The organism is Enterococcus italicus, assembly GCF_023743875.1.
GTDB lineage: Bacteria > Bacillota > Bacilli > Lactobacillales > Enterococcaceae > Enterococcus_G > Enterococcus_G italicus.
The window spans coordinates 269020-326690 of record NZ_JAMRVB010000001.1 but is presented as its reverse complement, the minus strand read 5'-3'; the positions used below and the strand labels follow the sequence as shown (position 1 = coordinate 326690).

The following is a 57671-nucleotide window of genomic DNA, read 5'->3' as shown; positions in this document are numbered from 1 at the left end:
ACGAAGGTCGATTTACCTACTTTTACTTCGTTTCCTTCAATAAAGCATACAACACCCTGGCCAGTCACTTCTTCCAAATCTTTCACTGGCAATAATGCCACACCTTTTTCTTTGGCTTCCCGAACAATGGAGCGTGCAATGACATGTCCCGATTCTTGCTCCGCACTGGCTACGAGTTGTAAAAATGTTTTTTCCGTATAACCACTCGTATAAGATAATTGATCAATGTAGAGCGCTCCTTCTGTTATTGTCCCCGTCTTATCAAATGAAAAGCTTTTAGCGGTTGCAAGTTTTTCGATGGTTGTCCCATTTTTCACTACGATACCATTGCGGCTAGACCGACTCATTCCTGCGACTAGCGCAATCGGAGCAGCTAAGATTAAAGGACACGGTGATGCGACTACTAGGACTTCTGCAAAGCGTACCGGATCTTTAGAGAAAAACCATGCCAAACCACCAATCAAATACGCAATAATCGTGAAAGGCACCGCATACCGATCTGCTAAACGAACAAAATTGGCCGGTTTTTGAGCCGATTCTTTTACTAATTTGACCAATAATTGGTATTGACTGTCAGCGGCTACTTTAGTTACTTTAAACCGAAATGCTTGATCACCATTTAGCGACCCTGACATCACTTCATCGCCAATTCCTTTTTCAACCGGTAATGACTCACCTGTTAAAGAAGATTCATCCAACGTCGTCCGACCTTCTTTAATCACACCATCCACCGGGACAAGCTCACCTGGTTTAACTAAGACAAGCTCACCGAGTTGCACCGTCTCAGCTTTGCAATCAATGATTTCCGCTCCCTTAATCACATGAGCAAGTTGAGGGGAATGGCTTAACAATTCTTGTAATTCTTTACTAGCTTGTCGGCTAGCATAATCTTCTAGACTATCTCCCCCTGTAAGCATAATTAGCACAACTAAACTAGCCCAATATTGACCGACCGCCAATGTCGCTACAATGGCAGTAATGGCTAAAATATCCACACCGTATTTTCCCGAACGCAGTGTAGCAATCATGTCAATCAACATTTGAATGGCAATTAACCCACCCGTAATCGCTACAATCATATAAGCTATTGCCGGATTTTTGAAAAGAAACTCAGCTAGTAATGCTGCGAAACCGATTGTTAAAGTTAGAATAAATCGTTGGTAATTTTTCATTGTTCTCCTCCTTTATTTCACAAAAAGAGTATAGCACCACAACTTTTCAAATGATAATATAATCCTCTAATTGATAACGATAATCAGATGCAACTATCATAATTCTATTTTATATTATATTTATTTCAATTTAATACGTTAATCCACTAAGTAATTAGAGTTAAATATCGATTCGCCTATCATTTTTTTTAGGCATTCCGAAAAAAATCCTTTTCTTTTTTTCATTTGAGGTGTAAACTAACGTTGAAAAGAAATGAAAGGTGGTTATCTTCTTGAGTAAAAATGAAAATCATGCTCATAAGCACAAGTTGATGGAACACGCCAATGGTCCATCACTTGAGGAAATAAATGGGACAGTCGTTGTTCCTAAAGGTATGGGATTTTGGAAAACATTGTTCGCATACTCGGGGCCGGGTGCACTTGTGGCAGTCGGCTACATGGATCCGGGAAACTGGTCCACTTCTATTACTGGCGGTCAAAATTTTCAATACCTATTAATGTCGGTGATCTTAATGTCTAGCTTGATTGCTATGCTGTTACAATACATGGCAGCTAAACTAGGAATCGTCACTCAGATGGACTTAGCACAAGCGATTCGAGCGCGTACGAGCAAATCATTAGGTATTATTTTGTGGATTTTAACTGAATTAGCGATTATGGCCACAGATATTGCCGAGGTTATCGGGGCAGCTATTGCCTTATACCTACTATTTGATATTCCCTTATTGTATGCTGTTTTTATTACTGTCTTTGATGTCTTGTTGCTTTTATTGTTGACAAAAGTCGGATTTCGTAAGATCGAAGCAATCGTAGTTTGTTTGATTTTTGTCATTCTTTTTGTCTTTGTCTATCAAGTTGCTCTATCAAATCCAGATTGGGCTGCGGTGATGAAAGGCTTTATTCCAACAAGTGAAACGTTCTCTTCATCAAAAAGTATCGGCGGTCAAACTCCTCTAACAGGGGCCTTAGGAATTATTGGAGCGACTGTGATGCCTCATAATTTGTATTTACATTCGGCTGTTTCTCAAACACGTGCTATTGATCATAGCGACGAAGATGTTGTTGCCGAAGCAGTTCGCTTTACCACATGGGACTCTAATATTCAATTAACAATGGCTTTCTTTGTTAACTCGTTACTTCTTATTATGGGTGTTGCAGTATTTAAAACTGGCGCTGTCCAAGATCCATCCTTCTTTGGATTGTATGAAGCCTTATCTGATCCTTCAACTTTAAGTAATGGTATCCTAGTTCAGGTAGCGAAATCTGGTTTATTGTCTACTCTCTTTGCAGTTGCGCTACTTGCATCTGGTCAAAATTCTACGATTACTGGTACCTTGACAGGACAAGTAATCATGGAAGGTTTCATTCATATGAAAATGCCGATTTGGTTACGGCGCCTTGTTACTCGTTTAATCTCGGTGATTCCGGTCTTAGTCTGTGTGGCGTTAACCAGTGGTAAATCGGCTATTGAAGAACATACTGCGTTAAATACGTTAATGAATAATTCTCAAGTCTTTCTAGCTTTTGCCTTACCATTCTCAATGGTCCCACTGCTCATGATGACGGATAGTAGTCTTGAAATGGGTGATCGTTTCAAAAACTCATGGATCATTCGCTTATTAGGTTGGATTTCAGTCATCGGATTAACATATTTAAATCTAATCGGATTGCCCGGACAAATTGAAGGATTCTTTGGTGACAACGCAAGTAAAACAGATCTTGTCATTGCAGATAGCATTGCCTACTTTACGATAGCTATTGTGCTTCTTTTGTTGGCATGGACAGTTTATGACCTATATAAGGGAAACAAAAAATTAAATGCGCGCATTCAATTAAATAATATGCGTGAAACGGAGTAGGAGGAGCAATATGTATGCGTTCAAACGAATTTTAGTTGGTGTGGAAGAGTCAGAAGATGCGTTAAAAGCCTTCAATTATGCTGTCCATCGCGCGAAACTAGAAGACTCTTCGCTTATCATCGCACTCGTTTTAGAAAACGAAGACATTAATACGTATGAAATTCTGGATAAGACCTTTTTAAAGAACGCTCGAGAAAAATTAATTCGCCAAGGTGAAACTTACCGCTCTTATGCAAAAGAGCAAGGACTAACAGATGTGGAAGTTCTCATTGGTCAAGGAAACCCGGGTGAAGTCATTGTCAAAGAATTTATTCCAATTTCAAAGGCTGATTTATTAATCATTGGTTCAAAATCACGTAACCCTATCCGGAAATACCTAGGCACACAGGCTAGTTACATGGCGAAAAATGCGACAATTTCTGTTTTAGTATATCGTTAAAAAGAGGCGGAGATAGAATTATTCATCTACGAGCAAAAAGACCAGAAAATCCAAAAGTATTAAAAAAACTTTTGGATTTTCTGGTCTTGTCGTCGTAGGAGCTATTCGCTCTTGTCACTACCTCTTTAAACGGTGTTCAATAGCAGCTCTCTCGACAATAACTCATAAATTACCGGAAATTTGAAAATCAATTTTCGTAATTTCTGCTCTTATTGCTCGGAGCTATTCGCTCTTGTCACTACCTCTATTTATTGAAGATAGATATACAAACGAATTCTCAGTCGATTGCCAAAGCGAAAGGCCCCGATACAACCGACAATCGCTAACAACCATCGTAGATATGGATGTTCAAACTTAACGAGACTACCAATTAACAAATACATCGCCAACAGAAATAGCACCAAATCCCCTAAAAAATAGCACAATTTTATCCCTCTTGATTCATGCGAAATTTTCTCAATCTTTTGCTGCTCCCAACGATCCCTTTCCACATAACTTTTCATTTCAACACTTCCTTAGAAATTTACACTTTTTTGTTGCTCTTTTTCTGAAAATGGTATACTATGCATTGTGGATATAAAAAGTCTATAAAAGATATTGTACATCCATTATATAGTGGGAGGTGATTGAATGCAACTAACAAAAGCATTTGAACAAGGTGTTTGTGTAATGGCCATGTTAACAACTCAGATGCCAAGTATTCCGGTAGCGTCAGCAACGATTCACCAACGATTAGGTACTTCACCAACCTATACGCAAAAAATCGTTCGTAAATTGGTAGTTTCTGGTTTAGCTACCTCTGTATCTGGCCAAGGCGGTGGTTTTTGCTTGGCAAGAGCGTCAAAAGATATCTCTTGTCTAGATGTTGTGGAAGCCATTGAGGGAAAAGTCGTTACCTTTCCTGATTCACAATTGCTCCATCATACCTTTGCAAACTCCAGTCGCTTGGTGAATCTAGCTACGGCAAATTCCGTTGTTTACCAAGCATTTGCAAAAGCTGATGATCAATGGCGCAATGCTTTAGCGAATGTATCGATTGCCGATATTATCCACGATTCCTTACATGGGGAAAAATTAACCTTTGTAAATTGGAATGATTTATAAGAATTTTAGGGGGCGCATGTTTTTGATAAAGAAAGAATTTAAGAAAATTTGGCAAAACAAACTTTTATTTGTAACAGTAATTGTGGTCTCGTTGATTCCAATTCTCTATGCGAGTGTCTTTTTAAAGTCGATTTGGGATCCCTATGGCAACATGAGTGAACTTCCTGTTGCTGTCGTCAACTTGGACCAGTCCGTTGATTTTCAAGGGAAGACGTTAAGTGTCGGTAGTGAACTAGTCGACAACTTGAAGAAAAATGATGATTTGGGATGGCATTTTGTTTCGAAGGATGCTGCAAAACAAGGGTTAAAAGACCGTAAATATTATATGGTTGTCACAATACCAAAGGATTTCTCTAAAAATGCTTCCACCGTTTTAGATAGCGATCCGGAAAAAATGAATTTAAAATATGAAACAAACGCTGGTGTCAACTATCTTGGTGAAGTAGTTAGTGACAATGCAATGAAACAACTCAAAGCACAAGTTAGTGAAAAAGTAACCAAGTCTTATGCTATGGCTATAATTTCTACTATTAATGAATTAGGAAAAGGAATGAATACAGCAGCTAAAGGCTCAGAAAAATTAAATGATGGTGCCAATCAGGTGAATACTGGTGTTGGTACATTAGCTGAGAGTGTACCAACCTTGGCAGATGGTGTCAGCCAACTCGATAACGGCGCCGGCTCGTTAAAATCCGGTGTTAGTCAATACACAGCTGGTGTAGCCCAAGTTGCAGATGGTAGCAATCAATTGAATAACGGTGTTGGTCAACTAACTAGCCAACTACCAACTTTAACAAATGGCTTGAGTGCATTAGGTACTGGTGCAAATAGTCTTTCTTCTGGATTAACGACTTATACAAATGGTGTGGCTCAAGTTGCTAGTGGTAGTACGAAGCTAAACACTGGCGTCGGTCAACTAACCAGCCAACTTCCTACTCTTACCAGCGGACTTAGTGCGTTAGGTACTGGTGCGAATAGTCTTTCTTCTGGATTAACGACTTATACAAATGGTGTGGCTCAAGTTGCTAGTGGCAATGAACAACTAGCTGAACAAGTACCAGCATTAGTTGATGGCATTTCACAACTAACTGACGGTGCGAATAAACTAGCAAAAAGTCTTAGTATAGTCAGTTTGTCAGAAACAGATAAAAATAATCTTCTAACTTATGTTACTGGTGTCCAAACGTATCTAAACACAGTCAATGGTGCACTTGCAAATGCCGACCTATCTCAACTATCAAATATTAGTCAGCTAGAGTCTTCTTTTGAAGGTGTCGCAACCAATTTAACAAATGTTGGCACGAACTTAGCCGCTATTCAAAACGGTCTTGAAGTAGCAACAACTGTGGATGTGAAATCTAATACGACAGCCGTTGTTACTGCCCTTACACAAAGTGGGGTTACATTAACAGCTGACCAACAAGCGGCTGTAGCTAATTCTTTAGCTTCAAATGCAGCCAATAGCCAAGTGCTCGCACTTGTGAAAGAACAATTGACAGCAGCTAGTACAAATCTAACTAGTGTCAAACAAACATTAACAGCCATTCAATCTTCATTTGGTAGCATTGATACCTCTTCATTGAATCAATTAAGTACCCTAAAAGCTAGTACAAGTCAATTAGCAGCTGGTACAGATAGTGCTACTGCTGGTTTAACACAAGTCATTAACGGACTTTACTCAGTTGCAACTGATGGCGTACCTGCTGTCAATCAACTTTCGACTGGTTTAACCCAACTAAATGGAAAAACAGCTAGTTTGACTAAAGCAGTCAATGAATTAGCAGCCGGTGGGAAACAATTAGTATCCAATAGCTCACAATTAACAAGTGGGGCGAGCCAACTTGCGATTGGCCTCCAAACTGTCAACGACAAAACACCTACTTTGACGAGCGGCGTTTCTCAATTAGCTGATGGTATTTCCTCTTTAGCTAATGGTGCCAATACGTTGAATGATAACTCTAGTCAATTAACAAGTGGGGCCAATCAATTAGCGAATGGGTTAAACACAGTCAATGAAAAGACGCCTGCACTAGCTTCAGGTGTAAACCAATTGGCGAACGGTGTCTCAACCTTGGCGAATGGTGCAAACACGTTAAACAGTAAATCAGGCGAATTAAATGATGGTACTGCTAAACTTGCCGATGGTTTAGATACATTGAATGGTAAAATTCCATCGCTTTCTTCTGGCGTATTAAAACTAAAAGATGGTACGGGTCAATTAGCAGATGGTACCAATGAATTAGCAACCAAATTAAAAGATGGTTCAGCGAAAATCAATGATCTTTCACTTGGCGACAAAAATGCAGAAATGATTGCAAATCCAGCTAAAGAAACACAAACGAAATATAGTAGCGTGCCAAACTATGGTCATGCCTTAGCACCATACTTTATGAGTGTTTCACTGTTCGTCGGATCACTAGTCTTTAACTTCGTCTATCCAATCCGCAAAATTGCCAATCGAAAAGGTGCCTCCGCTGCTCAATGGTTCCGTAGTAAAGTAACAATTGGTGGTTTAGTCGCTACAACAATGGCACTTGTGATTGGAACAGTTATGCAAATGATTGGCTTGACTGTATCTAACCAATGGCAATTCTATGGGATTTTACTTGCAACAGCTTGGGTCAATATGTTCTTGATTATGTTCTTAGCCATGAGCTTTGATAACCCAGGTCGCTTCATCGCTGTCTTATTACTAGTTGTTCAATTAGGATCAGCGGGTGGTGTCTTCCCAATGGAGATTACAAGTCGCTTCTACAATATCGTTCATCCATATATTCCAATGACTTATTCGATTTATGGTTTACGACAATCCATTTCGACTGGTTTAGGTAATGAACTTTATAATCAATCCTTACTCATCTTAGTTGTGTTAATTATCGCTTTACTGGCTCTTTTACGCTTATCAATGCAAATTCTATTCAAACGTGGACTAGCTGGCTATTCACAATTACACAATACCCAAAAACTATTAGATGACGATTATATGAACAAACGTGAAAAATATACATTGTGGTAAAAAGGTTATGACAAACGCGTTTAGCTCTTAGCAATACGTACAGAAATTCCGAAAATTGTTTCTCAAATTTTTGAGAATTTTTGACTTATTGTCTAGAGAGCTGCGTTTGGAATACCGTCTAAAAAGGTTATGACAAACGCGTTTAGCTCTTAGCAATAAGTGCAGAAATTCAGAAAATTGTTTCTCAAATTTTTGAGAATTTTGACTTATTGTCTAGAGAGCTGCGTTTGGAATACCGTCTACCAATACGAAAAGGAGTGTGACAGTTTTTTGTCACACTCCTTTTTTAAAATTGGATATTCAGTAAATCCATTACTTCATGGTACCCTTGCTCAATACGTTGTTGCTTTTCTGTAGACACTTGATCGGCATACTTGCCACCAGTCAGATAATCTTCTGCTAAAAATACTTGGTAATCATATGCTTGATAACCTGAAAACGTACGATTAATCGGTTCACGTGAAACCCATGTCGGATGCGCCTCGACTTTCGTTAAAACAGTTTTGTCGCCAGTTTTCTGCACATCGACGGCCATAATCACGCCTCGTTCAGTCCAATAGTTTTCGAGTGTTTCATATCTTTGATTGGAGAGTAAATTACCCATGGAATAAATAATGAACTTCTTTTCTCCATCTTTCGTGATGGTTTCTGTTGGTTCAACAACGTGCGGATGACCGCCAAAAACAATATCAGCACCCCAGTCGACCATTTGACGATACGTCGTTTGTTGCTCCTCTGTCGGCTCTAGATTGTATTCCACCCCTGATTGCGGCATAACAACAGTCAGATCAGCGATTTTTTCCGCTTGCTTAATCTCTGCTTCAACTTTTTCCATCGTTAAATCCTTTAAGTAATAGTCATAGTCTTCTTTACTTAGCGTCGCTTCAATGCCGTTAAAACCATAGCTATAGCCTAAAATGGCCACTTTAATGCCGTTGACGTTTTTTACTAGGATTTCATCTTTATCTGTCGTCTTCACACCAAATGGGTCCATACCAGCCTTTTTAAAGGCATCGTATGTGTAAACTAATCCTTCAATTCCTGTATCTAAAATATGATTATGGGCTAAATCAATGGCATCATATCCCGCATTTTTAATGCTTTCAACTACTTCTTCTGGTGCATTAAAGATAGGATATCCTGCTAGTTCACGATTGGGATTGATTGTGCCTTCAAAATCTCCCAGAGCCAAGTCAGCTGATGAGACTAAGGGCGTAATTTGCTCATAATCATTTGAAAAATCATATTTCTCACCATCAAACGCACTACCATACACCCCATCATGATACAACATATCCCCACTTGCCATGATGGTGATTGACTGAGTTTGCTCGCTCTGATTGTCTTTGCCTGTTGTTTTTTTGGTTGTAGGTGTACGCTTCGTTGTCGCCGTCGCTTGTGACTGGTTTGTTTTCTTCGTTGGTTGATTGGTCACCAACAAATAGCTACCAAAAACACTGGCAACTACCCCTCCTGTGAGAATAATAAGAAGCATTTTCTGTCTTTTTTTCTTTTGTTGCCGTTGTGTAAATTCCTTTCGGTTCATCCCTTTCCCCCCAAATTCTTTTTGAAACTGAGTGACGCCTCAAACCTAGTTACGTTCCTTCTATCTATTTATTATACCAGTTCTTAGTGGTTTACTACCAAAAAATCCAGTAAAAATGAATTGTTGCCAATCAAAAGCCCCCACTCTACAAACATGTAAAGTGGGGGCTTGATATATAGGAAGCCTTGCTTATTTCTGTTCTTTTGCGTATGCTGCGGCTTGTTGTCCTGCTTGACGACCGAAAATGACGATTTCAGCTACTGAATTCCCGCCGATTCGATTTTGTCCATGTAATCCGCCTGTCACTTCTCCAGCAGCATAGAGACCTGTAATTGGTTTGTTTTCCTTATTTATGACTTGAGTCTTCGTATTAATCTTCACACCACCCATTGTATAGTGGATTCCTGGTGCAATCTTAATGGCATAGTAATTTGCTTGATCTAATGGGTTATCCATTCCAGTTGTTCGTTGGAAGGCTGTGTCATTTTTTGAAGCAACTGCTTGATTCCAAGAGGTTACGGCATTTTCTAAATTACTAGCAGAAACGTTTATTTTGTCAGCTAGCTCTTTAATCGTTGCCCCTTCAGTTACATAGCCTTGTTTCGCATAAAACTCAATGGCTGTTGCACGTGATCGAACACCTTGATCAAAAATAAGGTACGCATATTTGCCTGATTGTTCATTGATGGCATTTGAAACCTTGTCACGGGTATCCAATTCATTGACAAAGCGGTTGCCTTCGCCATTCACAAGAATTGCTCCTTCTCCTCGGACTGCTTCACCAATCAAAATACCTTTATCTTGTTGTACGGTTGGATGAATTTGGATTTGATCCATATCCACCGTTTGGCCTCCAAGCTTTTCAATCATCTTGATACCATCGCCAGTGCTACCAACTTGATTCGTTGTCACATAATTTTTTAGGTCTGGTCGATATTTTTCAATTAATTCTTTGCTTGCTCCAAACCCACCTGTTGTAACCACGACAGCTTTGCCTTTAATGGTGCGTGCTTTTTCACCTTGAACCTGTGCAGTCACTCCATTAACCACACCATCTTTTTCGTGAATTTTTGTCACATCGGTGTTTACGAAAATAGGAATGTCACGTTTCGCAACGTTTTCCATCAATCCTTTGACTAAATAGCCCCCAATTGCGGAACCATCTGAAGGACGATGCGTACGTTTGACACTCATCCCACCCGTGATTGTTAAGTTGTCTAATTTAATGCCAATCCCATCTAACCAATCAATCGCATCCGCTGAATGGTCAACAAAATAACGTAGCATTTCTTTATCGTTTGTTCCATGACCCCCTTTTAGCGTTTCTTCATAAAAGGCATCATTACTATCAGTAATTCCTTGTTCTTTTTGGAATTTTGTATTGGAAGCATTCATTCCACTTGATGATTTTGAAGTATTTCCCCCTGCAATGGGCATTTTTTCTAGAATAACTGGATTTAAACCAGCATCTTTTGCCTCAATCGCCGCTGTCATTCCTGCGCCGCCTGCGCCAATGATAACAACATCATAAGAGCTTTTTAATTTTCTAGGATCCGTGTAAGGGGTACTTTCTTCTGATGCGCCCGCTGATTCCCCTGATTCTTTTTTGGACGCGCTCGAAGTAACGTCTTCTTCGCCTTTTTTGGTTTCCTCTGTTTTTTGTTGCTCTCCTCTTGGTGCATCGGCTTTAAAAACTGCACAACCAGAAACACCTAGGCCTAATAACGCCAATGTTACCAAGCTTAAAATTTTTTTCTTTTTCATTTATCTCTACCCTTTCCTTCTCTTCCCTATAATTTTCCCACTTCTACTGTATCAAAGAGATTGTGAAATTTCAATCAATTTTCTAGCATTATGATAGGAAAATGAAAAGAAAAATCAATAAAACGCTTCATTTTAATTGTGATTTAATCAACTTTTCAATCAATTGCTTGCTTTTATTCTTCTCAAGCTGGCCTTCGAATCAAAAGATTTTATGCAAAAGAACGAAATTGTCTAACCATCAAAAGAAAACGGCTGAATTTAGTTGACTTTTTTATCTTTGAGCACTAATATACAATTTTGATTGGTCTTTTTTGCAATCGATTTTGAAAGGTTTTTCTTTCATTTGGGAGGAATGTTTTTGTGAATATGTTGAAAAGGTTATTGGTGGGGAAACCGCTAAAATCCGCAGAAAACGATGGTCAAAAGCTCAATCGTTTCGCTGCCTTGGCCCTGTTGTCTTCTGATGCCTTGTCTTCGATTGCTTATGGGACAGAACAGATTGTCGTGGTTTTAGTCGCATTGTCTTCTGCAGCGATCTGGTACTCGTTACCGATTGCGGCTTTTGTGATTATTTTGCTCGTCTCTTTGACGTTGTCCTATCGCCAAATTATCCATGCGTATCCTCATGGCGGAGGCGCGTATGTCGTTAGTAGTGAAAACTTGGGAAAAAACGCTGGGCTAATTGCTGGGGGGTCTTTACTTGTCGACTATATGCTGACAGTAGCCGTGTCCGTATCGGCAGGGGCAGAAGCCATTATTTCTGCTATACCCGCTTTGTCTGCTCACCAAGTAGCAATCTCGGTCTTTATCGTGTTACTTATTATGATGATGAATTTACGTGGTCTACGAGAGTCTGCTAGTTTTTTGATGGTTCCAGTCTATACGTTTATCTCAGTTATTACATTGTTAATTATTTATGGACTATTTCAAATTTTGACTGGTCATGCGCCTTTCCATGCTACAGCGGCGATTGGTACAGCTGTTCCTGGAGTGACCGTGGCTTTAATCTTACGGGCTTTCTCTTCTGGTTCATCTTCTCTGACTGGGGTAGAGGCCATCAGTAATGCCGTACCATTTTTCAAACGCCCACGGGCAAAAAATGCGTCTAGTACCTTAGCAATGATGGCTACGATTCTAGGATTCTTCTTCGTAGGTATTACCTTTATTAACTACTGGTATGGTATCGTACCTGAAGCCGAAGTCACCGTCCTATCACAAATTGGGAAAGCCGTATTTGGTTCTGGTTTTATGTTTTATTTGTTGCAATTTTCAACTGCCCTCATTTTAGCTGTCGCTGCGAATACCGGATTTTCTGCTTTTCCGGTCTTGGCCTACAATCTATCAAAAGATAAATTTATGCCCCATATGTATCAAGATCGCGGGGATCGCTTAGGGTATTCTAATGGGATTATTACCCTTGCTTTAGGCTCAATCGTATTGCTCTTTATTTTCCAAGGATCAACTGAACGCTTGATTCCACTTTATTCCATTGGCGTGTTTACGCCTTTTGCCTTATCGCAAACGGGAATGGTCATTAAATGGAAACGCGAAGGAGAAAAATGGTTCCGTAAGTCTATCGCAAATATTAGCGGTGCGTTCATTTCTTATGCCATTATTGCAATTCTCTTTGTATATCGTTTAGCTGATATTTGGCCTTATTTTATCATTATGCCGATTTTGCTTTTTATTTTCTATAAGATAAATGACCACTATAAAAATGTAGCTGAGCAGTTACGCTTGGCTCCTGAAGTAGAATTACACGATTACGCTGGAAATACTGTCATTGTTTTAGTCGGAAATGTCACGCAAGTAAATATCGGTGCCTTAAACTATGCTCGTTCGATTGGTGATTATGTCGTGGCGATGCATGTATCTTTAGATGAAGACTTGAAAAAAGAGCAAGAAATCGAACGGGAATTCAAGCAACACTTTCCTGATGTGCGCTTCTCGGTCGTTCACTCTTCATACCGCTCCATCGAGACACCGATTGTCCGTTATGTTGAACGCGTTAGTAACCGTGCAAGCCAGCAAAACTACACAACAACTGTTCTAATTCCTCAGTTTGTTCCAAATAAACGTTGGCAAAATATTCTTCATAATCAAACGAGCTTGCGGTTGCGCTTGCGGTTAGCGACACGTAAAAATATTATTTTAGCAATATATAGTTATAATCTAGAAAAATAAAAAAGAGTCTGTTAAAAAGTACCTCCTACATTTTCGAGGTACTTTTCTAACAGACTTTTTTGGCAAAAATTTGTTTCTGGTCATTTTATCCTAAACGACGATAGACATCGATCACTTCTTTTGCCAAATCATTAAACGTAATGCTGGTCATCAAATGATCTTGACTATGAATGGTTAACAGCGTAATCGGAAGCGCTTCACCGTTTGCTTCGGCAGTAAGCAACTTGGTTTGGGCATGATGAGCTTCAAGTAACGCTGCCTCTGCTGCTTTTAATTTTTCATCTGCTTCCTCGAATCCACCGTTTTTTGCTGCTTGGATTGCCTCCATGGCATCGCTCTTCGCATTACCTGCGTTCACAATTAATCCCATGATTGCTTCTAGTTGCTCTTGACTCATTTCTCCCATTGATTTCACCTTCTACTTCGCTTCGATTAATTGAATGGCTGTTTGTAAGACATTTTCACCGTTCATCATGCCATAATCTTTCATGTCAATGACTGTTACGGGAATATTTTTACCTGCGACTTTTCCTTCAAATTGAGCTTTCAAAAAACGGACTTGTGGTCCAAGCATTAAAACGTCGACTGGTTTGTCAGCATCTGATAATTTTGCATCTGCTTCTGATGCAGATACGGCAAGAATATCTGCTTCGACTCCATCAGCTTGAGCTGCTTTTTCCATTTTTTGAACCAATAAACTTGTACTCATACCAGCTGAGCATACTAACATAATTCGTTTCATATTTTTTCGCTCCTTTATCGTTTTGTGCTTACACTTTATCATAATAATTATCAAAGTATTTATCAACATCATTGGCAATGAGTGCTTCTAAGTCAATAGTTGGCATATTGTTTTTTTCTAGCGAGTCTAGCTTGTAGGTAATCGTTTGATAGACATCCATGTTGCTAGCTGGATCTTGTGACCAGACGACTCTCATCTTTGGCCACTAACTGATCTTTCACCAATTCATTTAAATAGCGACTCGCATTGGTACGATCCATCGCTGCAATCGCCGCCAGCTCTGAAGCCGTGAGCTTTTTTTGCTGCTCTTTTAACATATCGTAGACTTGCTCTTTCTTACTCTTCAACCCGCTCCCACCTTTCAGTGATTCATCTGAAGTATAAGCGATTCTATTCGCTTGAGCAAATACAAAAGACCACTCATTGTTGGGGGCAATGAGTGGTTAGGGGATAAAATGAAAAAGATTTGGGTTGTTTATTGGTATGACTGAATCATACGTCATAAATGTGAATTTTTTTCGTCAAAGCTATGAAAAAAATACTAAATCCCATTAACGTGAAAACCATTCGTTGACTGGACGCATTTCTTTTTTGCCAATGGTAAAAACAAATAATAATAATACTAAGCAAAAAACTACTGGCATCAAGACAGTATGACTCAAATTAGGAATCCAGCCATTGACTAACGTCTCGATATATTGATCTTCGACGAACATCTTACCAGATGTGTAAGCAATCAAAAGACCACCAATCCAGACAACCAGTGGAAAACGATCCATAATTTTTAAAATAAATTGACTACCAAAAATAATTAGCGGAATACTAATCGCTAGCCCAAAAACTGCGAGTAATTTGCTATCTTCCGAAACACCGGCGATTGCCAATACATTATCTAAACTCATGACTAGATCAGCTAAAATAATCGTGCGTATAGCAGCAGCTAATGACGCGCCTGCGGTAATGTCTTGCGTCTCATCTCCACTTTCTGCTAACAAGTCATAAGCAATATACAACAATAATAAACTACCGACAATTTTGACAAATGGCACGGCCAATAACTGAATTGCAACTAGCATCAATGCGACGCGCAATAAAATTGCTCCAGCCGTTCCGATTAAAATTGCTTTTTCTCGTTGTTTTTGTTCCAATTTCCGAGTGGCAAGTGCAATGACGACTGCATTGTCTCCACTCAAGATTAAATCCAACAAGACAATCGATAAAACTTTCATAATTAATTCAAACACACAAAATCCTCCATACCTATCTTCTCAAACTACTCTATTATAAAAAAAAACCAAAAAAAAACCAATCTTTTTTACTTTTTTCTCAAAAAAGCAAAAAGATTGGTACGACTTATTCAGCAGAGTAGTAACGACTGACCGTATTTCCTAGGACTGGACTTTCTTTTGGTTTCCCTTCATGAGCTTGTTTGCGGTGTTGATGCAAGGATTGGAATGAGTCACTTTTCGTCCATGCTAGCTGATCACTTTCGCTTTCCCAACGACTCAATGCTACGACTTCACTGACGTCTGCTTCGTCTGGTACATCGCGATAAAAAACTTCAAATCCTAAAAAGCCTGGTACATCTGTCATTTTGGATTGTGTATGTGAAGACAAAAATTGTTGGGTAATTCTTTCCAAAAAAGGTGTTTTCACTTTGATCGTATTCGTAACAATATACATCACTCATTCCTCCAATTGGTCGATTTCTTGCAACTTCCCATCCACTAATGAAAAAATGGTTTGGCAAGTTGCTTGTAAAAATTCTTCATCATGGCTAATAACTAAGACTAAGACCGGTTCAGCTAAGAGTGTTTTAAACAAGCCACTTACTACTTGCATGTGGCGATAATCTAAGCCACTCGTCGGCTCATCAAACAACAAAATTTCTTTTCCTGACAAGAGTGCACTTGCAATCGCCACCCGTTGCTTTTCGCCACCTGATAGCGAATGTGGATGGCGCTGCAACAGAGGTGTTAGCTGAAACTTATCGCAGATTTCTTCGAAGCGCTCAGGTTTTTGCGCTTTTTCCAAGAGTTCTTTTTCGACCGTTTCAAAAAACAATTGTAAATTCACATCTTGCATGACGAAAAATGTCTTGTCTAATAGTTGCTTGGGCTTATACTTGCGCCCATTAATTGCGATTGCGCCTTGTTTGGCTTTTTTTAATCCGGATATAATCTGAAAGAGCGTGGACTTTCCTGCGCCATTGTCCCCAATTAAGCCATTGATGTTAGTATTATCTACTTTCATTTGTGAAATTTCAAGTGCCAATGTGGATTGCTTACGATAGCGGTAGCGCAAATGGTCGATAGTCATCGTAATGGTCGGCTCGCGCTTTATGCCACTGGTCGAAAGCTGGATGGCAATCGGAGTAAATGAGCGAAGGCCGAGTTGCTTGCGTCTTTGCTCAGTTATTTCACGAATTTGGTCTGTTGAATCATCTTCAATGATCGTCCCTTGATTTAGGACTAGCAACCGGTCAGCACAATCCATTAAATAACTCAGACGATGCTCAGCAACGATTATCGTCTTCCCTTGTTGCTTGAGCTGAATAAGCGTGCGCTTTAGCTGCTGAATGGCTTGATGATCTAGATTGCTTGATGGTTCATCTAATAAGAGCAAGTCATGTGGCAACATATTCGCTGCGGCTATCGATACTAATTGCCGTTGCCCTCCCGACAAATGAAACATACTCGCGTCTTCTAAGGCAGTCAGCTGATAGGTGGTTAGTTGCTGGGCGACTTGGCGGCGAATACGTGCGGGGTCGTAGCCATAGTTTTCCATCACAAAGGCCAGCTCCGATGCGACATCGGTGGTAAAAAAATGCGTCTTAGGATTTTGAAAAACCATCCCGAGTGTCGCGACATGCTCTGTAAAGTCTTGAATTGGAAACGAAGAAATCCCAATTGACCCAGTGCCTGTGACTTGTCCTTCATAAAGCTCAGGGTGCAAGCCATTTAGTACATTTAGTAGCGTCGATTTGCCACTGCCACTCGGACCACTAAGGACTACCAGCTCACCTTTTGCAATTTTTAAATCAATATCATGCAGCAGCACGTTTCCAGCCGTTGTTTGGTAGCCCACTTTTTTTAATGAAATGATCGTCATCCTATCCACATCCTTACGACCAAACAGCCAAGTAGACTACCCATCAGTGCGTAATCTGGTCCTTTTAATTGTAGCTCATGTACGCTTGTATGCTTCTTAGGATTGGCTAAGCCGCGCACCAAGGCCGTTGCGGATAAATTCAATGATGTCTCTTCCGCTGATAATAACAACGGGATGATGACATATTCCATCGACTGTAGCGGATGGCGAATCAATTGCCACGGTGTCGTTGCAATCCCTCTAAATTTCATTGCTTGGCGGATGTGGCTGATTTCTTGGATGGCCATTGGAAAAAAACGAAACAAAACGGCTAGCGGTACGATAAGCTGCATAGGTAGATGTAGCTTTTGTAACGCCGCCAACCATTCACTGACTTTTGTCCCTGACAAAGCAAAGCTCGCTGCCATAATCGTTGGCAACAGCCGCCGATTTCCCACCATTAAAAAATCAATGAGCACAGCAATTGGATGTCCTGGAGCAGCCAAGACTAATTGATTGGCCCATAGTAAGCCAAGAAATACACCAAGAAAGACCACTGCCTTTTTCATATAGCCGCTAGCGATCAAAAAAAACGCAAACAACCCAATCAAAGCCACCTCGAACGGTAATGACAATTCCACCATGAGCGCGACACTTGCGATGACAATGACACAAAGTTTGCTTCTAGGATCAAAATGGACTGGATACATTTTCATATCGTTTACCTGCTAGTTCGTTGGAAATGCTTATTGTACAGGTAGCTCCCTAAATAAAACCCAAAAATCGCACCAAAGAAAATCGTAATCAAGCTAGCAATAAAGACGGATGTGGAGACATGTTCAAATACCGCTTGAATATACGCTTGCCCTTTGCCACGTGCTTTTAACGATGCGACATAGGCATTTTTCATAAACCAAAGTGGCAATAACGGACCCATCAAGCCATAGCTAAAAACAATATAACTAGCTAGTGTGCGCACTTTGACTGATAGATTGGTCTTATATTGAATCACATCTGCCAAAAAGGAACAAAGAACCCCTGGAACAATCGCTAATGGAAAATGACCCGTCATTAGGAAAAATAGTGCGACCACACTCCCCATAATCGTAATGGCTCCTATACGCGGAATGCGCTGTAAGACCAATAGATAAATCACGCCCGAAAACATTGCACTCACTGCTGGGATAAATAAATTATGAAAACCGGGAATCGTAAATTTTAGTACCAATAAACAAATGCTAATCGTCAAAAAATAAATTGCGGTATACACACCTACTGAAATCAAATCTTGTACTTTTAATTTTTTCATTTTATTTCTCCCTTACCACGCGAAATACTTGCAACAAAGTCCCAAAACGCGGACTCGTTACGCTGAATTGATACCGTCCAGGATAATCCGTGACTCCTGAAACAATTACTTGTCGATTGGCCACAGTCGCATTGCTTGCATCGACTGTTACCTTTTCTCTTTTAGGCGTGACGAGTGCGACTTGTGCACGCTGCTGCTCAATCTCACTCCACAGCTCGTCATCTGCGATTTGGTAACAAAGGTCTTCTCCAATCAAAAGAGTATTCTTTTGCAATTGATTGCTCCCTTTGAGTGGTTGTTTTAGCTTTGTTTTTAAGACAATGTCTTGAAAGCCTTCTGCCCGAATCTCAATCGTCACTTCTTCACCCGCAAACCACTCAGCAAATGGGGCAAAGCGCTCGGCTTCATCCGCAGCAAGGACACCAAACTCCAAGTGTCCTTCTGGTTTATGATACAGATAATCTGGCCAAAGCAATGGAATCGTCCGCCCATCTTTTTGCAGCGTCACGCTATAGACAAATTTGCCAAAGCATTCATGAAAGACTTGATAGCTATCACGATCTAATTCAGGTAAAAAGCCAATCGTCCCTGCGTAGACATAGGGAGCAAATTGATACAACTCACTCGTCAATACCAATTGGTCCTTTAGTGAAGGTAGGTCAGCTTGTTGGGCTGTGAAGTAGCTACGCTTGCCATATGTGCCATTGGCTAATAACGGCTTGGTCGCCTCACCACGATAGGCCAACACTGCATCAGTCGGTAGCCATTCTTGATCCACCCAAGAAGCGACTTCTTGTACCAAATCACTTGCATCTGCTGAAAAAAGCGACTGTACAAGTGTCTCTAATGCTATCGATACCGGTACATGTTTTAGCTGATATGTGCCATCTGTTTGCAATACCACTCGCTCATTGGTCGCTGGAAAGCGTTTGACTGCTTCTACAAAACGTGAAGCAACTGTTAACGCCAGATTTTCCACTCCTTCCGATGCATAATACATCGCAAAGGTCATCGTTTTTTTCCCAATCAGCTGGTCAGGTAGCGTATGGATTGATGCATAGAGCCCCTCGCCGTATGGATAAGGTGTTTTTTCTGTCCATTCGGAAGAAAAAAGCACGGTCATTTCATTAATTGCTAACAATTTTTGCATACACATACCTCCTTGAATTCTCAGTATATCATAGCTAATTGAGAATGATAATCATTAGTTTTCACTAAAAGCATGACATTTTTCATCACGCGCTATTTTTCTTTCCCTTTCTTTCAACTATCGCCTAAAATAGAAGAAAAAGCAAAGGAGCGAGTTCAATGATTCCTTTAACAAAAGAATGTCTCAACCAAGTCATCGTCAAGCGAGCGGTCCAGTCCCACAAAGGATCTTACGGACGGGTCGTCTGCATCGGGGGCAGAAAACAATATGGTGGTGCAATTTTGATGTGTGCGCAGGCTTGCGTGAATAGTGGTGCTGGATTGGTCACGGTCATGACCGATGCGAGCACCATTCCAGTCCTACAAAGTCGCTTGCCAGAAGCAATGGCCCTCACGTTTCATGATCCAATAGCCGAACTAGTAGCGACTGCCGATGTCATCGTGATTGGCCCTGGATTAGGGACGGATAAGATTGCCAAAGAGTGTCTGGCGTTTGTTTTATCCCATCAAACTGCTACGCAATGGCTTGTGATCGATGGTTCGGCAATTACGTTATTGGCACAACATCCTCTTGATTTTTTATTTCCCGAGCACATCGTCTTGACGCCCCACCAAAAGGAGTGGGAGCGATTCAGTGGGCTTCCTATCGCTGCACAGACCATTGACGCAAATCAACAGGCCCAACAAAGACTCGGCTGCACACTCGTTTTAAAAAGTGAACAAACCCATATTTATACCCATAAAGCAATCTATCAAAACACATACGGCAATCCTGCAATGGCAACGGGTGGGATGGGTGATACATTGGCCGGTATCATCGGTGGCTTTTTAGGCCAATTTGGCAAGACTGATCAACTTGCCGAGTCGGCGATAGGTGCAGCAGTCACGATTCATAGCCTGATTGCAGATGAATTAGCTGACAAGCACTATGTCGTCTTACCGACGATGATATCCGAGCAGCTATCAAAGACCATGCGTCGTTTTTGTCCACTGACACGCTAACTCTTTCCCATCTATTTATTTTCTGTTACCCTAGGGAAAGAAAGGAGCGACGTGTATGTCACTTTCCATTTTAGCAATGACTTTTTTTATCAACTTCGCATACGTGACAATTAGCACCATCCGCTTTATGCTGACGATGAAAGGCTATCGTCTGTTGGCACCTATTTTAAGTATGATTGAAATTACGATTTATATCTTGGGGCTTTCGTTAGTCTTAAACCGCTTGGATAATCCAATCAATCTCTTTGTGTATGCTTTAGGGTATGCTGTGGGGATCAGTGTCGGCATTTTCATTGAAGATCGCTTAGCACTAGGTTACATTATGACAACAGCCATTCTCCCAAGTAATTCTGATAGCGATAAGAATTTACCAACTATCCTTAGAGACAAAGGCTACGGGGTTACCCAAAGCTACGGTGAAGGATTATCTGGTGAGCGGATGATTCTTGAGATTCTCTCTCCTCGTAAGCACGAACGTGAATTGTACCAGCTCATTAAAGAAGTCGAAGAACGCGCCTTTATTATTACCTATGAACCCAAATTCATCTCTGGTGGTTTTTGGACCAAAAAGGTACGCAAGCGCCAAAAAAAATTACACCACTAAGCCGTAGTGAAAAACGCGAGACCTAGCGCTACTCCATCACGGTGAAACAAAATGACCTTTAAGCAAAAAGACTAAACCATCCAATGGATGGTTTAGTCTTTTACTTGGCGCTCATTCTGTTTCAGCCTTTTTTATTTTGCTTTGACTTGTCCTTCGATTTCTGCGACTAGGGCATCATCGTTTAAGCCAGTGACTTCTTTAATGACTTCTGTTAGTGAATTGGCAGCTAATTTTTCTGCTAGTTGGACACTTTGTTGATCATCGCACCGATAAACATCGGAATATCAGTCCCCATAATGACACCCATCGCTGAGATAGCACCAACTACTGCCCCACATTGGCCATACACCATTTGTCCACCTGTGTGAGCAATTAATAATGGCAAAAGATACGTCAACGTTGGTGAAACCATTGTCGCCAAACGTTCATTAGGTAACCATCCATCACCGATAAAGAGTGCTGTCATAACCCCCCAAGCAATAAACGCGCCGATATTCGGCATGACCATGCTACTAAGATAGCTACCTAACTTCTGAGCACCGGCCTTAACTCCTTTTTTTCTTTTCGACTTGTGCGCTGTTCGCCATGTCTATTCCCTCCTTATTACAATCCTCTACCTTCTCTACATTTCTATCATACAAGCAAAGGAAAAGGCTTTCAATAAAATAGCAGTCTAACTTTGGCACGCTTTTTTGTGACAAAACTATTAGAATGGCAGTTTAACAAAAAAACACCAATCGTAAATGAACGCAATCATTTACGACTAGTGTCGGTCAAATTTTACTACTTATTCTACTGTAACAGCTTTGGCTAGGTTCCGTGGTTTATCAACGTCATAGCCACGATGCAAGGAAGCATAGTACGCAATCAATTGCGTCGGTACCACGGCTAATAGTGCTCTGCAATAAGGATGAACATCTGCTAAGATTAATTGATCGCCCACTTTAGCTAGTGATTCACTACTAATCACAAACGTCTCAGCACCACGACTTTCAACTTCTTTTAAGTTTCCTCGCGTATGCGGTCCAGTCACTTCATCGTTGATTAAACCAAAGACTGGTGTACCTTTTTCAATCAGAGCGATTGTCCCATGTTTTAGTTCTCCTGCCGCAAAGCCTTCAGCTTGAATATAAGAAATTTCTTTTAACTTTAAAGCTGCTTCCATTGCAACATAGTAGTCTTCTCCTCTACCAATATAAAAAGCATTTCTAGTTGATGCCAAGATAGATTTCACTGATGATTCGATGGTTTCTTTTTCTGTGATGACAGCTTCCATCGCAGTAGCAGTCAGGCCTAATTCATGCACCACATCAAATTCTTTGGCTGCTTTGACACCGTTTTGGTTGCCATACGCTTTGGCCAGTAGATTCAAGACAGTGATTTGTGCTGTATAAGCTTTGGTCGAAGCAACGGCAATTTCTGGTCCAGCATGAAGCAAGACTGTATATTTTGCCTCACGAGAAAGCGTAGAGCCTGCCACATTAGTAATGGTAAGTGATGGGTAGCCTAATTCATTTACTTTGACTAACACTTGTCGGCTATCAGCTGTTTCACCACTTTGAGTTAAGAAAATAAAGAATGGTTTGCTTGATAATAATGGCATATGATAGCCTAATTCACTAGACAAATGAACTTCGACTGGAATGTTCATCATTGCTTCAAGTGCATTTTTGCTCGCCCACCCAGCATTGTAACTCGTTCCACATGCCACAATATAAATGCGATCACTCGCTTGTAATTCAGCTAACAACTCTGCATCAAACGAAAATGATCCGTCCAGATTCGCATACTCTTGTGTCAGACGACGTAGCACAGCAGGCTGTTCATCAATTTCTTTCATCATGTAAAAAGGATACGCACCCTTTTCCGCATCAGATGCATCTAATTCTGTAACAAATGGTTGACGCTCCACAGCATTACCAGCTTTGTCTTCGATTGAAATACCATCCGCATGTACGACAACAATTTCGCCATCATTGATTTCCACAAAGCGATTGGTTTCTTTTAGCATTGCCATAGCATCGCTACAAATCACATTAAAGCCATCACCCAAGCCAATTAAAAGCGGGCTCTTGTTTTTAGCAACATAAATAGCATCTGGATTTTCCGTATCGATCAATCCAAAAGCATAAGAGCCTTTTACTACAGAAAGAGTCTTTTTCAAGGCTTCCAAAGCAGATAGATTTTCAGCTTGCGCAAAGTGTTCCACTAAATGCACAACGATTTCTGTATCTGTTTCACCTTTAAATTGATCTGCTTGTACATAGGTATGTTTTAATTCATCAAAGTTTTCAATCACACCATTATGCACTAATACAAAACGTCCAGACTGAGACGTATGCGGATGCGCATTTGCTTCACTAGGGACACCATGCGTCGCCCAACGTGTATGCCCAATCCCGATTGATCCTTTTACATCATCTGATAATTTATCTTTTAATTGTTGAATTCTTCCTTGTGATTTTACTAAAAATGTTTCCTGTCCATTTTCTAAAAAAATACCTGCTGAATCATAACCGCGGTATTCTAATTTATCTAAGCCATTTAATAAAATATCTTTTGCACGACTATTTCCAATTACGCCAACTATTCCACACATAGATAAAAATCCCTCTTTCGAATTAAAATATTGGTATACTCTTTATTTATATCACAATAATCTTTAATTACAATGTTTTTTTACGTTTTTATCACTATTTTTATAAATTGGTCTATATCATATTGCTAATAAAAAAAGCATCTATCACACTAAGATAGATGCTTTTTTGTGAAATTATCTTATTCAGACATAATCTGGCGCGTAAATCCTTCACCAATTACACTTTGCACTTCATTCACAATGACAAAGGCTTCTGGGTCAATTCGACTAATAATTTTTGTCACCGGAAGTAATTGTTGCCGACTAATAACGATATACAATACAGGCTTTTCTGCTTTTGAGTAGTAGCCCTGAGCATCAAATACGGTTATCCCCCGTTCAATCTCTTGATCTATCGCAGCTGCTAATTCCTCGTGGTGTTTTGAAATAATCGTCACCGCTTTTTTCGGATTGAATCCTTCCAACAAATAATCAAGTACCTTTGTTGAAACATACAAAGAAACGACTGTTAATATCAGACTCTCGATACCAATTACCGCTACTGAAAAGGCAACTACGAAAATGTCGCAAAACAATAACGCATAACTAACATTCCAACCCAAAAATTTATTTAATAACTTTGCGATGATTGCGCTACCTGCCGTGGTCCCATTTCCTAGCATAATTAAGCCCATCCCGGCGCCCATTAATACTCCCGCACCTAGAGCAGCTACTATCCGTTGATTCGTCACAAAATGCCATTCGTGCGTGATATTTAAAAATAAAGACATACATAACATAGCTAAAATTGTATATAAAACAGTGGCTTTATCTAAAAAGCGCCATCCAATAATTAATAAAATACCATTTAAGATAAGATTCGTTAGGGCTGGTGACCACGCGTATAAATAATAAAGAATCATCGTAATCCCGGTGACACCACCCTCACCTAAATCATTGCTAATAGCAAAATAATTCACTGAAATCGCAAAAATAAAAGATCCAATAATAATTTTAATTGTGTTCGTTATTAATTTCGACATCGACTTTTTCCTTTCATCCTTTGTTTTCTATGCATAAAAAAAGCAAGAACAAGCTAACGTTGTGCTGCGACAACTTTTATATCATAACATCGTTTCAACGTGATGTCAACAACTAATTTTTATTTTTTAAAATTTCAGTTGTTATCCTCTGTTAGCGACTTGATTATCATATCAAATGCAATGTTATTTGTCAACAAGTTTTTTGAATTTAAAAACTGTTTTATCAGTATTTAAACGCCTTGTAACAAGTCAACTTCGTTATATTACCATCGATATTGGCAGTCGTCAACACTTTTTCATTCTTTTTTTAAAAATAAGGCATTCCTTCAATTTCAAACTTTTGGATAACCTTTTGCATTTGTCCAAATGACTGCCACAGATAGCCTTCCGGCAGTTGATTTGGCACGTCTACTTGCTCATCAAGTTCGAAAACAAATAGTGGGACATTTGTTCCTGCAATCACACCATTGGTTAACTCTAATAGTTTTAAGCGTGAAATTTCTATGTTTGCTTCTGCTTTTAATACTTCTAAAATACTGGCTAGTCCAGTTTTTTCTACACTGCCCGGTGTTGATACTAAATGCATTTTGCCCTGTTCTTGCTTAATTAAAAATAATTTTGTGCCATCGAGTTGTGTCAACATAACTATTCCAGCTATCCATTTTTTCTTGATCATTTGCCCACCCCGCTACAATTCTATGATATTGCTACGCTTCTTCCAAAAAAACTAAAGCCTCTTCAATCCATACCGGCAATGCTTCTTCTATTGATTGAAAACCAATCTTTTTATTTTTGTTTGTGAAGTATCTTTTTCGTCGATTAGATATTGGAGTATATGTGTGTGTCAACGTTCGTCGTGATAGACTAATTTTTTGTGAAAATGCATCAATATCAATAACTTGAACTGCTACTTTTTGCCCTACTTTAAGTAGCTCATGAATATTTTTAGTATAACCTGGTTGAATTTCGGAAACATGGATCAGTCCTTGTGTATTTGCATCTAATGAAACAAAGGCACCGTATGGCTGTATACCGGTAATTGTGCCTTCAATTACTTGTCCTATCTTATATGTCATATTTCCCCCTTCTTTCATTGGTTTATATTATACTGTATCTAAGCAAAAAAATCTAAGCAAAAAAAAGCGAGGGCATTCCTCATGAGGGTGGTTGGATAAATGATGAACTTCAATGAAGCAATACAACGGCGTGGAACCAACAGTATCAAATGGGACAGTATCGAAAAAACATATCAGAAAAAAGACTTATTGCCATTATGGATTGCTGATATGGACTTCAAAGCACCTCTCGCTGTCCAAAAAGCATTGGCAGCATTTGTCTCTCAAGGAATCTATGGGTATTCTTTCGCTCCGGATAGTCTGTATGAATCAATTATTAATTGGCAAAAGAATCGACATAACTATGAATTAACAAAAGAAGAGATTCTATTTAATAGTGGCGTTGTTCCAAGTATCGCTGCAGCCATCCATGCCTATTCTTCCGTCGGTGATGCAATATTGGTGAACGATCCTGTCTACCCACCTTTTTCTGCCACTGTAAAAGATGCAAAGCGGACACTTGTCCGCAGTCCTTTACTAAAAATGAATGGTCAATTCGAATTTGATTTTGATGATTTAGAAAAGAAGATGCAAACACACACAATAAAGCTCTTCATACTATGTAATCCGCATAATCCCGGGGGAAGAGTCTGGACAAAAGCAGAATTACAAAAAATCGGCCTCTTGTGTAAACAATATGGTGTGCTGGTTGTTAGCGATGAAATCCATCAAGACTTAATTTTGCCATCGTATACTTTCCATTCCTTCCAAACAGTGGATTCTTCGTTTGCCGACTTTTCAATTGTCCTTGCAGCGCCGACTAAAACATTCAATCTGGCAAGTGTTAAAAATTCGATGATGTTCATAAAAAACAAAGAGCTACGAAAAACGATGCTCGCTCTTCAACACGAATGGCGCTTCGATGAAATCAATACATTCGGCTACATAGCGACAGAAGCAGCCTATCGAGAGGGTGCACAGTGGTTGGATGACTTATTGTCATTTTTAGCGCATCAAGTACAAATCGTGCGCGACCATTTTAAAGAACACCTCCCACAAGTAGAGGTGATGATTCCGCAAGGCACCTATTTAATGTGGCTGGACTTCTCAGCTTTTGAGCTATCGGATTCACAATTGCAAGACATATTAATCGAAAAGGCAGGTGTCGTCTTGAACTACGGCTATACTTTCGGCCCCCATGGTCGTCAGCACATCCGACTAAACATTGCCTGTCAAGAAGAGATTTTAAAAGAAGGCCTCACTCGTTTGACCAACGCATTTAACAATTAGTTTAAATAAAGCGACGGATATCATTTTGTCTTATTACAAAGCAAGAAAGCTACAACAATAAAAAGAACCCGAAATCCAAAAGTTTGAGAAATAACTCCGGATTTCGGGCTCTATTTACTTGTGACTGAATAACTTTTCCTCAGCCTCTTTGGCTTACTCGTTTATTTCGATTGCTTCAATTACTACGTCGTGGACGGGACGATCTTGTGGTCCTCTTTGTACTTGGGCAATCGTATCTACAATATCCATACCATTAACAACATGACCGAAAACAGTATGACGGAAATCAAGCCAAGGTGTTCCGCCTTCGCGATACGCTTCTACTACTTCTTTAGGATAGCCCGCTTCTTCCATTTGCGTCATCATATTGGCTGGTACATTTTTGTTGTTAACGATAAAGAACTGGCTTCCATTTGTATTTGGTCCAGCATTGGCCATTGATAATGCACCACGAACATTAAATAATTCTGGAGAAAATTCATCTTCGAATTTTTCGCCGTAGATGCTTTCGCCGCCCATACCAGTACCGGTTGGGTCGCCCCCTTGGATCATAAAGTCCGGAATAACACGGTGGAAAATCACATTATCATAGTAGCCTTTTTTTGCTAGTTCGATAAAGTTTTTTACGGTTTTTGGTGCGAACTCTGGGAATAATTGCACGGTAATGTCTCCCATGTTTGTCTTGATTGTTGCTGTTGGTGTTGTTTGTTCATTTGCAGTTAGTTGTGGAAATTGTGCCAATTGCTTCTCCTCCTTGATTCATCTGTTACTACTATATCAGAAAACATCAAAAATGCCACGCACCAATTTCTCTGCTATAATCGTCTTATTGTCAAACGAGAGGAGTATGTCAAATGGAAGTCTTTGACTTGACTATCATTGGTGCTGGTCCAGTGGGAATGTTTGCTGCATTCTATGCCGGTATGCGCAATGCCAAAACAAAAATAATTGATACCTTACCGCAACTAGGTGGTCAATTAGCTACGTTATATCCTGAAAAATATATTTACGATATCCCTGGTTTTCCAAAAATAAAAGCAGGTGAACTCGTTCAAAACTTAGAAAATCAATTGCGAACATTCCATCAAACGTATTGTTTACAAGAGCAAGTAATCGCCCTCAACAAAGAAGAGGACATCATTGAAATTACGACCAATAAAACAACACATTACTCGAAAGCAGTTATTTTAGCTCTAGGTAATGGCTCGTTTCAGCCTAGAAAACTAGCTGTTGAAAATGCTGAATCCTATGAAAATGCTGGTATTGATTATTATGTGCCAGACTTAATGAAATATGCTGGCAAAAAAGTTGCAATCGCAGGTGGTGGCGATTCAGCGATTGATTGGGCTTTGATGATTGAACCAATTGCTGAAGAAGTTTATTTGATCCACCGTCGACCGGAATTTCGCGCCCATGAACATAGTGTTACTAAACTACACAATTCATCGATTTCTGTATTGACCCCTTATGTCATTCAACGCTTGCAAGGCGAGGGACAATTAGATACGATTGTCTTGCAAGAAGCTGCGGGAGAAGAACAAGTCGAGTTAGCAGTGGATTCATTGATTGTAAACTATGGCTTTCGTTCTTCACTCGATTTGAAAAAATGGGGCGTCAATAGTACGCGCCAAGGGATCATGGTCCAGTCTGACATGCAAACATCTCTTCCGGGCGTTTATGCATGTGGCGATATCGCACTTTATGAGGGCAAAGTAAAACTCATTGCGACTGGCTTTGGTGAAGCTCCTACTGCAGTAAACAATGCCTTGCATTTCATCGATCCCAAAAATCGAACCCAGCCGATGCATAGTACGAGTCTCTTTCAGTAAGAGCAAATGCTTCAAACCAACTTATTTTTTGACGGAAAGGATTGACTTAGTTGACTGTTGAACAAAGCACTTTGGAAAAAAAAGCCCGCGCACTCCTTGAAGAACGTGGTGTACCAGTAATTGAAATAGCGAAATTGGTTTATTTTTTACAAGAAAAATACATTCCAGAGCTTACTCTAGAAGAATGTATGGAAAGCGTCGAGGCTGTCTTAAAAAAACGAGAAGTCCAAAATACCATCCTAACTGGTATTCAACTAGACGTTTTAGCAGAACAAAATAAATTGCTTACGCCATTACAAGACATTGTTGCCAAAGATGAAGGTCTTTATGGCATCGATGAAATTATGGCCTTATCAATTGTGAATGTCTACGGCTCGATTGGCTTCACTAACTATGGCTACATCGATAAAGTAAAACCGGGTATTCTAGCGATGCTTAATTCACACGAAGGTCCGCAAGTTCATACATTTTTAGATGATATCGTCGGTGCCATGGCGGCTGCAGCAGCTAGTCGCATCGCCCATCAACATCCAAATGCCGCAATTTAAAAAAAGCCATCTAATCCAGAAGTTTGAAAACGAACTTTTGGATTGGATGGTCTTTTGCTTTTAGCTAATTTTGTCTCAGTCTCTCACTTTACTTAACCCGATGCTTAAACATTCGTTTTGCATAGAAAAGAGTGCCAAGAAAGAACATTTCCAATAAAACGAAGAACAGCACAAAACAATACAAGAAAAACTGCTCTGGCAAGACATTAATAATCGGATCGGTCACTGGATCGAATTGCCAATCAGCATTACTAAAAAACAATTCATGAAATGTCACAAAAAAACGATCAAAGCCCATCGCCATCATAAGCGCGAAAACGATTGGAATGATACTTGCAGTCTGGAACGGACGAATGAGTCGCCACTCTTGCTGACGTTTATGGTTTTGATACAAAAATACCGCAGCTGGAATCACCGTTATAAGCCCCACTGCATAATTTAGTAAAAATAATTTTTTTACATCTACAAAATGGCTGAGTCCCGATGCCGACATTGGGAAGTCAGCTAATTGCAAGGTCTTCACCCAAGGGAAATTCAAATATGCCAAAAGTTGATGATACGAAGTCATCAACTCTGCTTTTGATAAAGTAGTCCAATCTAAAATTGCCAACTGATCGATTGAAAAACGATACAGCCACATGCTATTGATGGTCAATGTAATAGCCAGCGTCAGAAGAAAAAGCATCAAACAAGCTAGTCCGCTCCAAAACCACCAAGTAGATCTATTCATCGGCGACTACCCAATCATCTAATGAGTCAATAACATAAGTCGGTGCAATTGGTAAGGTAGGGACGGCTTCTTTCGGGGTAAACCCTGATAGGACCAATAGCGAATCAATGCCATTTTTTATCCCCGCAGTAATATCTGTCTCATAGTTGTCACCAACCATTATCGCTTCTTCTTTGGAACAGCCGAGATGCGCTAATGCTTTTTCCATAATAATGGCTTCTGGCTTGCCAATGCAGACAGGGTCCACTTGCGTTGCTGTTGCTAAGAATGATAGTAATGCACCGGCGCCTGGTAATAGCCCTCGTTCAGTCGGAATATTTTTATCTGGATTGGTACCAATGAAATGGGCACCTCTTTTTATCGCCAGTGTCGCTAATGCAAATTGTTCATACGTCACATTGGAATCTAAGCCCACGACGACATAAGCTGGATTCACTTCATCCCATATATAGCCTGCTTCTAGAATTGGTTCAATCAGTCCGGCTTCGCCAATGACATAGACCGTTTTGGCTAATTGCTTGTCATTCATGTAATCAATCGTCGCCAACGTCGCCGTGTAGACCGTCTCTGGTGCAACATGAATATCAAACTCCGTGGCTAAACGATTGGCTACAACAGCTGGACGCTTGGTCGTATTATTGGTCACAAATAAAAAAGGAATTTGCGCATGTTGCAAGCGTTCAATGAAGCGTTTGCCAGCTGGAATCGGCTCTTTTCCTAAATAAATGGTGCCATCTAAATCAATCAAATACCCCTTATAATTCATCTATTCGCCTTCATTTCTTTTCCGAATCGTAAATTCTTTTTTCGTTGTACGGGTTGTTGTTTTTTTCGTCGGTGCCTCTTTCTTTTGCTCGTTTGATTGCCGAATTTTCATTTTTTTCTTATCAGGTCGCGTGTTAACTGGCGCTTTTTTCTCTGCTATATGCGCTTGGTCTTTGACCTTTTTGGTAGTCGATGTGCGTCGCTTGTTCTTTTTCGTCTGTGTTTTTTCTTTTTTGCCACCAATGCGTTCAATCACAAAGTAGGCACAGCCAAAATTGCAAAACTCATATAAATAATCTTCTAAGGTATCGATCCGTTGGTCAGGCAATACTTTTTTATTATCTGTCCCAAAAAATCCTTTTAACCGTAGCTGTTCATAGCCCCAATCGCCCACAATGTAATCATAGCGGGCAAGCACTTCGCTATAGCGGTCGACCAGCCTTTGTGCATCAAAGCCCTCGCGATAATCTCTTACCAACCGATACTGTCTACCATCAATTAAAAATTCAGACTCTGATAATTGCTCGAAAGCCAATCCTTTATTTTTATTACCGGTACTGGTTTCTTCCACGATTTCTTCTAATACGGCTGTCAGTTCAGCAGTTAAATTTTCTTCATTGGCCATTTTTTCACCACCTTGTTCTATTATACCGATTTTCTTTCATTCCGGCAGTATCTTCTTTCGTTCTTTTTACGTTAATGGGAATTTCTTTTGCAAATCATTACCGACGACTGTACGAATAAACTCAGGAAATAAAAACGTCACGTCACCTGCGATTTCAATCGTTGGGAAGAAAGGGATAAACATAAAGTGATCCACTGTTGTAAATGAATAGTTTTGCTGTTCATCGACTGGCTTCCCTTGCCAATACACTTGGTGATTAGTCGCATCATAGCTAATACCCAGATAACGAATTTGGCCAAAATTTTTTCCTCTAAAGCCCATGCCCACCATTTGATAATGTAACAAAAACCAGCGATTTTTTTCCATTTCAAGTATCATGCGAATCAGGTCTTTGCCTCGCAACCGTACGCGAATCAAATGCATCGGATGTGGCAAGATACTATGCAGCTGATCTTGACTGATTCGCCCAGCTGGTAATGATTCTAAAAATAAGCCTGAGTTCAAGATAGCACTATCAGTCGCTCCTCGCTTACGCACGGCATCCAAGGCCTCCTCAATCAAGGAGTGTTCATATAGTTGTGGGTCATTGGTCAATGGATAAGGCAAATAGCCGATCGTCAATTTCGTTAATTGCTCATGTCCTTTTAGCGCCCATTTTGTAATTTGTTGCTCATCTTCTGGATAAGCCAACATCTCTTCGATAGAAAAAGTCCGAGCAGTGCTGGTAATGTGGGTATCGTTACAATCAAGCTCGACTTCACCGACATAGCGGCCAAACTTCCCTGCTGCTGCTAGTTGCACGCCATTTCGTTTTTCGCCATTCGGAAACAGATGGTGCGTATGCGAACCGATAATCACGTCAAATTGAGGAAACTCATCCGCAATTGTATAGTCAGCTTGAATCCCTAAGTGACTAAGCAAGATCAGGACATCCACTTGTGAACGTAATTCATTTACAAGCTCTGGCAATAATTCCAACGGATTGCGAACGTCCCAGCCATTGGGTGCATAAGTTAACGGAAATGGTGCGGTCATTCCGATCATCGCTATCGTCAGTCCATTATCCAAAGTCATTATCTTGTATGGTTGCGCCCACTTCGGTCGCAATAAAGTTGTTTTATCAAATAAATTCGCAAGCACAACATCAAAATTGGCTTGATCAAACAAATGATTCAAACACTCTTTCTCATTGCCAATGCCTTCATTGTTGCCGATCGTGATGGCGTCATAGTGCAAGGCGTTCAGCTCTTCAATGTTGGCTTGGCCGTTAGTAGCTTCGGTCAAAGGATGCCAACGATCCATGAAATCTCCTAGATCAACTGTCAATACACATTCTTCACCATCTGCTACTTGCCTTTGCTTGACGAATCGCTTGACGCGTGGCCAATTTTCAAAATGAGAGTGCAAGTCATTGGTGTGAATAATCCGTAATTTTTTGCCCACTTGGTCAGATCACCTTCTACTAGTATTAGTCAAAGTTTGGCATAGCTCAGCTTTTTTGTCAAAAAAAAGTCAAAGTAAATGAACACTCATCTACTTTGACTTCCGTTATGTATCAGACACATGAAGACGCCTGCTTAGTGCTGCTTCCTTCCAGACCTGACACCATTCACAAGGTCCTCATTGTCCTAGCCTTTCGGCACTCATTAGTATACCTTATTTTATTCAGGTAAGCTAGTCTTTTTTGAGGCGAACTTTTTCTTTTGTCGCAATTCTTTAAAGAAGGTCCGCAACAAGTCGCTACATTCCGCCTGTAAAATCCCTGCTTCTACGTAACTCCAATGATTAAAGCGTTCATCTGTCGCTAAATTTAGCAAGCTGCCCGTTGCACCACCTTTGGGATCATAAGCGCCAAAGTATATTTCTTCTACTCGCGAAAGCATCGCAGCACCTCCACACATTGGGCATGGCTCAAGTGTAACAAATAACTGACTGTCCTCTAAGCGCCAGCTTCCTACCTTCGCGCAGGCTTCTCTAATCGCGATCATCTCAGCATGCATCGTCGCATCTTGCGTTGTTTCCCGTAAATTATGACCGCGGCCGATGATTTCCCCTTCAAGTACGACCACTGCCCCGATTGGTACCTCAGCGATTGCTTGGGCTTTTTTTGCCTCACCAATGGCCGCGCACATAAAATATGCTTTCTCTTCCTTTGTTAATGTACTCGTTTTCTCCACATTTTTCCCCTTTGATTCGTTTCCTTCACAAAAAAAGACTGTCACATTGCTTGCAACAGTCTTTTACTTTTTAAAATACACTCGTTACTAAATCTTGTAATTTTTCTTTGACAGTCTCTGTCGTTTCTTTGACGTTGTTTCCATAAACTGACACTTGTTTTTTGCCTTTTTTAACTTTTTTGACTACATTCATAACGTTGTTAATATCTTTGTCGCTCAAATTATCAACAACCCCTAAGAGTGTTTCATTTCCATCAAACTTATCAGAAACGAATTTTTTAATTTTCCAACGATTACTTGCATAGCGTACTTTCGTTAATACTTTGTCCGAAACGACGGCTGCTGTTACAATTCCTGTTACTGCTATCACACCTACACCAATTGATAATTTTGTTGAAGTTTTCATAGTTATCCACTCCTTCTTCTAACTTTATGATACCACGGGGCAGTCATTTTGTTTACTGAAATGATTGTTTACACGGGTGCCTAATTACGACGATTGTTGGCAATCACGATTAGTCGTAATAGCTGCAACAAGGTCGTAATCGCAGCAGCAACATATGTTAATGCTGCTGCAGTAAGGACTTTTCGCGCCATGGGTAATTCTTCTTCAGTCAATAAGCCGCCTTCTCCTAAAATTGCTAACGCGCGTCGTGACGCATTAAATTCGACTGGTAACGTCACCACTTGGAAAACAAACGCCATTGAAAAAGCAAGAATTCCGAGATTGACTAAAAACGATCCTCTTAAGAATAAACCAATCAAGATTAACGGCATTGATATCGCCGATCCTAGGTTGGCAACGGGGACAATCGCTGCTCGGATTCTAAGCGGTGCATAGCCCACAGCATCTTGCACGGCATGACCACATTCATGCGCTGCGACGCCGATAGCAGCGACGGATGTCGACTGAGCTGTCGATTGTGACAGACTTAAAATTTTCGTCCCTGAATTATAATTGTCTGTCAAATCACCAGCAATCTCTTGTACTCCGACATTATGAATGTCTTGATTTTTCAAAATATACTGTGCCGCTTGGGTACCGGTGACTCGCTTTTTACTTTGAATTTTGTCGTATTTGCTATAGGTACTTTTGACAAATGCTGAGGCAGCAAGAGAAAGTGCCATACCAACGACGACTAATAAAAGGGTGAAACCATTATCTAAGCCAAATATCATTTTTTCGTCCTCCTATCATTTCTTTTATTTTACCATGCTTAATGATAAAGGAACACTTCTGTTTGCTTATTCAAAAAAATTTAAATAGTTACATCTTCATCGACGATCGATCCTTCAACGACAATATTGGTATCGCCAATCAAGAACAATTGATCTTTTTGAACTTGAACTTGCAATACACCGCCAAGAGTCTGAAGTGAGACGGTCGTGGACGGCACAATGCCTTTTTTCACTAACGAGTACGCCGTTGCCCCAGCGCCAGTCCCACAGGCGTAGGTAAAGCCCTCGACGCCTCGCTCAAATGTCCGTAAAACAATCTGTCCTTGATCGTCAATCGCATAGAGATTCACATTGGCGCCTTTTGGAAGATAATCCCAATGACGTAATTCTCTAGCAAATGACTCAAAGGATGCCAATGGCTCTGTCGCTAACGCATCACACCGGACAACGAGATGAGGCAGACCAGGATTTCCTAGTTCAATATAATCTACTGAAATATTCTCATAAGGTAAATCAAATTGGTCCACGGTAGGTTCATTTAATTGGACTTTATACGTCCGCTCATCTAGCCGCCATGCCGGCACATCACCTGCCACTGTCTCAATCACCATCTTGTCGCTAGCGAGGCCATTTTCAAAAGCATAGCGTGCCAGACAGCGTGCGCCGTTGCCACACATTTCGGCTTCTGTTCCGTCAGCATTAAAGAAAATCATGCGTACATCGCCCGTATTTTGCGGTACATCGACGACCATCAATGCATCTGAACCGACAGACAGACGTCTTTGGCAGATTTTTTTCGTCAATGCCACCAATTGCTCATTGGATAAGTGTAATTTTTGGTTATCAATCACGATAAAATCATTACCGGCACCTTGCATTTTATAAAACGGAATTTTCATAATCATCGCTCCTAACGTAAATGAGTTGGTATCACTTCATTTTGGATCATTTGTTGGTATGATTGGCGTTTAACGACTTCTTCCGCTCGACCTTCTTTGACAAAAATAACTGCAGGAATGGCAATTTTATTGTAGTTACTCGCCATTGAGTAGCCATATGCGCCAGTCGTATAGGTAGCGAGAATATCCCCTGTCGCAACTTTCGGCAAGAGCGCATCTTTGACTAAGATATCCGTGCTTTCACAGATTTTACCAGAGATTGTAACCGGCTCAAGGTCTTGGTCGGTTCGCTTATTTGCGATGGCTACTTCATATTGTGCCTGATACAGTCCTGGTCGGATATTGTCAGTCATGCCGCCGTCGATTGAAGCATAGGTCCGGATACCTGGCAGTTGCTTGATACTACCAATTGTATGAAGCGTAATGCCTGCTTCAGCGACAATGCTTCGACCTGGCTCAATCACAATGGTCGGCCGATAGAGTTGATGCTCTTCACAAAAAGTAATCGTCGCCTCCATCAATGGGTCTAAGAAATATGCATAGGGTTGACGAACATCTGCTTTTGTATAGCGTACGCCAAAGCCTCCACCATAGTTCAACTCCTTCACCTCATAGTCAAAGCGCTCTTTGATTTGTTTGACTAGGTTTAGTGCCACATTCGCCGCTGCTAGGTGGGTCTGGTTATCTGCTAGTTGACTCCCAATATGAAAATGAATGCCGTAAAAATCAATTTCCGGCGCATCGATTGCTTGCTTGATTAATGGAAACAACACCTTCTCGTCCAAAGGTATCCCAAACTTTGAATCTTTTTGGCCCGTGGAAATGTAACGATGCGTTTGGACCGTAATTTCAGGTGTAATTCGAAAGAGCACCTTTGCCGTTTGTTTTTTTTCACGACAGATGTGTTGAATTAAGTCCAACTCTTGCATGCTATCAATGATAAAGCGACCGACTCCATAATCCAATGCTTCTTCTAGCTCCGCAACTGATTTATTATTGCCATTAAATTCAATTTTTTCAGGTTCAAAGTCAGCGGCAATCGCCGTGTATAATTCGCCACCGCTGACCACATCCAAGCACAGGCCTTCTTTTTCAACTAACTTTAGCATCGCTAGAACATTAAATGCTTTAGAGGCATAGGCGACTCGTACGCGTTCATATTTTTGGATAAAGTCTCTTTGTAATTCTCGGCAAGCTTGCTCAATCATCGACTCTGAAAAAACATAGAGTGGCGTGCCATATGTTTTCGCTAATTCGACTGTGTCGCAGCCATCCCACAAAAGATGATTTTTTACTTCGCTCATACTGATTCCCCTTTATTTAATTCTGCAATTAATTGACGGTAGCATTCAATACCGCCTAATAGATACGTTTCGTCAAAATTCATCTTGCCACTATGCAACGGTGCTACGTATCCTTTGCTCTCATTGCGGATTCCTACAAAGAAAAACAACCCGGGAATTTCCTTTTGGTACATCGAAAAATCCTCTGCCAACATATAAGGCGGCGTTTGGACATAGGATGTCTTAGCAATTTTCTTTAAGGCGTCGACCATACTTGGGTCGTTGTCAACGACGCGATACATATGATTAAATTCAACCACACATTCACAGCCATATCCTTTGGCAATTTCGGTCGCCACACATTGGACACGCTCTGTCATGGTATCGTATACATCATCAGAAAACGCCCGCATGGTGCCCTCAATTTTTACCATACCAGGAATGATATTCATCGCTTCGCCACCCGTTATTTTGCCAAATGTTAAAACTGCAGACTCCATGGGGCTGATGTTTCGTGAGACGATCGCATGCAAGCCTTGAATAATAGCTGAGGCTGATAGGATCGCATCAGCTCCTTGCTGTGGCTGCGCGCCATGTGAGCTAATACCTTTAACGGTTAGGTAGATTTCGCCATTTCTAGCCATCATGGCATGCGACTTACAGGCAATGATTCCTTCATCAAATTCAGGAAATACATGAAGTCCGATGATTTGATCGATTTGAAATTTTGTCAAAAAGCCATCGTCAATCAATAATTGTGCGCCACCTGGTCCTTCTTCAGCCGGCTGAAAGAGTAAGACGATAGTGCCGATAATTTCTTCAGGATGCAAGGATAGATATTGAGCGAAGCCTAGCATAGTCGCCATGTGCCCATCGTGACCACATGCATGCATCTTGCCAGGGTGTTTAGACGCAAACTCAACACCCGTCTCTTCCATTACAGGTAATGCATCGATGTCAGTGCGAAAAGCAAGTGTCTTGCCCTCTTTTTCTCCGCGGTAGACTGCTATGACTGCTGTATCTAATAAATCATAGACTTCCGTTACCCCGAAGTCTGCTAGTCTTTTTTTTATGTAGGCACTTGTCTCTTTTTCTTGTAGCCCTAATTCAGGTATCTGGTGTAGCGCTCGTCGATCTGCGACAACCTCTGTTAACAAATCATTTACGGCTGAACTTATTTCCATCAAATCATTCCTTTTTTTCTTTTTCCTCATGATATTCTCGCCATTTTCTCGGATAATCATTGATATTTTCTAATATTATAGTATATAATTCCAATAATCTATAGTGAATTGGATTTTTTATTTAATTCAGAAAAAAATAGATGTGTACGAGAGGATGTGTAAAAAATGGCAATTTTTGAAGGCGCTGCAGTTGCATTAATTACCCCAATGAAACAAGACGGAACGGTGGACTATGAAAAGCTGGATGAATTAGTAGAATGGCAAATTCAGTCAGGCATCGATGCAATTGTTGCATGTGGGACAACTGGTGAAGCCTCAACCTTAGTTGATGAAGAACATATCGCTGTTATTGAAGCAGTCGTAAAAAAATCGGCAGGTCGTGTGCCTGTCATCGGTGGGACTGGTTCAAACAATACCGAACATGGGATTCATTTATCAAAAGAAGCCCAACGCGTAGGAGCCGATGCCTTATTAGTCGTTACTCCTTATTATAATAAAGCAACGAAGACTAGTTTGATTGCACATTATCGTGCAATTTGCGAAAGTGTCGATTTACCTGTCCTACTGTATTCTGTTTCTTCAAGAACGGGCATGAATTTAACAGCGGAAACTGTTGCCGAACTGAAAAAAATACCAAATATTAAAGGCATCAAAGAAGCTAGCGGTGACATTTCACAAATCGTTGAAATCGCCCGCTTAGTTGATGAAGACTTCGCTCTTTATTCTGGTAATGACGATCAAGTCCTTCCTTTATTATCAGTCGGTGGTCTTGGAGTCATCTCAACAATCGGCAATATTGCTCCTAAGCAAACCTCACAAATGGTACACGATTATCTTCAAGGTGACTTGAAAAAAGCAAAAGACATGCAACTAACACAAAAACCATTGATTGATGCGATCTTCGCCGAGGTAAATCCTGTGCCAATCAAAGCTGCTGTCTCTTTATTAGGCAAATGCGAGCTGCATTACCGCTTGCCACTAGGAGTACCAGAAGACGCCACTGTCGACCGTCTGAAAAAAGAGATGACCGCATTCGGTTTGTTATAGGAGGAAAACTTTATGACAAAAATCATTTTAAGTGGTGCTCAAGGACGAATGGGTAAAGTCATCACGCAACTGGCAACAGAAAATTCTGCTTATGAGATTGTCGCTGGTATCGATCGCCAAGTAGTTACCTCTGCAACTTTTCCAATTTATCACACCTTAGCAGATGTGAAGGAATCAGCAGACGTAGTGATTGATTTTTCTTATTTTGAAAACGTGCCTGCTTTGCTAGATGATGCACAGGCTTCCGCCCTACCGATTGTCGTCGCTACGACCGGCTTACCTGAAGAAACGCTAAAAAAAATGGAGAGCGTCTCGCAGACGATTCCTGTCTTTTTTTCGGCAAATATGTCTTTAGGTATCAATGTATTAATTCAAGCCCTTCAACAGATTACCCCAAGTCTTGAAGCGGACTTTGATATCGAAATGATTGAAAAGCATCACAATCAAAAGAAAGACGCTCCAAGTGGGACGGCTCTTTTATTGGCAGATAGTATCAATGATGTTTGCCAAACAAAAAAAGAATATGTCTTCGGTCGCCAAGGCAATCACAATGAAAACTTACGTAGCCAAATGGGAATCCACGCTGTTCGCGGTGGTACCATTCCCGGTGAGCATACCGTATTGTTTGCCGGCCAAGATGAACTCATTGAATTAAAGCATACCGCACTGTCACGCGATATCTTTGCCAATGGTGCCTTAAAGGCCGCGGCATTTTTGGTTACGCAAAAACCTGGGCTTTACTCAATGAATGACCTAATAGCCCACTAATTTAAACGAAGAGGTGACTCCATGTCTGACTTACAATTTACAGATCCATATGAACTGGCAAAATTTATTAAAAATGCAACGAAGCAAACCCCAGTCAAAGCTTATATTTCTGGCGACTTGGCTGACGTCAAAGCTACCGACATCCACTTATTTGGAAGCAACTCTTTTTACTTTGCTGTTGGAGATGCTGAACCAATCCAAGCTTTCCTTGAAAAAAACAAAGCTGCAATCAAAGATGTCTATGTCGAAAATGACCGTCGTAACTCAGCAGTCCCTTTACTAGATTTAACGACAGTTGATGCCCGAATCGAACCAGGCTCATTTATTCGTGACCAAGCAGTCATCGGCAAGAATGCTGTCGTTATGATGGGTGCTGTGATTAACATTGGTGCTGTGGTCGGCGAAGAAAGCATGATTGATATGGGCGCGATTCTAGGCGCTCGTGCGACAGTCGGTAAAAAGGCTCACATCGGTGCAGGCGCCGTGTTAGCTGGCGTTCTCGAACCACCTTCAGCGACACCAGTGATTATTGAAGATCACGTCTTAATTGGTGCCAACGCTGTGGTATTAGAAGGTGTACGGGTAGGTGAAGGCGCAGTCGTCGCAGCTGGATCTGTGGTGACTCAAGATGTTCCTGCCGGTGCGGTCGTAGCGGGCTCTCCAGCCAAAGTCATTAAAATGAAGGACGAAAAAACCATCTCTAAAACAGAATTTCTAGATGATTTACGCAAGTAGCATACACAGCTGAGCCAAAAACTAGCAAAAGACCAAAAAAACCAAAAGTTTGAGAAATAACTTCTGGTTTTTTGGTCTTTTTTAGCTAGTTTGGCTCAGCATCTTGCTATATAACTTTACTTTCCAAATGGTAAGACATTAACAATACCAACTAACCATTGCTTTCTTTGTAGGCGGGCCAATAGCTTTTTGCCCGCCTGTGTTAACTCACTTTCAAGTGAGAACCTCCGTAAAGACTGAATAAGCACGACTAATTCTTGATCTTCAGACTGACTAGTCGCTAATTTTTCAACTGTCTGATTGATTAATAGCTTCTCTGCTTTAGATAAATCAGGATGATTTTGGACATACTTCGTTAAATAATTGGCGAACCTATTCATACAATCGCCTCCATTTTTTGACTATATCATCTTTTCATTTTCTGCCATATACTGTTGACACAATGCTTGAATTTCTTGATAAATCTCTTGGACCTCAGCTAAATCAGTCGCATTGGCTCCACTTGCTAGTGGATGACCACCACCATGATGTTTTTTGGCCAATTCGTTAATGACTGGTCCTTTTGAACGCAGACGCACGCGATAGGACCCGTCAGGTTGTTGCACAAAGATCGCCCACGCCAAAATTTCTTCGATATTGCCAGGTAAGGAAACCACACTAGCCGTTTCTGAATCACTCACACCATATTGCGCCATCAATTCTTTGCTGAAAATAACTTTGGCTGCTCCGTTTTCATCAGCATCAATTTGTTCATAAACATACCCGGATAGCCGTGCAACTTTTAGTGGCATTTGTGAAATTTGCCGATTTAATTTGGATGCATCAAACTCAAATGTTCTTAATTTAGCTGCTAAGGACAACGTTTCGGTTGAAGTAGATGGATACAAGAAGCGTCCAGTATCACCAACGATACCCGCATAGAGTAGCCGAGCTGACTGTTCATTCATCACTAATTGTTCTGGAAATAGTTGCCAGAATGAGGCAATCATTTCACTACAACTACTTGCATTGGTGTTCACCCAGACGATATCGCCATATGGCTCATCATTGGGATGGTGATCAATTTTGATTAGCTTATCCCCTAATGAAAAGCGCTTGTCACTTACTCGAGGAGCATTGGCCGTATCCGTAACAATGACTAGAGCACCTTGATACAAATCATCGCTCACCTCTTGCATCTCTGCTAGAAAAGCCAATCCTTCGACTGGACCACCCACTTGATAAATTTCTTTCTCTGGATAAGATGATCGCAGTAATTCTGCTAAGCCTACTTGTGACCCTAGCGCATCTGGATCAGGACGCATATGGCGATGGATGATGATTCGTGAATAGGCTTCGATTGCTTGTAATATTTCTGCTTGCTTTTGCATAATTTTTCCTCTTTCTAAGGTCGTTCCATCAATTGACAAACCACCATCGCCTTAGCAACTAATGAATTCTCAATATAGACTTCCATATCGATTTTTGCTGACCGTCTACCTAGCTCTAAAATGCGTGTCTTTAATGTAAATTCACTTTCCAATTGAATTAAGCGGAAATAGTGCAAACTCACTTGTTCAATCCACACATTTTTTCTTTGATTGACTTTCATTGTTTGTTTTGCCGCATGAGCGACCACTTCATTTAGCACACCAAACGAGATGGTCCCCATCTCATTCACCATCTGCGGCGCAACTAAAAAGCGAAATTCTGGCTCACTAAGTTTCCCATCGACAGCTTGTGGAGTGGTCATCTGAATTTGACCCGTAATTTGATCAGAAATGGTATCAGAGACTTGTGGTTGTCTTTGAATCAACTGCATAGCCTTCATAATATCTTGTCTCGTCACAATCCCAATCAGCGTCAAATCATCTGCCACAACCGGCATCACTTCTAACCCATCCCAAATCATTTGGTGACTGACAGAGGCAACGCTCATTTCTTTTTTGACTATTCTTGGCTCTTTTGTCATCAGTCGCTCAATTGATTGTGTCTCGTTTTTACCCAAAATATCTTTGGCGGTAACAATTCCAACGACGCGCATACTCTTATTGACGACTGGGAAACGTGAATGCTTGGTTTCTTCGGCGATGCGATTGTATGCAGCCACCGTATCACTTATCGTCAAATAATGAGTTTTTTCTAACGGCATATAAATATCACTAACGAGCAATATATCCTTTTTGATTAATTGGTCACTTAGGGCCCGATTAATCATCGTCGCTACGGTAAAAGTATCATACGTCGTTCTCAAGACTGGTAATGATAATTCATCGGCTAAGGTAGCAATCTCAGGGATCGTATCGAAGCCACCAGTAATTAAGACCGCCGCACCGTCCTCTAGTGCTAATTTTTGTGCATTGGTACGATTACCGACAATCATCAATGATCCTGGCGTCACATAACGCTCCATCGCACTGACTTGCATCGCCCCAATCACAAAGCGATTGAGATCTTTATCCAATCCACTTGCGCCACCTAATACGTCCGCTTCAGTAATCTGAACCACTTCACGAAAAGTAAGTTTTTCGATATGTTTTTTTAATTTTCGTTCAATACGAATTGTTCCAACACGCTGAATCGTTGACACAAGACCGATATTCTCGGCATCTTTAATCGCTCGATAAGCCGTTCCTTCACTGACTGATAAATCTTTTGCTATTCCTCGCACTGAAATCCGTTCACCCACCGGTAGGCTTTCAATATGGTTTAAAATCAAATCGTGTTTTGTTGCCATGATTACACCTCGATTGTTTCACCGACAGTCATTACTTTGCCGACACCTTCTGGCAAGCGAGCAATAAATGCTGTAGGATCTTGTTTGATTTGTGGAAATGTATTGTAATGAATTGGTACTACTTTTTTTGCATGTAGCCGCCCCGCAGCTATAACTGCATCATCTGGCCCCATCGTAAAGTTATCACCAATTGGTAGAAACGCAACATCAAGGTCGTACTTTTCACCGATTAATGCCAAATCACTGAAATCCGCTGTATCACCAGCATGGTAAATTGTCTTACCATCTGCTTCAATGACTACACCTGTTGGCTCCCCTAAATAAATCGTCTGACCATTCTCTTGGATACTAGAACTATGTAGTGCTGGCGTCAAACTCACACGCCCAAAAGGAAATAAAAAGCCACCACCAATATTTAGACCATGGGTTTGCGCTATACCTTTATTGCTTACATACCTCGCAATTTCAACAATACTGATGACAGTTGCTTGATTTTGCTTTGCAATTGCCACTGTATCTCCCAAATGATCACTATGGCCATGGGTCACTATAACCCACTTCGCCTTTACATCACTCGGTGCTTTATTCGTCAAGGGATTATTTGTTAAAAATGGATCGATAATCACAGCAGAACCATCCTTCATCGTTACCTCGATAACTGAATGTCCTTGGTAGGTAATCTTCATCACTAGCACCCTCCATTTCAGAATTGTTGCAGTTTATTTTATAACAGTCTTATACGAGCATTATAACAGATAATTCATTTTTGGAAAATACAGGTTACTTAAGAAAAAAATCCTAGTGCAACAGAAATCAGGTCGTACTGCTAAATCCGAATACAGCAAGACAGCATTAGCTACGACAAAAAAAAGCCATAAAATCCAAAGTTTAGAAACAGCTTCTGGATTTTATGGTCTTTTTACTTGTTACTGTGCGCCTCTGTCTCAGTCACTTCTGTATTAGCGACGACGATTTCTACCACTAGCTTCCATAATAACAGGTAGAATGACCGGTCTGCGTTTTGTTTGTTCGAAAAGGTATCGACTTAATTGATCGCGAATGTCTTGTTTTAATTTCGCCCATTCGAACTCTTCGTCTTGTAGGTGTTTGGCTACAATCTCGCTTACCATCTCGCCACTCTCTCTAATTAAGTCTCGGCTTGCTTTTACATAAACAAAGCCTCTAGATGTAATTTGTGGTTTTGACACAATTCGTTTTTCTCTACGATTAATTGTCACTACAGCAATGAAAATACCATCTTCTGATAATACTTTACGATCACGCAATACGATATTGCCGATATCTCCAACGCCGATACCATCGATCATAATGTTGTCAGCAGGTACAGTACCCGCTAATTGCATTGTTCCGTTGGCATAAACTAAGACATCTCCTTTTGCAAGCAAGAATACATGATCTTCGGCAATTCCGATTTCTTTGGCCAACTCTGCGTGAGCAACCATTTGGCGGAATTCACCTTGCACCGGTAAAAGATACGTTGGTTTTAATAAATTAATCATCAGTTGCAAATCACTCGGATTCGCATGGCCAGAGACGCGGAAATTATCAGAAATATTTTTTACATTTCCACCTGCTCGATACACCATATCTTCCGTTTTAGCAACTACGGTTTCCATGGCAATCGTAGGTGTTGTTGTAATGTAAACCAAATCACCTTCTTGAATACGTAACGTACGGTGTGTGCCGTTTGCCATTTTTTGTAGTGACTTGATTGGCTCACCCATCCGTCCAGTTTCTAAAATAAGCAATTGATTGGCATCATAATTTTTCATTTCTTTTTGCGTAATAAACAAGTCTTCATCTGGTAACGTCAAGCTACCTAACTTCATCGCCGTACGAATGATTTTGCCAAAATCTTGTCCTGTTAAAACAACCTTCCGACCTGAAACGACAGACGCATCCAGAATTTGCTGTACCCGCTGGAGGTTACTTGCCACGCAAGCGACAATAATCCGACCCTCCCAGTACTTGATGGTATCTGTGACTTCATCGGCAATTTTTGCTTCTGAAGCGACTTGAGCTGGATTTTCAGCATTGCTAGAAGTGCTCAATAAGGCCAATACCCCTTCGCGACCAATTTCAGCCAAACGAGCAAAATCTGTTTGGTACATTGGAACAGCTGCTTGGTCAAACTTAAAATCACCTGTATAGACAATATTGCCGGCTTCTGTTTTTAAACTAATCCCTACTGATTCAGGGATTGAATGTGTTGTCCGGAAAAAGCTGACCGTTGTCGTGCCAAAATCAATCTCAGTGTGCTCATCAATTACATGAAATTCTTTGTATTTCTTGGTCGCTTCATTGCGATGAACAATCATTTTGGCCAATTCCACTGTCAATTTGGTTCCAAAGACCGGCACCGGTACTCTTTCTAGAAAATATGGTAATGCGCCAATCGCATCTGCGTGTCCATGCGTCAAAAAGACCCCTGCAACACGTTCGGCATTTTCTTCTAAATAGGAAAAATCAGGAATGACTGTATCAATTCCTAATAATTCATTCTCTGGATAGCGCAAACCGCAATCCAATACAAAAATATCTTCTCCCACTTCAGCCACGTACATGTTCTTTCCGTTTTCTCGTACGCCACCAAGTGGAATCAGTTTGATATCGTCCAAAAAATTCACCTCTTCAATCTTTTTTCTTATCTATCGATTCTTAATAAAATAGATATCCTCAAGCATTCGCTGATCCCTTTCATTATACAACAAAAAAAAGAAAAGCGTGGGATTCCCCAAACTTTTCTTAAAAAATCACTTAAATATGAAGCAAATCCATTTCATGTAATGTCTCTGCAATTTGAACAGAATTCCAAGCTGCACCTTTTAACAGGTTATCAGAGACGACCCATAGATGCAGACCGTTTTCGATATCCAAATCTTTACGAATCCTTCCAACAAATGTTTCTTTTTGATCCACACACTCGATTGCTTGTGGGTAAACTTGTTGGCTTGGATCATCTTCCAAGACCACTCCAGGAGCACTTGCAAGTGTCTCACGCACATCTTGCACACTAATTTTTTCTTTCGTTTCGATGTAAACAGATTCTGAATGGCCACTTGCCACGGGAATACGCACACAGGTCGCCGCTACTTTTATGGCAGCATCTTCCATAATTTTTTTGGTTTCATTCACCATCTTCCACTCTTCAAACGTGTAATCATCTTCAGCAAATTTGTCAATTTGAGGTAAGGCATTAAAGGCAATCGGATAATGCTTTTTGTCTGCTCCAGCTGGTAAGATTTTAGCTTGCCATTCACTTGCTGGTACACCATTCAAATAGTCTTGCGCTTCTCTTTTTAGCTCCTCTACTGCCCGTGCACCTGCGCCCGACACTGCCTGATACGTCGAAACAATGATACGATCCAATCCTGCTTTTTGGCGAATTGGTTCTAACGCAACCATCATTTGAATCGTCGAACAATTCGGATTTGCGATGATTCCTTTGTGTTTTTTCAGTGCTTCTTTATTGACTTCAGGTACTACCAATGGCACTTGTGGATCCATGCGGAAATGACTCGTGTTGTCCACAACAACTGCACCACGTTTGACTGCTTCTGGTGCGAACGTAGCAGAAATGCCACCACCCGCACTAAACAAAGCCAAATCAATTCCCTCAAATGACTCTGGTACTAGTTCTTCGACTATCAATGTTTCCCCTTTAAATTGCAATGTTTTGCCAGCAGAACGCTTCGATGCCAACAATACCACTTTCTTTAAGGGCAATGTTGTCTGCTCCAACATTTGAATCATTTTCGTTCCTACTGCTCCTGTTGCGCCCACGACCGCAACATTGTACCCGTTACTCATTCACGAACAACTCCTCGTTATTAAAACTTTTTCATCATTTTATCACACTTTTCTTTCTATTACACAAGTTAATTTGAGGTATGTATGTAAATAAACATTCTTTTTCATTATGCGATGAAAAACACAGCGAACACAGAACTGGTTTAGCTAAACAAAAAGACCAAACAATCCGAAAGTTCCATCAACTTTGGATTGTTTGAGCTTTTTACTCGGAGCTATACGCTTTTGTCACGCCCCCTTTTAAACGGTGTTCAAATGCAGCCCTCTCGGCACTACGTCAAAAAATTTTAAAAATTTGAGAATCAATTTTCAAAATTTTTGAACGTACTGCTCGGAGCTACGCGCTTTTGTCACGACCTCTTTTTTTATTCATCGGTTTTATTAAGGCGCAGAACGGTCTCTCGTTCAATCAATTTATGCTGAATAAATACTTTTTGTTGCGGTGCATCGGCATGCTTTAATTGGCGGATAAATTGTTGCACTGCCACCCGACCCAACTCTTCTGTATAAATATCAATGGACGTAATGTAAGGGTGAATCAAGGTTGAAAAAATTGAATTATTAAAGCTGACAATCGATAAGTCATCTGGGACACGATACCCCAATAAATTACATAATTGAATCACTCGTAGCGCAAACATATCATCTAGTACGATCAAAGCAGTCGGTTTTTCAGCTTCCAACATGTCACTGAACGCTAGATAATCTTCTGTTTTTTTAATTAATGCTCGTGGAAACACTGGCAAATCCGCATCCATTAATGCCTGTTGGTAACCAAAATAACGCTCATGGAAAACATTTTCTTTTTCAACATGGGTAACAAATAATATTCGCTCATGTCCACACTCCATTAAATGATGGGTAGCCGTTTGCCCCAACAGGCGATTGTCATTATCGACGATATTCGTCGTATTGGTATACTTATATGGCTGGCCGATGACCGTATGAGGAATATAGTTGTCTTCTAAATAAAGTAAGACAGGGTCTTCTCGTTTGGTGTATAGCAAAATAAACCCATCGACTCGTTTTTGTTTGTACATTAACTGGACCGTGTGCAATAGTTCTTCTTGCGTTTCACCAGAAGCAATAGCAATTGTAACATCATATTGGCTTGCTTCTTGATCCATCGCCGTAATCGCTTCCAAATAAAACGGATTGCTTCGTCGTTCTTTCAACGAGAGTACTGGCATGACCACGCCAATCGTATTGGCAAATTTTTTGGCAAGATTTTGAGCGGCTACATTTGGCACATAACCTAGCGTCTCCATCGCCTTTTTCACTTTATCTTTGGTCTCTTTTGAGATACTCGGATGATTTTGTAGCGCTCTAGACACAGTAGATGGCGCTACCCCTACCTCAGTCGCCACATCTTTAATCGTGACTGCCCCTTCTTTTTTGTTTCGCATAACAAATCCCTCTTGCTCTTTCCAACATTTTCTTTCATAAGCATAAGGACAAACTACGTATTTGTCAATTTTCCTTTTCTTTCGCAAATCCGATCCAATACGGGTAGATTTTACGCAAACGATTCCGCAATGAATTTTCATTTTTAAATATCTAAACTATGCATAATTAGTATCTATCATTATAAAATAATATTCCAATCTTTTCTGATATTCTTATTGACAACGAAACCGTTTGTGTTTATTTTAAAAGTATACTGACAGAAGAAAAAAGGAGGATTTATTATGGAACACTTAAATCGGCTTTTTGATATCCATCCATGGAAACTAAAAACAACACAATTACACAAAGACATGCGTCTCCAAGAATCACTTACCAGTATCGGTAATGGCTACATGGGGATGCGCGGGAATTTCGAGGAAGGTTATAGTGGCGACCATCATCAAGGCACGTATCTGGCTGGCGTCTGGTACCCCGACAAAACAAGAGTAGGTTGGTGGAAGAACGGTTACCCTGACTATTTCGGCAAGGTCATTAATGCTTTGAACTTTTTAGCAATGACGATCACAATCAATGATACAGAAATTGATTTGGCGAAACTAACACCTAAATCCTTTAATCAAGAGTTAGACTTAAAAAACGGCTTACTTTCTCGCTCGTTCACATTAAATCTTCCGGAAGCGACGGTAGCCTTTACTTTCCGCCGATTTCTAAGCATCACTACTCAAGAAGCAGCTTGGATTGATGTGAACTTAGCCGTTCTCGATGGCCGCGCGTCAGTCAAATGGCGTTCCGCACTTACTAGCGATGTGCAAAACGAAGACAGTAATTATAACGAACACTTCTGGGAACCTATTGCCACTAGTTCGAATGGCGAGACGTCCCCCTATTTACAAGTCCGTACGATTCCTAATCAATTTGACATTGAACAATTTACCGTAACGGCCATGATGGATAACGAATTCTCCACACAGTTAACAAGCGACTACACACAGGCACCTTTAGCCGTCTCTGAGGAAGTAGCGACAGAATTAAAACAAGGCGAACAACTCTCTCTAACTAAACGTGTCCTTCTGGTCACTAGTCGAGACGTCGCACCTAGTGAACAAGTCGCGAAAGCAGCCACATTACTAGCTACTGCTAAAAAAGAAACATTCGACGAAGCCTTAACCCAACAAACCGCCGCATGGCAAAAACGCTGGGAATTAGCTGATGTACAAATTGCCGGTGACGATGAAGCCCAACAAGGTATCCGCTTTAACCTTTTTCAATTATTTTCTACTTATTACGGAGAAGACGAACGGCTAAACATCGGACCAAAAGGCTTCACGGGTGAAAAGTACGGCGGTGCGACATATTGGGATACTGAAGCGTACGCTGTCCCACTGTATCTCGCACTTGCTAAGCCTGAAGTGACGAAAAACCTATTGAATTATCGGTACAACCAACTGCCGCAAGCCAAACATAACGCAAGGCAACAAGGATTAGCTGGTGCACTTTATCCGATGGTGACCTTCACTGGTATCGAATGCCATAACGAATGGGAAATCACATTTGAAGAGATCCATCGCAACGGCGCAATCGCATATGCTATTTACAATTACACGAACTATACTGGTGACACAAGTTACCTTGCAACCCACGGACTGGAAGTATTGGCAGAGATTGCCCGCTTTTGGGCTGATCGCGTCCATTTTTCTAAACGGAAGGGTCAATATATGATCCATGGCGTTACCGGCCCAAATGAATACGAAAACAATGTCAATAACAACTGGTATACAAACACCTTAGCTGCCTGGGTCCTGCAATATACGATTGATAGCTACCAAAAATATCGTGACTCTACTCAAGCACGCATATCAGATGAAGAGCTAGTCCATTGGCAAGAAATCATCGATGGCATGTACTATCCAAAAGACGATGAACTAGGTATCTTTGTGCAACACGATACATTTTTAGACAAAGACCTAATGCCTGTTACCGACCTTGACACCGCTGAATTGCCACTAAATCAGCACTGGTCTTGGGACAAAATTTTGCGTTCATGCTTCATTAAGCAAGCAGATGTGCTACAAGGCATATATTTCTTTGGCGATGCCTATTCAATCGAGGAAAAGCAACGGAACTTCGACTTCTACGAACCAATGACTGTGCACGAGTCCTCTCTATCACCAAGCATCCATGCAGTATTAGCAGCGGAATTAGGCTTAGAGGAGAAAGCTGTCGAAATGTACCAACGAACAGCTCGACTAGATTTAGATAATTATAACAACGATACGCAAGATGGACTGCATATTACTTCTATGACTGGTAGTTGGTTAGCAATTGTTCAAGGATTTGCACAAATGAAGACCACTGAAAACACCTTGCGTTTCGCACCATTTTTACCGAAAAATTGGCAAGGATATGCCTTCCGTATTAATTATCGCAATCGCTTATTGGCGATTGACGTCAATAAACAAGTAACATTGACACTGATCTCCGGGGATCCTCTTGATGTGTCCTTATACGAAAAACCATACAAACTAGCGACCACATTGACCATACCTATGCCCACAAAGGAGGAAGACTAATGTTCAAAGGTGTTTTATTTGATCTAGATGGTGTCATTACCGATACAGCTGAGTACCATTTCCTAGCGTGGCAAGCACTCGCAAACGAGCTAGGCATCACCATCGATCGTAAATTCAATGAGCGATTAAAAGGTGTCAGTCGTGAAGATTCATTGCGGTTAATACTAGCTGAAGGAAAGCAAGAAGATCGGTATTCTCCTACCGAATTTGCAGCCTTAGCTAAGAAAAAAAATGACCATTATAAAGAAATGATTCAAAGTGTCACACCCGCCGATATCTATCCAGGCATTCAATCGCTTTTAACTGCCTTAAAAGAAAATCAGATTGGCATCGCGTTAGCATCAGCCAGTAAAAATGGCCCCTTTTTATTAGAACACCTAGGCATTATGACGCTTTTTGATACGATTGTCGATCCTGCTTCGTTAAAAGCCGGCAAACCGGCGCCAGATATTTATGAAGCCGCTGCAAGTCAATTGTCGCTTGCACCGTCAGAGTGTATCGGTATTGAAGATGCGCTCGCTGGCATTCAAGCAATCCAAGCAAGCGGCGCCTTACCAATAGGGGTTGGAAAAGAAGCTGACTTAGGAACAGATATCGCACTCGTCCCCGATACATCACAGCTAACTTACGACTTTCTATGTGATACATGGCAAAAGCAGATTCATTCATAAAAAATAAACCGGCCCTCAACTGACGAGGGCCGGATTTTTTTATTCTTCTATCAATATGGGATAAGCAGCAACTACAAATCCTTTTGGTTCAATAACAAGCTCACGATCTACTTGGTTCGTTAACGCATTCAAAAGAATTTCTCCCTTTTTGCTAACCGTTTGAGCTTCTTGACCGCTATTAAACTGTGCAATAAGGCTAGTACCTTCCCATTCTCTTTTTAGCGTCAATAGACCAGTGTCTTCATCTACCAATTGCCACTCCCAAGTCCCTTTCGCCAACAAGGAGGCGTATGTTTTACGTAAAGAAATCAAATCGGTCACGAATCCCTTAAGACTACCATCTTGCTCCTCTTCATCCCAGACCATACATTTGCGACAATCCGGATCCATCTCACCTGTCATTCCGACTTCATCGCCATAATACAGACAAGGCACACCAGGTTGGATATAGGTGAATGCCAATACTTGACGCATCAAATCCTTGTCTCCTTGCGTTTCACTTAGCAAACGCGGCGTGTCATGAGTATCTAATACGTTTAATTGCATTTGGTTGGTTTGATTGCGATAAAGCATTAACTGGTTGGCCATATCAGAAACCATTTTCTTCAGACCGATTTGACGCTTCACAAAATAATTCATAATGGCATCGGTATACGCATAGTTCATCACCGCGTCAAACTCATCCCCTTGAAGCCAACTTTGGGAAGAGTGCCAAATTTCTCCTAAAATATAAAAATCTGGTTTTATCGCGAAACAAGCTTGGCGAAACTTCTTCCAAAAATGATGATCGACCTCATTGGCAACATCGAGACGCCATGCATCGATATCAAATGTTTCAATCCAATACGTAGCAATCGATAGCAAATAATCTTGTACTTCAGGATTAGCTGTATTCAACTTCGGCATATGTGGTGTAAACGCAAAGACATCATAGGTCAGATCATGCGCTTCCTCAAAGTCATCATCGATTTTATACGTAGCAGGAAATTCATTGACATGAAACCAGTCGGCATATTTTGATTGTTGCCCATTTTCTAAGACATCTTGCCATTGTGGTGAGGTGTCTCCCATATGATTAAAGACAGCATCAAGCATGACTTTCATTCCACGGCTGTGACAGGCGTCAATCAATTCGTGTAGCGTCTCATCCGTCCCAAATGCAGGATCTACTTTAAAGTAATCAATGGTATCGTATTTGTGATTCGAATGGGCTTCAAAAATCGGACACAAGTAAATGCCATTGATTCCTAGCTCTTCTAGATAATCCAAATGGTCTATCACTCCTTGTAAGTCACCACCAAAAAAATCTTGGCGATCAGGGTTTTTACTCCCCCAAGGCAGCGTATCCACCGGATCATTCGTCGCATCTCCATTGGCAAATCGCTCAGGGAAAATTTGGTACCAAACAGTCTGGCTAACCCACTCTTGCGCTTTCACACGGTCAACTTCATGAAAGTACGGCATACGGAAATAATTATTCGGCATCTTTAAATACGTATCAGTCACCTCAAACACGCCATGATCGCCATAAAAAGCTTGAATATCGACTTGACTTTGAATGACAAAAGCATAACTCAACCGTTTGAATTTAGCCTTCTTTTCAATAAACCAGTAATCATATAAATCCGTCGAGGCAATTTTTTTCATCGGTTCTTTTTCTTGATACCATTGCTCTTTATCTAATAAATATGGATCTCCTGAAATTAGATAGACTTGCTTGCTATCGGCTCTGGCAGTCCGCAGGCGAATATGCATCGTATCTTTATCGTACAAATAAGCATACTCACTATCTGGACGATGATAAATTGCAGCTGTGTTCATACTCTTCACTCCTTCAATTGATTTCCAACTCATTATGGCACAAGCAACTATACGATTCAACATAAAAAAGACAAACGATTGCATAAAATGCTAAATAATTGGAATTATGTCAATTTTGTACCCTTGATATGCAGTAATGCCGATAAATCTCAAATCACCCTTACAATTAATTTGTCTAAAACAGTGTTTTTTCAAATTTCTCTTGACTATCTTCGCAAACGGTTGCATAATAATCATGTAAACTAAATTTATTTCATGGAGGATATTGAAATGAAAAAAAATTGGAGAAAATATGTTTCAACGGGTGTCGTGTTAAGTGCAACAGCATTACTATTAGCCGCTTGCGGTAGCTCTTCCTCTTCTAGTTCGGATAGCTCAAAAACAAAAGACAGCTCATCTGCTAAAGTCTCTGGAGATATCAAATTATGGGTAGATACAGAGCAAGTCGATATGTTCAAACCAATTGTTGCTGATTTTGAAAAAGAATATCCAGATGTCAAAGTCGAATTGACTGCCGGTTCATCTGCTGATGCAAAAAAAGATGTTTCAAAAGACCCTTCTTCTGCTGCCGATGTTTTTATGATGCCGCATGATCAAGTAGGACAAATGGCCGATGCTGGGTTACTTTATCCATTCACCGAAACAAAATTTGCTGATTCAGTAAAAGACAACAATGTCGATTCAGCAGTCGAAGGTGCCACTTGGAAAGATGAGTTATACGGATTCCCTTATGGTGTCGAATCGCAAGTCCTTTACTACAATAAATCTAAATTATCTGCAGACGATGTGAAGACTTGGAATACATTGACTTCTAAAGGAAAATTAGGTACAAACTTTGGTGACGCAGGTGCAAACTACATCTTCGGTCCATTATTTATGAGTAATGGCGATGTCTTATATGGAGACAATGGCGAAGATTTGACAGGAACAAACTTTAACAATGAAAAAGGGATTGAAGTCCTTAAATGGATTGCTTCTCAAAAGAGCAATAGCGGTGTCGTGCAATCTTCGACTGAAGCACTCGCTAACCTTACTGCAGGTACAACTGATGCTTTCTTATCTGGCCCATGGTCTAAAAATGATGTAAAAAAAGCACTTGGTGATAACATGGCCGTAGCGGCATACCCTACTGTTGACTTTGGCCATGGCGAAACACCAATGAAAGCTTTTTTAGGTGTAAAACTGTTTGCTGTTAACCAACAAACAAAATCACCAGTTGCTGCCTTGACTTTGGCTGAATACCTGTCTAATGAGTCTTCACAATTAAAAGAATTCGAAGAAATTGGCACAGTCCCTTCAAACAAAGATTTACAAAAAAATGAAAAAGTTACTTCTGATGCAGTTGCCAAAGCGGTTATGGAAATGTCTGATACTGACCACTCTGTCGTAATGCCAAAACTTCCAGAAATGAATTCATTCTGGCCAGCAATGGATGCCTTAATTAACGATACTTACAAAGGCAACATCAAAGAAAGTCAATACCAAGACAAACTAGATAAATTAGTATCTGATATGTCTAAAACGACTGAGTAGCACGAGTAGTGATGAATTTTCAGACGGACTTCGCTTCGCGTTGCGTAGTCCGTCTGTGTTTATTCATTCATACATAACTAAGTAGAAAGCGAGTTGATGGGCAATGTTCCATAAAAAGCGATACGAACAACATATGACATTTACGGAATTACTAAAGACTGGTGATTTTGCAACAAAGTTATCTTTTTTGATTATGGGGGCAGCTAATCTTGCCAACCGTCAGTTTTTAAAGGGCATTCTTTTTCTTGGAGCACAACTTGGATTTCTATACTGGCTCATTCGCAACGGTTGGCATGCATTAAGTATGCTAGGTACATTAGGAACGAAGAAACAAGGGCTAGTATTTGATCAATCACTAGGGATTCGCGTGTTGCAAGAAGGCGATAACTCAATGTTGCTTTTATTATTCGGGATTGCTGCAGTACTTGTTTGTATCATGATTTTGCTTTTATATATCATTAATTTAAAAAGTGCACGTCATATATTTGAACTAAAGCAAGCTCGAAAACCAGTCCCTACAACTAAGGAAGATTTAAAATCATTACTCAACGAACGCTTCCATGCAACCTTGATGACGATTCCTTTATTAGGGGTATTGTTCTTTACAGTATTGCCATTGCTGTATATGATTTCGATTGCCTTCACAAATTACGATCACAATCATCTTCCACCAAAAAATCTATTTAGCTGGGTCGGATTAAAAAACTTTGGGAATGTGATCACTGGGGATATGGCAAGTACCTTCTTCCCTATTTTAGCTTGGACATTGACCTGGGCAGTTGTCGCGACGGTAACTTGTTTTTTCTTTGGTATTATTCTTGCATTATTAATCAATACAAAAGGATTAAAATTTAAAAAAGTATGGCGAACTATTTTTATTTTGACAATGGCAGTTCCTCAGTTTGTTTCACTTTTAATTGTCCGTAATTTATTAAATGGAGCAGGACCAATCAATGCACTACTAATGAAATGGGGCTTGATTGATTCAGCAATTCCTTTTCTAACAGATCCAACGATGGCCAAACTGAGCATCATTTTTGTCAACATGTGGATAGGGATTCCAGCGACTATGCTAGTATCGACGAGTATTATTCAAAACTTACCCGAAGATCAAATCGAAGCTGCTCGGATTGATGGTGCCAATAAATGGCAAATTTTCCGCACGATTACTTTCCCACAAATTCTATTTATTATGACGCCTTCGTTGATTCAACAATTCATTGGTAATATTAACAATTTCAACGTGATCTATTTGTTAACTGGTGGCGGTCCTTCAAATTCCAATTATTATGGTGCTGGTTCGACCGATTTACTTGTTACTTGGCTGTATAATTTGACAGTAAATACGATGGACTACAACTTGGCATCTGTCATTGGTATTTTAATTTTCATTCTGTCTGCAGTCTTTAGTTTAGTCGCCTATACGCGTACAAATTCATTTAAGGAGGCCTAGTAACATGACTAAAAAAACCGTCAAAAGTTATCATAAGCAACAAAAAGTTACACTTTCGCTCGTTTACCTGATATTGGTTATTTTGGCTGTTGTCTGGCTATTTCCAATTGTCTGGATTGTGCTCACAAGTTTCCGTTCAGAAGGTGGCGCGTTTGTTCCGTATATCATTCCAAAAGAGTTCACTTTAGAAAATTATCGTATCTTACTTAGCAACACGACAGGTAATTTCCCGTTTGTCCGCTGGTTTTTAAATACCTTATTTGTATCAGTGGTTAGCTGTATCTTGTCGACATTTATTACGATTGCAATGGCGTACGCGTTATCAAGATTACGCTTCCGCTTACGCAAACCATTTTTAAAAGTAGCATTGATATTGAATATGTTCCCAGGATTTATGAGCATGATTGCTATCTACTATATTTTAAAAGCAATCAACTTAACTGGTAGCCTCTTTGCATTGATTTTGGTTTACTCGTCAGGAGCGGCTTTGGGATTTTATATTGCGAAAGGCTTTTTCGATACCATTCCAGTTGCTTTAGATGAATCGGCAATGATCGATGGGGCAAATAAATGGCAAATTTTCACTCGAATTACCCTTCCTCTATCAAAACCTATTATTGTCTTTACGTCATTGGGTGCATTCATGGGTCCTTGGATGGACTTCATTTTTGCAAAAATCATCATGGGTGATAATGTCAAAAATTATACAATTGCGATTGGCCTATTCACCATGATGACCAAATCAACCGCCAATTCCTTATTCATGGCATTTACAGCTGGTTGTGTCATCATTGCCATTCCAATCACCTTATTATTTATCTACTTGCAACGCTTCTATGTCGAAGGAATCACGTCTGGTTCTGTCAAAGGCTAATAAGATTTACTTTTTGCCAGTGAGTCAGACTAGACAGAATTAGCTACAAACAAAAGACCAGAAAATCCAAAAGTTTGAAA

The 57671-nt window shown here is 40.5% G+C and carries 55 protein-coding genes, 1 other RNA gene and 1 pseudogene (1 of these 57 running past the window's edge); 18 read left to right on the top strand and 39 right to left on the bottom strand.

Annotated features, from left to right (window positions below; genetic code table 11):
* Window positions 1-1172 carry the 5' portion of a heavy metal translocating P-type ATPase gene (locus NE257_RS01545; protein WP_251885636.1) on the bottom strand. The gene continues 628 nt to the left of window position 1, outside the view, so only the first 1172 of its 1800 coding nucleotides appear in the window; it begins with the start codon at window positions 1170-1172; its stop codon lies beyond the left edge, outside the window.
* Between the two features lie 311 nt (window positions 1173-1483).
* Here NE257_RS01545 and NE257_RS01540 point away from each other — a divergent pair, with 311 nt between their 5' ends.
* Both NE257_RS01540 and NE257_RS01535 read left to right on the top strand, forming a co-directional pair.
* Entirely contained in the window at window positions 1484-3031 is a 1548-nt protein-coding gene (locus NE257_RS01540; RefSeq protein WP_251886434.1) for an Nramp family divalent metal transporter, read from the top strand.
* 10 nt (window positions 3032-3041) lie between these two features.
* The gene (locus tag NE257_RS01535; protein ID WP_251855115.1) at window positions 3042-3470 is read left to right on the top strand and encodes a universal stress protein; all 429 of its coding nucleotides are present in this window, start codon (window positions 3042-3044) and stop codon (window positions 3468-3470) included.
* A gap of 248 nt (window positions 3471-3718) precedes the next feature.
* On the opposite strand, the gene NE257_RS01530 is transcribed toward NE257_RS01535, so the two are convergent.
* On the bottom strand, window positions 3719-3973 hold the full coding sequence (locus NE257_RS01530; protein ID WP_007208907.1) for a hypothetical protein: 255 nt from the start codon (window positions 3971-3973) through the stop codon (window positions 3719-3721).
* Between the two features lie 127 nt (window positions 3974-4100).
* On the opposite strand from NE257_RS01530, the gene NE257_RS01525 reads away from it, so the two are divergent.
* Together NE257_RS01525 and NE257_RS01520 are read left to right on the top strand one after the other, a co-directional pair.
* Entirely contained in the window at window positions 4101-4574 is a 474-nt protein-coding gene (locus tag NE257_RS01525) for an Rrf2 family transcriptional regulator (protein WP_251851169.1), read from the top strand.
* A gap of 16 nt (window positions 4575-4590) precedes the next feature.
* On the top strand, window positions 4591-7590 hold the full coding sequence (locus NE257_RS01520) for a YhgE/Pip domain-containing protein (protein WP_251885635.1): 3000 nt from the start codon (window positions 4591-4593) through the stop codon (window positions 7588-7590).
* 286 nt (window positions 7591-7876) lie between these two features.
* Here the strand turns inward: NE257_RS01520 and NE257_RS01515 are convergent, their stop codons facing one another.
* Together NE257_RS01515 and NE257_RS01510 are read right to left on the bottom strand one after the other, a co-directional pair.
* Window positions 7877-9136 carry a CapA family protein gene (locus NE257_RS01515; RefSeq protein WP_251855360.1) on the bottom strand — a complete coding sequence of 420 codons (1260 nt, stop codon included), beginning with the start codon at window positions 9134-9136 and terminating at the stop codon, window positions 7877-7879.
* Between the two features lie 189 nt (window positions 9137-9325).
* Window positions 9326-10900, bottom strand: a complete 1575-nt coding sequence (locus NE257_RS01510; RefSeq protein ID WP_251885634.1) for a flavocytochrome c — start codon at window positions 10898-10900, stop codon at window positions 9326-9328.
* A gap of 360 nt (window positions 10901-11260) precedes the next feature.
* On the opposite strand from NE257_RS01510, the gene NE257_RS01505 reads away from it, so the two are divergent.
* Window positions 11261-13084 carry an APC family permease gene (locus NE257_RS01505; protein ID WP_040366930.1) on the top strand — a complete coding sequence of 608 codons (1824 nt, stop codon included), beginning with the start codon at window positions 11261-11263 and terminating at the stop codon, window positions 13082-13084.
* Window positions 13085-13169: 85 nt separating this feature from the next.
* On the opposite strand, the gene NE257_RS01500 is transcribed toward NE257_RS01505, so the two are convergent.
* From NE257_RS01500 to NE257_RS01455, 10 genes are all read right to left on the bottom strand, one after another.
* Window positions 13170-13481, bottom strand: a complete 312-nt coding sequence (locus NE257_RS01500) for a PTS lactose/cellobiose transporter subunit IIA (protein ID WP_211205560.1) — start codon at window positions 13479-13481, stop codon at window positions 13170-13172.
* A gap of 21 nt (window positions 13482-13502) precedes the next feature.
* A complete protein-coding gene (locus NE257_RS01495; RefSeq protein WP_251885633.1) occupies window positions 13503-13826 on the bottom strand; it encodes a PTS sugar transporter subunit IIB in 324 nt (107 codons plus the stop codon).
* Between the two features lie 28 nt (window positions 13827-13854).
* Window positions 13855-14022, bottom strand: a complete 168-nt coding sequence (locus NE257_RS01490) for a hypothetical protein (protein WP_155802035.1) — start codon at window positions 14020-14022, stop codon at window positions 13855-13857.
* Window positions 13991-14173, bottom strand: a complete 183-nt coding sequence (locus NE257_RS01485) for a helix-turn-helix domain-containing protein (RefSeq protein ID WP_251870057.1) — start codon at window positions 14171-14173, stop codon at window positions 13991-13993. The genes NE257_RS01490 and NE257_RS01485 overlap by 32 nt, the downstream gene beginning before the upstream one ends.
* Window positions 14174-14377: 204 nt before the next feature.
* Window positions 14378-15070 carry a TerC family protein gene (locus tag NE257_RS01480; protein WP_251885632.1) on the bottom strand — a complete coding sequence of 231 codons (693 nt, stop codon included), beginning with the start codon at window positions 15068-15070 and terminating at the stop codon, window positions 14378-14380.
* Between the two features lie 109 nt (window positions 15071-15179).
* Window positions 15180-15509: an antibiotic biosynthesis monooxygenase gene (locus NE257_RS01475; RefSeq protein ID WP_251851160.1), complete on the bottom strand. Its 330-nt coding sequence runs from the start codon at window positions 15507-15509 to the stop codon at window positions 15180-15182.
* 3 nt (window positions 15510-15512) lie between these two features.
* Window positions 15513-16937: an ABC transporter ATP-binding protein gene (locus NE257_RS01470; RefSeq protein ID WP_251885631.1), complete on the bottom strand. Its 1425-nt coding sequence runs from the start codon at window positions 16935-16937 to the stop codon at window positions 15513-15515.
* A complete protein-coding gene (locus NE257_RS01465) occupies window positions 16934-17632 on the bottom strand; it encodes an energy-coupling factor transporter transmembrane component T (RefSeq protein ID WP_251870060.1) in 699 nt (232 codons plus the stop codon). The genes NE257_RS01470 and NE257_RS01465 overlap by 4 nt, the downstream gene beginning before the upstream one ends.
* A 5-nt stretch (window positions 17633-17637) precedes the next feature.
* Window positions 17638-18225 carry an MptD family putative ECF transporter S component gene (locus tag NE257_RS01460; protein ID WP_251851157.1) on the bottom strand — a complete coding sequence of 196 codons (588 nt, stop codon included), beginning with the start codon at window positions 18223-18225 and terminating at the stop codon, window positions 17638-17640.
* A gap of 1 nt (window position 18226) precedes the next feature.
* Window positions 18227-19375 carry a hypothetical protein gene (locus NE257_RS01455; RefSeq protein ID WP_251885630.1) on the bottom strand — a complete coding sequence of 383 codons (1149 nt, stop codon included), beginning with the start codon at window positions 19373-19375 and terminating at the stop codon, window positions 18227-18229.
* 158 nt (window positions 19376-19533) lie between these two features.
* Here NE257_RS01455 and NE257_RS01450 point away from each other — a divergent pair, with 158 nt between their 5' ends.
* Window positions 19534-20376: an NAD(P)H-hydrate dehydratase gene (locus NE257_RS01450; RefSeq protein WP_251885629.1), complete on the top strand. Its 843-nt coding sequence runs from the start codon at window positions 19534-19536 to the stop codon at window positions 20374-20376.
* 55 nt (window positions 20377-20431) lie between these two features.
* The gene (locus NE257_RS01445) at window positions 20432-20980 is read left to right on the top strand and encodes a DUF2179 domain-containing protein (protein WP_251885628.1); all 549 of its coding nucleotides are present in this window, start codon (window positions 20432-20434) and stop codon (window positions 20978-20980) included.
* A 256-nt stretch (window positions 20981-21236) separates the two neighbouring features.
* Here NE257_RS01445 and NE257_RS01440 read toward each other — a convergent pair.
* The 5 genes and pseudogenes from NE257_RS01440 to NE257_RS01420 all read right to left on the bottom strand — a co-directional run.
* Window positions 21237-21542 (bottom strand): annotated as a pseudogene (locus NE257_RS01440) (PTS mannitol transporter subunit IIBC); the annotation flags it as partial.
* A gap of 225 nt (window positions 21543-21767) precedes the next feature.
* Complete coding sequence (gene glmS / locus NE257_RS01435) at window positions 21768-23579, bottom strand: glutamine--fructose-6-phosphate transaminase (isomerizing) (protein ID WP_251885627.1); 1812 nt, start codon at window positions 23577-23579, stop codon at window positions 21768-21770.
* Between the two features lie 179 nt (window positions 23580-23758).
* On the bottom strand, window positions 23759-24601 hold the full coding sequence (locus NE257_RS01430; RefSeq protein WP_007208934.1) for a YitT family protein: 843 nt from the start codon (window positions 24599-24601) through the stop codon (window positions 23759-23761).
* Window positions 24602-24908: 307 nt separating this feature from the next.
* The gene (locus tag NE257_RS01425) at window positions 24909-25277 is read right to left on the bottom strand and encodes a hypothetical protein (protein WP_251851211.1); all 369 of its coding nucleotides are present in this window, start codon (window positions 25275-25277) and stop codon (window positions 24909-24911) included.
* Between the two features lie 31 nt (window positions 25278-25308).
* Entirely contained in the window at window positions 25309-25677 is a 369-nt protein-coding gene (locus tag NE257_RS01420; protein ID WP_251851210.1) for a CvfD/Ygs/GSP13 family RNA-binding post-transcriptional regulator, read from the bottom strand.
* 99 nt (window positions 25678-25776) lie between these two features.
* Between NE257_RS01420 and NE257_RS01415 the strand changes: the two genes are divergently transcribed.
* Window positions 25777-26946, top strand: coding sequence for a MalY/PatB family protein (locus NE257_RS01415; RefSeq protein WP_251855207.1), 1170 nt, complete (start codon window positions 25777-25779; stop codon window positions 26944-26946).
* Window positions 26947-27099: 153 nt separating this feature from the next.
* Here NE257_RS01415 and NE257_RS01410 read toward each other — a convergent pair whose 3' ends face one another.
* Window positions 27100-27687 (bottom strand): peptidylprolyl isomerase, encoded by a 588-nt coding sequence (locus NE257_RS01410; RefSeq protein WP_251851208.1) that lies wholly within the window; start codon window positions 27685-27687, stop codon window positions 27100-27102.
* Between the two features lie 113 nt (window positions 27688-27800).
* Here NE257_RS01410 and NE257_RS01405 point away from each other — a divergent pair, with 113 nt between their 5' ends.
* Window positions 27801-28775: an NAD(P)/FAD-dependent oxidoreductase gene (locus NE257_RS01405; protein WP_251885626.1), complete on the top strand. Its 975-nt coding sequence runs from the start codon at window positions 27801-27803 to the stop codon at window positions 28773-28775.
* Window positions 28776-28825: 50 nt separating this feature from the next.
* A complete protein-coding gene (locus NE257_RS01400) occupies window positions 28826-29323 on the top strand; it encodes a phosphatidylglycerophosphatase A family protein (protein WP_007208854.1) in 498 nt (165 codons plus the stop codon).
* A gap of 88 nt (window positions 29324-29411) precedes the next feature.
* On the opposite strand, the gene NE257_RS01395 is transcribed toward NE257_RS01400, so the two are convergent.
* The 11 genes from NE257_RS01395 to NE257_RS01345 all read right to left on the bottom strand — a co-directional run bounded on the left by NE257_RS01395 (window position 29412) and on the right by NE257_RS01345 (window position 38165).
* Complete coding sequence (locus NE257_RS01395) at window positions 29412-30053, bottom strand: TIGR01906 family membrane protein (RefSeq protein WP_251885625.1); 642 nt, start codon at window positions 30051-30053, stop codon at window positions 29412-29414.
* Window positions 30046-30819: a TIGR01457 family HAD-type hydrolase gene (locus tag NE257_RS01390; RefSeq protein ID WP_251869501.1), complete on the bottom strand. Its 774-nt coding sequence runs from the start codon at window positions 30817-30819 to the stop codon at window positions 30046-30048. The genes NE257_RS01395 and NE257_RS01390 overlap by 8 nt, the downstream gene beginning before the upstream one ends.
* Complete coding sequence (locus tag NE257_RS01385; protein ID WP_251885624.1) at window positions 30820-31443, bottom strand: YutD family protein; 624 nt, start codon at window positions 31441-31443, stop codon at window positions 30820-30822. It lies immediately after the preceding gene.
* 66 nt (window positions 31444-31509) lie between these two features.
* Window positions 31510-32886 carry a bifunctional metallophosphatase/5'-nucleotidase gene (locus NE257_RS01380; RefSeq protein WP_251885623.1) on the bottom strand — a complete coding sequence of 459 codons (1377 nt, stop codon included), beginning with the start codon at window positions 32884-32886 and terminating at the stop codon, window positions 31510-31512.
* A 105-nt stretch (window positions 32887-32991) separates the two neighbouring features.
* Window positions 32992-33078, bottom strand: an RNA gene (gene ffs, locus NE257_RS01375) — signal recognition particle sRNA small type.
* A gap of 26 nt (window positions 33079-33104) precedes the next feature.
* Window positions 33105-33620, bottom strand: a complete 516-nt coding sequence (gene tadA, locus NE257_RS01370; protein WP_040366904.1) for a tRNA adenosine(34) deaminase TadA — start codon at window positions 33618-33620, stop codon at window positions 33105-33107.
* Window positions 33621-33690: 70 nt separating this feature from the next.
* The gene (locus NE257_RS01365; protein WP_007208860.1) at window positions 33691-34026 is read right to left on the bottom strand and encodes a hypothetical protein; all 336 of its coding nucleotides are present in this window, start codon (window positions 34024-34026) and stop codon (window positions 33691-33693) included.
* 80 nt (window positions 34027-34106) lie between these two features.
* Window positions 34107-34799, bottom strand: coding sequence for a zinc metallopeptidase (locus NE257_RS01360; protein WP_007208861.1), 693 nt, complete (start codon window positions 34797-34799; stop codon window positions 34107-34109).
* Window positions 34800-34879: 80 nt separating this feature from the next.
* The gene (dapF, locus tag NE257_RS01355; protein ID WP_251885622.1) at window positions 34880-35698 is read right to left on the bottom strand and encodes a diaminopimelate epimerase; all 819 of its coding nucleotides are present in this window, start codon (window positions 35696-35698) and stop codon (window positions 34880-34882) included.
* Between the two features lie 11 nt (window positions 35699-35709).
* The gene (gene lysA / locus NE257_RS01350; protein ID WP_251855200.1) at window positions 35710-37002 is read right to left on the bottom strand and encodes a diaminopimelate decarboxylase; all 1293 of its coding nucleotides are present in this window, start codon (window positions 37000-37002) and stop codon (window positions 35710-35712) included.
* Window positions 36999-38165: a M20 metallopeptidase family protein gene (locus NE257_RS01345; RefSeq protein ID WP_251885621.1), complete on the bottom strand. Its 1167-nt coding sequence runs from the start codon at window positions 38163-38165 to the stop codon at window positions 36999-37001. The genes lysA and NE257_RS01345 overlap by 4 nt, the downstream gene beginning before the upstream one ends.
* A 165-nt stretch (window positions 38166-38330) precedes the next feature.
* Here NE257_RS01345 and dapA point away from each other — a divergent pair, with 165 nt between their 5' ends.
* Genes dapA through dapD form a run of 3 tightly spaced genes read left to right on the top strand, consistent with a single transcriptional unit; the run spans window position 38331 to window position 40715 of the window.
* The gene (dapA, locus tag NE257_RS01340; protein WP_007208865.1) at window positions 38331-39212 is read left to right on the top strand and encodes a 4-hydroxy-tetrahydrodipicolinate synthase; all 882 of its coding nucleotides are present in this window, start codon (window positions 38331-38333) and stop codon (window positions 39210-39212) included.
* A gap of 12 nt (window positions 39213-39224) precedes the next feature.
* Window positions 39225-39980, top strand: a complete 756-nt coding sequence (gene dapB / locus NE257_RS01335) for a 4-hydroxy-tetrahydrodipicolinate reductase (RefSeq protein ID WP_251885620.1) — start codon at window positions 39225-39227, stop codon at window positions 39978-39980.
* Between the two features lie 21 nt (window positions 39981-40001).
* The gene (gene dapD / locus NE257_RS01330; RefSeq protein ID WP_251851197.1) at window positions 40002-40715 is read left to right on the top strand and encodes a 2,3,4,5-tetrahydropyridine-2,6-dicarboxylate N-acetyltransferase; all 714 of its coding nucleotides are present in this window, start codon (window positions 40002-40004) and stop codon (window positions 40713-40715) included.
* Window positions 40716-40831: 116 nt separating this feature from the next.
* Here dapD and NE257_RS01325 read toward each other — a convergent pair whose 3' ends face one another.
* The 7 genes from NE257_RS01325 to NE257_RS01295 form a co-directional block, all read right to left on the bottom strand.
* A complete protein-coding gene (locus NE257_RS01325) occupies window positions 40832-41095 on the bottom strand; it encodes a hypothetical protein (protein ID WP_251851196.1) in 264 nt (87 codons plus the stop codon).
* 21 nt (window positions 41096-41116) lie between these two features.
* Entirely contained in the window at window positions 41117-42085 is a 969-nt protein-coding gene (locus NE257_RS01320) for a DHH family phosphoesterase (protein WP_251885619.1), read from the bottom strand.
* 14 nt (window positions 42086-42099) lie between these two features.
* Window positions 42100-43431 (bottom strand): DRTGG domain-containing protein, encoded by a 1332-nt coding sequence (locus tag NE257_RS01315; RefSeq protein WP_251885618.1) that lies wholly within the window; start codon window positions 43429-43431, stop codon window positions 42100-42102.
* Window positions 43432-43433: 2 nt separating this feature from the next.
* Window positions 43434-44117 (bottom strand): metal-dependent hydrolase, encoded by a 684-nt coding sequence (locus NE257_RS01310; protein WP_251851193.1) that lies wholly within the window; start codon window positions 44115-44117, stop codon window positions 43434-43436.
* Between the two features lie 273 nt (window positions 44118-44390).
* Window positions 44391-46070, bottom strand: coding sequence for a ribonuclease J (locus NE257_RS01305; RefSeq protein ID WP_251885617.1), 1680 nt, complete (start codon window positions 46068-46070; stop codon window positions 44391-44393).
* A gap of 139 nt (window positions 46071-46209) precedes the next feature.
* Window positions 46210-47262, bottom strand: a complete 1053-nt coding sequence (locus NE257_RS01300; RefSeq protein ID WP_251855195.1) for an aspartate-semialdehyde dehydrogenase — start codon at window positions 47260-47262, stop codon at window positions 46210-46212.
* A gap of 365 nt (window positions 47263-47627) precedes the next feature.
* Entirely contained in the window at window positions 47628-48668 is a 1041-nt protein-coding gene (locus NE257_RS01295; protein WP_251855194.1) for a LacI family DNA-binding transcriptional regulator, read from the bottom strand.
* Between the two features lie 282 nt (window positions 48669-48950).
* Here NE257_RS01295 and NE257_RS01290 point away from each other — a divergent pair, with 282 nt between their 5' ends.
* Together NE257_RS01290 and pgmB are read left to right on the top strand one after the other, a co-directional pair.
* Complete coding sequence (locus NE257_RS01290) at window positions 48951-51239, top strand: glycoside hydrolase family 65 protein (protein WP_007208876.1); 2289 nt, start codon at window positions 48951-48953, stop codon at window positions 51237-51239.
* Complete coding sequence (gene pgmB, locus NE257_RS01285; protein ID WP_251855192.1) at window positions 51239-51910, top strand: beta-phosphoglucomutase; 672 nt, start codon at window positions 51239-51241, stop codon at window positions 51908-51910. The genes NE257_RS01290 and pgmB overlap by 1 nt, the downstream gene beginning before the upstream one ends.
* 39 nt (window positions 51911-51949) lie before the next feature.
* On the opposite strand, the gene NE257_RS01280 is transcribed toward pgmB, so the two are convergent.
* A complete protein-coding gene (locus NE257_RS01280; RefSeq protein ID WP_251855191.1) occupies window positions 51950-53731 on the bottom strand; it encodes a glycoside hydrolase family 13 protein in 1782 nt (593 codons plus the stop codon).
* 270 nt (window positions 53732-54001) lie between these two features.
* Here NE257_RS01280 and NE257_RS01275 point away from each other — a divergent pair, with 270 nt between their 5' ends.
* From NE257_RS01275 to NE257_RS01265, 3 genes are all read left to right on the top strand, one after another.
* Window positions 54002-55264, top strand: coding sequence for an extracellular solute-binding protein (locus NE257_RS01275; RefSeq protein ID WP_251885616.1), 1263 nt, complete (start codon window positions 54002-54004; stop codon window positions 55262-55264).
* Between the two features lie 103 nt (window positions 55265-55367).
* On the top strand, window positions 55368-56717 hold the full coding sequence (locus NE257_RS01270; RefSeq protein ID WP_251851186.1) for a carbohydrate ABC transporter permease: 1350 nt from the start codon (window positions 55368-55370) through the stop codon (window positions 56715-56717).
* A 4-nt stretch (window positions 56718-56721) separates the two neighbouring features.
* Window positions 56722-57591 (top strand): sugar ABC transporter permease, encoded by an 870-nt coding sequence (locus tag NE257_RS01265; RefSeq protein WP_007208882.1) that lies wholly within the window; start codon window positions 56722-56724, stop codon window positions 57589-57591.
* The last annotated feature ends 80 nt before the right edge of the window (window positions 57592-57671 follow it).

Bases quoted from the DNA above. Each gene is read 5' to 3' on its own strand.
- NE257_RS01540 (WP_251886434.1), top strand. From the start codon at position 1,484: ATGGAACACGCCAATGGTCCATCACTTGAGGAAATAAATGGGACAGTC.
- NE257_RS01535 (WP_251855115.1), top strand. From the start codon at position 3,042: ATGTATGCGTTCAAACGAATTTTAGTTGGTGTGGAAGAGTCAGAAGAT.
- NE257_RS01530 (WP_007208907.1), bottom strand. From the start codon at position 3,973: ATGAAAAGTTATGTGGAAAGGGATCGTTGGGAGCAGCAAAAGATTGAG.
- NE257_RS01525 (WP_251851169.1), top strand. From the start codon at position 4,101: ATGCAACTAACAAAAGCATTTGAACAAGGTGTTTGTGTAATGGCCATG.
- NE257_RS01520 (WP_251885635.1), top strand. From the start codon at position 4,591: ATGTTTTTGATAAAGAAAGAATTTAAGAAAATTTGGCAAAACAAACTT.
- NE257_RS01515 (WP_251855360.1), bottom strand. From the start codon at position 9,136: ATGAACCGAAAGGAATTTACACAACGGCAACAAAAGAAAAAAAGACAG.
- NE257_RS01510 (WP_251885634.1), bottom strand. From the start codon at position 10,900: ATGAAAAAGAAAAAAATTTTAAGCTTGGTAACATTGGCGTTATTAGGC.
- NE257_RS01500 (WP_211205560.1), bottom strand. From the start codon at position 13,481: ATGAGTCAAGAGCAACTAGAAGCAATCATGGGATTAATTGTGAACGCA.
- NE257_RS01495 (WP_251885633.1), bottom strand. From the start codon at position 13,826: ATGAAACGAATTATGTTAGTATGCTCAGCTGGTATGAGTACAAGTTTA.
- NE257_RS01490 (WP_155802035.1), bottom strand. From the start codon at position 14,022: ATGAGAGTCGTCTGGTCACAAGATCCAGCTAGCAACATGGATGTCTAT.
- NE257_RS01475 (WP_251851160.1), bottom strand. From the start codon at position 15,509: ATGTATATTGTTACGAATACGATCAAAGTGAAAACACCTTTTTTGGAA.
- NE257_RS01470 (WP_251885631.1), bottom strand. From the start codon at position 16,937: ATGACGATCATTTCATTAAAAAAAGTGGGCTACCAAACAACGGCTGGA.
- NE257_RS01465 (WP_251870060.1), bottom strand. From the start codon at position 17,632: ATGAAAATGTATCCAGTCCATTTTGATCCTAGAAGCAAACTTTGTGTC.
- NE257_RS01460 (WP_251851157.1), bottom strand. From the start codon at position 18,225: ATGAAAAAATTAAAAGTACAAGATTTGATTTCAGTAGGTGTGTATACC.
- NE257_RS01455 (WP_251885630.1), bottom strand. From the start codon at position 19,375: ATGCAAAAATTGTTAGCAATTAATGAAATGACCGTGCTTTTTTCTTCC.
- NE257_RS01450 (WP_251885629.1), top strand. From the start codon at position 19,534: ATGATTCCTTTAACAAAAGAATGTCTCAACCAAGTCATCGTCAAGCGA.
- NE257_RS01445 (WP_251885628.1), top strand. From the start codon at position 20,432: ATGTCACTTTCCATTTTAGCAATGACTTTTTTTATCAACTTCGCATAC.
- glmS (WP_251885627.1), bottom strand. From the start codon at position 23,579: ATGTGTGGAATAGTTGGCGTAATTGGAAATAGTCGTGCAAAAGATATT.
- NE257_RS01430 (WP_007208934.1), bottom strand. From the start codon at position 24,601: ATGTCGAAATTAATAACGAACACAATTAAAATTATTATTGGATCTTTT.
- NE257_RS01425 (WP_251851211.1), bottom strand. From the start codon at position 25,277: ATGATCAAGAAAAAATGGATAGCTGGAATAGTTATGTTGACACAACTC.
- NE257_RS01420 (WP_251851210.1), bottom strand. From the start codon at position 25,677: ATGACATATAAGATAGGACAAGTAATTGAAGGCACAATTACCGGTATA.
- NE257_RS01415 (WP_251855207.1), top strand. From the start codon at position 25,777: ATGATGAACTTCAATGAAGCAATACAACGGCGTGGAACCAACAGTATC.
- NE257_RS01405 (WP_251885626.1), top strand. From the start codon at position 27,801: ATGGAAGTCTTTGACTTGACTATCATTGGTGCTGGTCCAGTGGGAATG.
- NE257_RS01395 (WP_251885625.1), bottom strand. From the start codon at position 30,053: ATGAATAGATCTACTTGGTGGTTTTGGAGCGGACTAGCTTGTTTGATG.
- NE257_RS01390 (WP_251869501.1), bottom strand. From the start codon at position 30,819: ATGAATTATAAGGGGTATTTGATTGATTTAGATGGCACCATTTATTTA.
- NE257_RS01385 (WP_251885624.1), bottom strand. From the start codon at position 31,443: ATGGCCAATGAAGAAAATTTAACTGCTGAACTGACAGCCGTATTAGAA.
- NE257_RS01365 (WP_007208860.1), bottom strand. From the start codon at position 34,026: ATGAAAACTTCAACAAAATTATCAATTGGTGTAGGTGTGATAGCAGTA.
- NE257_RS01360 (WP_007208861.1), bottom strand. From the start codon at position 34,799: ATGATATTTGGCTTAGATAATGGTTTCACCCTTTTATTAGTCGTCGTT.
- dapF (WP_251885622.1), bottom strand. From the start codon at position 35,698: ATGAAAATTCCGTTTTATAAAATGCAAGGTGCCGGTAATGATTTTATC.
- lysA (WP_251855200.1), bottom strand. From the start codon at position 37,002: ATGAGCGAAGTAAAAAATCATCTTTTGTGGGATGGCTGCGACACAGTC.
- NE257_RS01345 (WP_251885621.1), bottom strand. From the start codon at position 38,165: ATGGAAATAAGTTCAGCCGTAAATGATTTGTTAACAGAGGTTGTCGCA.
- dapA (WP_007208865.1), top strand. From the start codon at position 38,331: ATGGCAATTTTTGAAGGCGCTGCAGTTGCATTAATTACCCCAATGAAA.
- dapB (WP_251885620.1), top strand. From the start codon at position 39,225: ATGACAAAAATCATTTTAAGTGGTGCTCAAGGACGAATGGGTAAAGTC.
- dapD (WP_251851197.1), top strand. From the start codon at position 40,002: ATGTCTGACTTACAATTTACAGATCCATATGAACTGGCAAAATTTATT.
- NE257_RS01325 (WP_251851196.1), bottom strand. From the start codon at position 41,095: ATGAATAGGTTCGCCAATTATTTAACGAAGTATGTCCAAAATCATCCT.
- NE257_RS01320 (WP_251885619.1), bottom strand. From the start codon at position 42,085: ATGCAAAAGCAAGCAGAAATATTACAAGCAATCGAAGCCTATTCACGA.
- NE257_RS01315 (WP_251885618.1), bottom strand. From the start codon at position 43,431: ATGGCAACAAAACACGATTTGATTTTAAACCATATTGAAAGCCTACCG.
- NE257_RS01310 (WP_251851193.1), bottom strand. From the start codon at position 44,117: ATGAAGATTACCTACCAAGGACATTCAGTTATCGAGGTAACGATGAAG.
- NE257_RS01300 (WP_251855195.1), bottom strand. From the start codon at position 47,262: ATGAGTAACGGGTACAATGTTGCGGTCGTGGGCGCAACAGGAGCAGTA.
- NE257_RS01295 (WP_251855194.1), bottom strand. From the start codon at position 48,668: ATGCGAAACAAAAAAGAAGGGGCAGTCACGATTAAAGATGTGGCGACT.
- NE257_RS01290 (WP_007208876.1), top strand. From the start codon at position 48,951: ATGGAACACTTAAATCGGCTTTTTGATATCCATCCATGGAAACTAAAA.
- pgmB (WP_251855192.1), top strand. From the start codon at position 51,239: ATGTTCAAAGGTGTTTTATTTGATCTAGATGGTGTCATTACCGATACA.
- NE257_RS01280 (WP_251855191.1), bottom strand. From the start codon at position 53,731: ATGAACACAGCTGCAATTTATCATCGTCCAGATAGTGAGTATGCTTAT.
- NE257_RS01275 (WP_251885616.1), top strand. From the start codon at position 54,002: ATGAAAAAAAATTGGAGAAAATATGTTTCAACGGGTGTCGTGTTAAGT.
- NE257_RS01270 (WP_251851186.1), top strand. From the start codon at position 55,368: ATGTTCCATAAAAAGCGATACGAACAACATATGACATTTACGGAATTA.
- NE257_RS01265 (WP_007208882.1), top strand. From the start codon at position 56,722: ATGACTAAAAAAACCGTCAAAAGTTATCATAAGCAACAAAAAGTTACA.